This window comes from Salinithrix halophila (assembly GCF_042650125.1).
Taxonomy (GTDB): domain Bacteria; phylum Bacillota; class Bacilli; order Thermoactinomycetales; family DSM-45169; genus Salinithrix; species Salinithrix halophila.
This window is the reverse complement of sequence record NZ_JBHSAP010000007.1, coordinates 652,461-709,661: the sequence shown is the minus strand read 5'-3', so window position 1 is coordinate 709,661 and position 57,201 is coordinate 652,461. Positions and strand designations below refer to the sequence as shown.

Below are 57,201 nucleotides of genomic sequence, written 5' to 3'. Positions count from 1 at the left end.
GTCGGATCGATCGCAAAGCCGTCGCCCATCATCTTGCCGGAAAAGACCTCATCCGGTACTTCCGTAATCGGCAGAACCTTGCCGCTCATCGGCGCGGCGGCTTCTTTTTGACCGTCAGTCGCTTTTACTTCGGTTTGGGTCTTCACTTCCGACTTACGGGGGCTTTTCCCTTGGAGGATGTCACGCATCTGTCCTTTCAGGGTATCGGACTGGGTGCCGAAGATCGCCTGCACGTTGTTGCCGTATACCAGTACGCCGGAAGCGCCCAATTGTTTCAGGCGGTCCTTGTCCACTCCGGCGGCATCCTTCACCTGAACACGCAGACGCGTAATACAGGCGTCCAGTTTGTCAATATTTTCACCGCCGCCGAAGGCTTCGAGAACATCATAAGCCAGATCGTCACTCTGGACTGCTCCCTGTTCGACCCCTTCTTCTTCTGGTTCCCGTCCTGGTGTTTTCAGGTCGAACTTACGGATGGCGAAACGGAATCCGAAATAGTAGATGACCGCAAAGACGGCACCCACCACCAGGATCAGGAGTGGTTTCGTGTCCTGCTTAAAGAACAATAGATAGTCAATGACACCCCCGGAGAAGGTCAGACCGGCTTTAACCCCCAATAGATGGAGGGTCATGAAAGAGATCCCGGCGAATACAGCATGGATGGCAAACAATGCCGGAGCGACAAACAGGAACGTGAACTCGATCGGTTCCGTGATCCCGGTCAGGAAGGAGGTGAGGGCGGCGGAGAGCATGATCCCGCCGACCACTTTCTTCCTTTCAGGGCGCGCTTCATGATACATAGCGAGGGCAGCGGCGGGGAGGCCAAACATCATGAAGGGAAACTTCCCGCCCAAGAAAGTACCGGCAGTGGGATCGCCGGCAAAGAACCGGGCCTGGTCCCCTTTGACGATTTCACCGGCAGCTGTTTTAAAGGTGCCGAATTCAAACCAGAAGGGGGCGTAGAAGATATGGTGCAGACCGAAGGGAATCAGAGACCGTTCGATCAACCCAAAGATGAAAGCGGCCAATGCTGTGTTTTGTTGCGTCACGATGATGGAGAATTTGTCGATGACTCCCTGAATCGGGGGCCAGATGAAGAAAAAGGCGATCCCAAGCAAGAAAGCGGTAACAGCAGTGATAATGGGAACAAAACGCCGTCCGGCGAAGAAGCCCAATACTTGGGGCAGATTGATGTCATGGAACCTTCGATATAAGAAGGCCGCGACAAAACCGATAAAGATACCGCCGAAAACTCCCATGTTGACGGTTTTTATCCCAAGAACCTCATCGGTCTTAACACCTGTACCCTCAGCGAGAATCCCCATTGTTACGTTCATAATCAGGAATCCGACTACGGCAGCGAGGCCGGCGGTGCCTTCATTGTCCGCTAGACCGATGGCTACCCCAATGGCAAAAATAAGGGCAAGGTTGGCAAAGATGATCCCGCCTGCTTGCTCCATAAGCGGGATTTTGGCAGCATTACCGATCCCGAGAAGCAGACCAGCGGCTGGCAGGATGGCCACAGGCAGCATGAGCGAGCGACCGATTTGTTGTAAGATACCAAAAGCCTTCTTAGACACAGAAAAACCTCCCTTGAAAATGGAATACTGAGAAATAAAAATGGAATCCTTTAATGAGATAATGACCTGTAATGTCATTCATCTTACCAAAAGCCTAGCCCGGATGTAAGGGCTTTTTTATGAGGCTGTTAGGCTTATTCATAATTAAGGAATTAACAACCATATTTTTCATCCATGGTTGGGAAAATATACGCTTCCATTTTTCTTTGAAATCCCGTGCCACATCGGGGACTTGACTTGCACAGGAATTTCGGATGAAAAAACCGGGGACTCCAAAATATTCTATGCAACCGGTTGCATTTGGAAATTTAGAAGATGCCATGACAAAACCTGAGCAGAGGAGCCCCGCTCAGGTTTTGTCATAGGGGTATTAAGAGGTTCCTGGATCGTCCTGATTATTGGCCGTTCTGTTCTTAGCGTCTGGAGAAGAATTTATAAGATCATCACTGATATAGAGGCTCCCGACAAATAAAGTAATGAGGACAACAAGAACGTTACTCCATTTCTTCATAGACCTGGACCTCCTCCCATGGTAGGTGTTGCTGTATTTTATACATATTTCGAAGACAGCGATGGAATGCCTGCTCGTCTGACGTTTCGTAACACTGGGATAATCGGAAGAGTGTTTGGTATTCTTTTTTGGTGTATTGATGTTTCCGGGCAAGCTCTAAGGCTTTATTGTAATAGGGGATGGCCTCTTCAAAGTGTTGTTGCAGTCTGTAGTAATCACCCATGATTTGAAGAGCGTAAGTCAATCTAGGGGCGGTATTGGTTTTTTCGCCGATCTCTACAGCTTTCGTGAGTACCTCATGGGCTTCGGTCCATTTGTTTTGCTTGATGTACAGAACACCTACACGGGCATAGGTCGTAACAAATTTATATTCCGAATCAAAAGTCCCTTCCAGTTTCAATGCCATATTAAAACACGCTTCTGATTTCCTCCACTCCTGCTGTTGCATATAGATGCCGCCCAACACGGTCCAAAGGTCAAACATCGAGTCATATTTTTTATTTAAACGCGCTTTTTCTAATCCTTCTTTCGCATAGATGATCGCTTCATCCACAATGCCTGTCCGCCTTAGCAATTCAGCTCTCAACCAATAGAAGCTTAATACAGTGTCCGCTTGTTCCATTTCAATCAAACGGTCCCAAACCTCTTGGACAATTTTCATGGCTTCACCGATCCGGCTGAGTTTTTCTAAATAAATGGCTTTATTTCGATGTAACAAGAAATAAAGTTGCTGGCGTTCGCCATGAGGAATAAATGCCTCAATCCCGCTATCCGTATACCGAAGGGCTTGATCCAAATCATTTTGGCTGTAACTGCAAAAGCCAAGTTCGACGAAAGCTGCTGCCTCGATGTTACTTTCTTTACCTGTGCTGGATTGGCTTAATCGAATCGCATTAAAAAATGAGCGTTCGGCTCTTTTCCAATTTTTTTTCGCTCGAAAGATTTTCCCCCGCAAATAATGACCCCATGCGGAAAAGGTATGGGTATCATCGATGGCCAGGTGATCCAACTGCTCAAGGGCTTCATCCGGGCTCCCAATTTCAATTAAGGTATCAATCATAAATAAACGAAATTTTGTATTCTCCAACTCCTGTTGTTCGTTAACCATAAGGGATGGCAGCGCTTCCAGTTGGAGGTCTAATTTATGTAGCAAGTAACGCGTCTTTTCCATATTGACATGAGGGACCCCACGTTCAATATTGCTGATGGTGGCAGGAGAAATATTTTCATCGGCCAGATCTTCTAATCGTAAACCTTTATCCTTTCTTACTTTTCGGATGACTTCTCCGATTTCATAGAGTTCTAACGGGCTCAACATCGATCACCTCAAAATGGGATACTTTTGGATATATGGCATGTAGAAGTTCATTCAGTCTGGTATTCGTAACCAAGCAGGATAATTCCTTTTTTGTACTCCCCATCTACATCACTTTCTTATTAATTTTTTACACGGGAAGAAGGCCACAGAATTAGTTGAAAGGCGTAAAAAAACCGCCCGATGAACATGGCGGTGGTAAGCTGGAATCGCTCGTTTGTTGTTACCCTTTCATCGCCCACATGGCGACGGCGATGATGATGCTGAAGCCGATCCCACTAGCCATGAAGAGGATAGGGAGTTGATGGCGGCGGTCCATATGCATGAAAATAACTAGTTGCAGGAGAAGCTGGATAAAGGCCAAAGCGAGGATGACTGTGAAGGTGAGCGGAGCGGAGAAATAACCGCTGCCGACGAGAGCGAAGGAGATGGTGGTAAAAAGAAGCATCCATCCGAAAGCACGCAGGTGTCTCGCTGGGGTTTCTTTGGGCCGGGTGTTTTCTTCCTGATGATCGGTTGGGGTCATGGAAAATCTGCCTTTCCGTTTAGATGTCGTCATCTGGAGGATGCGCGGTTCCAGGGGGGAATATTCCCTTTTTTGATGGAACGAAAAAAAGCCCCGAAAGGGCCATAAAGGATTGGGGATATTCATTTCTTTGTCAGCTACCCGGAAAAACCGGCGAATAGAGCGATTGCGACCGGCTATCGATTCCCATCCAGCGGCGAATGATTAGCTCTCGATCGTTGGCTGACTGTATAGGGATTTTTTGTTTTTCTCCCCGTTCAGTGATGGTGAAATGGTTGTCAGAGACCGTGATCCGCCCCCCCGGAGTGGCGATTGTACAAATAAGATGTTGCCGAAAGACGGAGGTAGGGGAGGTCTGTTGGATTTCGCACATGCAGGCAAAGTCTTCTAATTTTCTCGGACGGGTGGTGAAAAGATATTCTGGGGACCACCTTCTGCCGTTTTTCTTCTCCAGGGCAAAGACTCCCGGTTGTTTAGATCGGGGTTTGATCCGGTACCAGCCGCTAATGTCCTTCTTCCGTTCTCCAGAGAGAGGAAGGGGGAGGCGGCAACTGTCTCCGAAGCCCACATCGACCAAGTATTCCTCCTCCAGACCGACCAATAGAGCCATGTGGTCGTATTCGGGACCGAAGCCCCCCGATGACGTGCGGACACGACCGGATATATAGGAGACATTGAAGCCCAGAGAGTGGAGCAGGGAGCCGAATGCACTGTTTAGCTCATAACAGAAGCCGCCACGGCGCCGGTGAACGATTTTATGGTAGATGGCGTCAGGGTCGAGGCGGATCGGCCGCCCCAGGTGGATATCCAGATTTTCAAAGGGAACGGTGTAGAAGTGCCGCTCCACGAGCCTGGAGAGAAAAGTGAAATCGGGAGCTTGCAACCGGGTTTCGCCGATTCGGGCGAGATAGGCGTTCACGTCCACAGGGACGACCTCCTTTTCTCGAAGGATATGTTCATGGGGAGAGAGGCCCCTTACTCCAGTCGAGTAGACGCAGGGTTGGCGATTAGATACAATGAAATTTAAAGGAGGGATTCGGATGGCTCAAGATTTCTATATTCAACAAATGCAAATGATGGTGCAGCCGATGCGGGACGAATTGACCCGAATCGGATTTCGGGAACTAACGACTCCGGAAGAAGTGGAGGAGGCCCTGGAAGGGGCCAAAGGAACGGCGCTGGTGGTTGTCAACTCCGTCTGCGGCTGTGCCGCCGGCCTTGCCCGACCCGCTGTGGCACACTCTTTGAACAATGACAAGAAGCCGGATCACCTGTTTACCGTCTTTGCCGGTCAGGATAAAGAAGCGACTGCAAAAGCGAGGGAATATTTCACAGGGTACCCGCCCTCGTCTCCGTCTTTCGTCCTGATGAAGGATGGTAAACTGGTGCATATGGTGCAGCGCCATGAAATTGAGGACCGCACCCTAGAAGAGATCTCCGCCAACCTGACCAGTGCTTACGATAAACACTGCTGAACTTGCCCCCAACACAAGTGATGACGCCGCCTTGCCTGCCGCCAAACACAAGCAGACCGGGCGGCGTTTTCACATACGGAAGGAGAGAGGATGATGAGGGAGATCTTTGGGTGGGTGGCGGGGACGAGTGGGTTGCTCGCCCTAGTGTCATGGCTTGCAGGCTATGGCATGGGGACCCGCTTTCTTGCGGTAGGCGGAGTATCCACACTGATTTGGCTGATTTGGTGCCTAATGGATCACTGGGAAAAACCAAAAAGCGGTTCGATGGGAGGGTAATCTACCATCTCCCCGAATAGTATGCTTCCTGTACAGATCATCAAAGGAGGATGGACCCATGGCAGAATCCTTAGAAAACCTACTGGAGAAAGCAGAAGAAGTAACGTCGACGGAAGCTTTTGTCAAACAAAACGGCAAAGCGCTCAAGATCCATCTGAAGGATAAAGTCTATTGCCGGGCTGGCAGTATGATCGCCTACCAAGGGGACATCAAGTTTAAAAGCACTTCCGGCGGGGTTGGGAAGTGGTTCAAAAAGAAACTGACCGGCGAGGGCTTTCCCCTGATGGAGGCGACGGGTAGCGGAGATCTTTTTCTCGCTGACGATGCCGCCGAAGTGACCATCCTAAAACTGACCGGGGAGTCCTTCTATGTCGAAGGACGCCACCTCCTCGCTTTTGAACAAAATATTGACTGGGATATATCCCTGATGCGCGGGGCAGGGATGGCCACGGGAGGACTTTTCACGTGCAAACTGTCGGGCCACGGTTATGTGGCGATCAGTTCCCATGGTGAACCGATTGCCCTCGACGCTCCCGTCGTCGTGGATCCCAATGCGGTGATCGGTTGGACCTCGGGAGTATCTGCACGGGTCAGAGCGGATATTAACCTGAAGACGTTCTTCGGCAAATCTTCCGGAGAAACCTTCCAACTGGACTTCAATGGCAATGGAAAAGTATTAATTCAACCGGCGGAATTGGTCTCCTTCGGAAAACAGGAGTAACCGTCAAGCGGGTTTCAAAAATACGGGCCTAATAAGCAACACATCGGTAGCGACATAAAAAACGACCCCGGCAAGGGGTCATTTTTTGTTGGCTCAGTCACTTACCGAAGAAAGCCTTCAGCGCGAAGGGTAAATCTTTCTGCCAGAAGCCCCAGGTGTGGTTGCCTTCCTGTTCGGAATATTGGACGTCGGCTTCCTTTTCCAGCAAGGCGCGATGGACTTCCCGGTTGCGGGCCAGGAGGTCGAGATTACCTAGATGGGTAGGAACGGCGGTTTCCGATTTGCCGATCGTTTGGTAGATCTCCAGATAGCCGAGGGAATCCGACTGTCTGATTTGTTCCAGTGTCCGTTCCAGAAAGGCGCCGGACTGGGAGAGAACCCGTTGAAACTGCTGGGGGTACTGAAGCGCTAAATGCAGAGAGACCGTCCCTCCGAGGGAAGAACCGCCGAGGACGCGTTCCCCAGCAGCAGTAGCGATGGGAAATTCTGTTTCCACTGCGGGGAGGAGTTCGTCGACGAAAAAACGGAGGTAAGAAAGGTGACGATCCCCGATCGGTGCGTATTCCGAGGTGCGTTTTTCCTTATCCACCGGGATGGCAACGGCGGCGAAAGGGCGGGTCTCTCCATCCAGGATCAACCGGTTTGCCTGGGTGGCTAGGCGTCCCAGGTTGAAATAATCGTCCCCGTCCTGTAGGAATAACACGGGATATTCACCATCTGGATCGTGGTCAGGAGGAAGATAGACCTGGAAAGCCCGGGTCTCCTCCAGATGTCTGCTCTTGACTTCCCGCTTCAGAATCGTTCGTTTCAGGTATCGTTTATCCATACCAGCACCACTCTTTTCTTTCACCGTGTCCCCTATTGTACCCCAATCCTCCCAAGGGTTGCCCTGAAAAATCGTAAAAATTCCTTGTCGGAGGGAAATGTCAAAATCGGCGATTTATTTTGACCGGTGTCGGGAGCATGTTTACAATAGAAGCGTGGGAACAAAGTACAGCGGGGTGAGACAGTGGAAAAAGCGATATGGGCTCCCAAGGCGGAACGGGTGCAAACGATGCGGATGTTTCGACTGATGAAGAAGAACGGAATAACAGACTACGATGATTTTTACCAGCGTTCGGTTCGAGAACCTGCTTGGTTTTGGAGAGCGGTAGAGAAGGATATGGGCCTCCATTGGTTCCATGCCTACAAGAAGGTGGTAGATCTCAGCCGGGGTACAGCCTGGCCTCGCTGGTTTGTTGATGGAAAAATGAATGTGGCTTGGAACAGTGTTGATCGCTGGGCGGAAGATCTGGGAGCTAGCAACCGGTTGGCTGTAATCTGGGAAGGAGATGACGGCAGCGTTCAAAAGTGGACATACCGAGAACTGTACCAGGCAGTCTCCCGTATGGCGGCGGGACTGACAAGTCTGGGGGTAAAGGAAGGGGACCGGATTGCGATTTATTTGCCGATGGTGGTCGAAAATGTGATCACCATACTGGCTGCCGCCCGGATCGGAGCTATTTTCACTCCCTGCTTCTCCGGCTATGGAGCGGAAGCCGTTGCTACACGCCTGCGTGATTGTGAGGCCAAAGTACTGATCACGGCTGACGGATTTCTTCGCCGAGGTAAAACGGTCAACATGAAGGAGGAGGCGGATCGAGCCGCGGATCTTTCCCCGAGTGTAGAAAAAGTGGTCGTTGTCCGACGCCTTGGGCGGGAGATACCGGTAAATCCGGGGCGGGATGTGAACTGGGATGACCTCATAGCAGGAAAGAAAGCGCTTTCTTGTGTCGAAACTCAAGCTGATGCACCTTTTATGATTATTTACACTTCTGGGACAACCGGTCGGCCGAAGGGAACCGTCCACACCCATGCGGGCTTTCCGATTAAAGCGGCTTTTGATGCAGGATACGGGATGGATCTTGACGCGGGGGACACCTTGTTCTGGATGACGGACATGGGTTGGATGATGGGACCGTGGATGGTGTTCGGGGCTCTCCTAAATGGAAGTACGATGCTCCTATTTGAAGGAACACCGGACTATCCGGAACCCGATCGTCTCTGGAAGTTAGCGGAGGACCACGGAATCACCCATATGGGTATTTCACCGACAGCGATCCGGGTACTGATGAAGTTCGGTGAAAAGTGGGTGAAAAAGCAAGACTTGAGTACGTTAAAGGTGTTCGGTTCGACAGGGGAGCCTTGGAACCCGGAGCCGTGGCATTGGCTTTTCACCCAGGTTGGAGATAAACGGGTCCCTATTTGGAATTATTCAGGAGGAACAGAGATATCGGGGGGGATTCTCTTTAGTAACCTCATGAAGCCGATCGCTCCCTGCTCCTTTAGCGGGCCGATGCCGGGGATGGACGTCGACATCGTCGATGAACAGGGGAAATCCGTTCGCGGTGAGGTTGGGGAACTGGTGATCCGTCAGCCTTGGGTGGGAATGACAAAGGGATTCTGGAACGATCCCGAAAGGTACGAAGGCACATACTGGAGCCGCTGGGAAGGGACCTGGGTTCACGGGGATTGGGTTCAGGCGGATGAAGACGGTTTTTGGTATATCACAGGCCGTTCCGACGATACGTTGAAAATCGCGGGCAAACGGCTTGGACCTGCGGAAGTGGAGTCTGCACTAGTGGACCATCCAGCTGTCCTGGAAGCAGCCACCATTGGTGTTCCAGATCCGGACAAAGGGGAAGCGGCGGTCTGTTTCGTGGTACTAAAGTCGGATGTGAAGGGGGATGATGTTCTGGTTCGGGAATTGATCGCATCTCTCGGTGAAAAGCTGGGAAAGGCGCTCCGACCGCGTGAGCTCTACTTTGTCGGAGAGCTACCCAAAACCCGAAATGGAAAAATCCTTCGTCGTGCGATCAAAGCTGCCTATACCGGCCAAGACGCTGGGGATCTCTCCTCCCTGGAAAACCCGGAAGCGGTAAAAGCGCTCGGGAAATCAGAAGCCCGTTAAAAGAACCTCGCGAATAGGCGACACCTTTCCCGCCAGCACTACCCGATTCGTCAGAATCGGTTTTTTTACTTGTAGGTCTCTTTTTATTGGTCAATGAACGAATTATAATGAGTTTAAACCTTGTTTCTCTTTCGGTGCGGAAAGTTTTTCCGGTCGAATGGTTTCAGGGATATGGATTGGATGTTTCCTCTTTTACATAAATGTTGTTTCGTCAACCAAATAAAGGGATATGGATTCATCAGCCCTTTACGCAGGACCGGACCTTTCGCTAGAAAAGTTGGCCAGATGGACAGAAAAAAAGAAAGTGCTTCGAATTATAGAGTAGGGAGAGGTGTCGGTATTGCATCCGGGGGACGGTGATCAAGACCAGCAAAAGCGAGAGTTAGAGGAACGTGTGCAAAAAGCACGGATCGACCCATCATCCGGGTTGCGAGAAGATTTATTGAAAGAACATACCTCGTATATTACCAAGGTCGCTTCTCGCATTTGTCGGAGGCCAATCACAGACCGGGACGATGAATTTTCCGTCGCATTTTCAGGCTTTAATGAAGCCATCACACGTTTTGAACCGAATCAACAGTCGTCCTTTCTCTCTTTTGCTTATTTGGTGATACAACGACGCTTGACTGACTTTTACCGACGGGAACAAAAGCATCTGAATCAGGTGCCGCTTGTGTCGCCGGGTTCTAGAGAAAACGAATCGAATCACCCTGAGGTAGTGACTCAGTCCTTCGATCGGTACAGAGAAGGCGAACGTCGGGACTTGACTCGGATGGAAGTAGCCCAGTTTTCGAAGGCCTTGGCTCGGTATGGGATCAAGCTGTCTGATCTGGTGGAAGCTTCTCCTAAACACAGGGACACGCGGCGTGACATGCTTGAAATCGCCCGGAAAATCACAGAAAGAGAAGATTTGTTGGAAATGTTTTTACATGGAAAAAGGGTAGGGAAAGAAATTGCTGAGAAAGTCGGCTGTCATCGGCGTACGTTAAAACGGAACCGGGTATACTTAAAGGCTCTCGTCCTGGTTCTTGTCGAAGATCTGCCGCTGATACGCCAGTATCTCGACATCCCCGTTGATGGGAAAGGAGGTGCGTTATATGCCAAAGGGAATCGTCATGGAAGTTGGGCATAAACATTGGGTGGTAATGACCCCCGAAGGGGAGTTTTTGAAAGTTCCCAAGCAGGAAAGGGAAGTGGATATGGGTGAAGAAATCCACTTTGCACTGGAGAAAAAACCGTTCCTGCTGTCGTTCTGGACCCGACCAACTTCCTGGATGACCGGTGGGTTGGCAGCGGCTGTGTTACTCCTTGCTCTGTTGAATCCCTTTTGGGATCCAGCAAAAGCCCATGCTGAAAGTTATATCTATATCGACCTCAATCCCAGCCTAGAGCTTGGGCTTAACCAAGACCGGGAGGTTGTCCGTTTACGGGCGCTCAATCCTGAAGCCAAACGGTTGGTAAGCGGTATGGATTGGGAAGGAGCGAAAGCGGCGGATGTCGTGGTTGACGTGCTGAACCTTGCAAAAAAAGCCCATTATCTGGACCACAAAGAGAGAGTGCTTATCTCCGAAGTGGATTCCATAAAAGAACCTGAAAAAGCTTCTGGAGAAGCCCTTTCTCTAATCAAAGAGGAAGTCCAGCAGAATCCTGAATTGAAACGGACCAACCTGTCCCTTTATACGATACCTCTTCCAGAACCGTTAAAGGAAAAAGCGGAGAAAAAGGGGATTTCACCGGCTAAATATGCAGTGGGTCTATTTGCCAAGCGGAACGGCCATAAATTATCCATGGAACAAGTGGCTGAGATGTCGATTACGGATCTGATGAAACAAGTCGACCTTTCCCCGGTTTTACGTAATCCGCCCTCCGATGAAGAATGGGCTACGTGGATTGAGGAAGAGGATGGGGAAGACAACCAGAAGGACGGCAAGCCTGCCGGGGATTCCGAAAAAGACGAGGAAGCCGGCATATCCGAAGAAAAACCCGAAGGAAGAGAGGAAGGCAAGTCGCCCAATGGACGGGCAGAGGATCATGACAAGGAAGATGGCGAACCATCCTCCACGCCGAATGAGGAGGAAGATCCTGATCCTTCTCCCGATCAACCCTCGGATACGAATTCTCCGGATTCGTCCTCCGGTGAAACGGAAGGTGAAGAGTCTTCACAGTCGTCGTCTGATGACGCCCCGTCCAGTGGCCCCTCTTCCAGCAGTGAAGCAAACGAAGAGACATCTGAGAATCAGTAAGCCAAACGTTATGGCTCTGATCTCGCCTCCCTTCAGTTGGCCTATCGACACCCTCCCGTTGGTTTGACCAATTCGAGAGTGGGGGATGCGTGGATGAGAGGGATCGGAATCGTGCGGAAAGTGGACCACCTGGGCCGGATCGTCCTTCCTAAGGAACTCAGAAAAACGATGAACATCAACCCTCATGATGGCGTGGAGATTTTTGTCTACAATGATGCGATCGTTTTGCAAAAATATAATCCTAGCTGTGTTTTCTGCGACTCGACGGACCAACTCTTTTATTTCAAGGGGAAAATCATCTGCGAGACCTGCCTGCAAGAGACCCGAAGCCACGTCTCGTAAGGAAGCGGCTTACAAAGGTTCCCCGCTTGGAGGCATAGCGTGACCGGGGAGCAGAGCGACCCAGGCACGACTTGTACTGTTCGAGTGCATAGCGTGACCGGGGAGCAGAGCGACCCAAGGCACGACTTGTACTGTTCGAGTGCATAGCGTGACCGGGGAGCAGAGCGACCCAAGGCACGGCTTATCCTGGTTCGAGTACATAAAGAGTGATTTCGCCGAAAATCGGCCGCATCCTTGTCACAGGAGTGCCTTTTTGCCACCAGGCTCAAGCCCGCAAGGGCTTTTCTTTTTGTTTTCCGCTTTAAAGCAAAACACTGACAAACAAGCGCTTGTTTTGATAAAATAGTTGCTGGAATCCCAATGGATTGATTATTTTGACGCGTCGGAAATGTAAGCGCTTTAAGGCCTGCCCGAGAGGAGAGGAGAGTTTGGATCACCGGTTTTTGAAAGTGAGTTGGGACGGTAGGGTAGGGAAAATCCGGTTACATCGTCCCGAGGTGTTAAATGCGCTTCATACCCCGTTGGTGGAGGAGCTGGCCGAAGTCCTGGAGAGGATGGACCAAAACCCCGAAGTTCGATGTATCCTGATCACTGGTGGAGACCGTGTTTTTGCTGCCGGGGCGGATATCGGGGAGATGGCGGATGCCGACTCGGTTCGGATGTTGTTGTCCGACCAATTTGCTCAGTGGGAACGGATCCGCCGCATTCATAAGCCGATCGTGGCAGCAGTGGCCGGATATGCCCTTGGCGGTGGTTGCGAATTGGCGATGGCCTGCGACATGATCGTGGCGGCAGAAACGGCTCACTTTGGACAACCCGAGATCAACTTGGGCGTCATGCCGGGGGCGGGCGGGACCCAACGTCTTACCCGAGCCGTTGGCAAAGCCCGGGCGATGGAGATGGTGCTGACCGGACGGCCGATTAGCGCGGGAGAAGCTTGGGAGGCTGGTTTGGTGAACCGGATTGTGCCGTTAGAAAACTTGGAACTGGAAGCGATGAAATTGTGCCGGGAAGTGGCTGCCAAAGCTCCCATAGCCCTTCGCTTGGCTAAGGAAGCCGTTTTGAAAGCTTTCGATACGACGATCGCTGACGGATTGGATTATGAACAAAAACTTTTCTATTTCCTTTTCTCCACGGAGGATCAGAAAGAAGGAATGCGGGCGTTTATGGAAAAACGGCGTCCCCATTTCCGGGGGGAATGAGGGCAAGGAGGGAACGACGATGGGACAGACTCAAACAGGCCAAACCGTAACGCTTCAAAAGCAAGACGGGGTAGGGATCATCACACTAAACCGCCCCGAGGTCTTTAACGCGTTTAACCAACAACTCAACCAGGATCTCCTGGAAGCTCTGAAGAAGGTGGCCAAGGACCCGGAGGTTCGTGCCGTCATTCTTACCGGCTCGGGTAAAGCCTTCTGTTCAGGACAGGACCTCAATGACCGGACGGACTTGGATAAAGAACGTCCCTCCCTCGGTGAGAGCGTTCGCAAACGGTACAACCCCTTGATCCGCGCCATAACGGAGATGGAGAAGCCGATCATTGCCGTCGTCAACGGAGTCGCAGCCGGGGCGGGGTGCAGCTTGGCTCTTGCTTGTGACTTGCGCATTGTTTCCGAACGCACCAAATTCGTGGAAGCCTTTGTTCGGATCGGGCTTGGCTTAGATAGCGGGTCCAGTTACTTCCTGCCCCGTCTGGTCGGTTTCGGGCGAGCGATGGAACTCGCGATTACCGGTCGTGACGTAGAGGCGGAGGAGGCGGTTCAGATCGGACTGGCTAACCGTTTGGTTCCTCATGAGCACCTTCAGGAAGAATCCCTCCGGTTTGTGAAGAAGCTGGCTCAAGGGCCGACCCGGGCGATCGGGCTTATTAAACGGTCGCTCTATCGCGGGATTGATACGGATGTGGAGGGAGCCTTGGAGTACGAGGCTCAGTTGCAGGAGATCGCGGGGGGAACGGAGGATTTCCGGGAAGGGATTCGCTCCTTCATGGAGAAACGCCCGCCACGCTATCAGGGGAGATGACTTCGTATCCCTGGGGGAAGGTAACGCCTTCTAGGCCGGGGCATACACTGTGACGACGGAATTTTGCTGCTTTCGCTTTCATTTTCAACCCCATCCTTGGACCGCCAAACTCAAGGCCAAAACGGGAGGGTGGCGGTCTTTATTCAACTTCTAAGGAACAGGATGATGGCGATGAAAGTTATAAACAATCAGCAGTCCTGTACGGATACGGAGGAAGCGGTTCATCTACGGGAGTCGGTTCAGGGTTCCACCATGGAAGATGTATTCCGGTTGATGGAAGAAGCGGGCCATGAACAAGTCATTTTCTGCCGCCATGAAGGAAGTGGCCTTAAGTCGATCATTGCCCTCCACGATACAACGATGGGCCCCGCCTTGGGAGGATGCCGAATGGCTCCCTACCGGACGACAGATGAGGCCCTAAAGGATGTGCTGCGCTTATCCCGGGGAATGACTTACAAATGTGGGCTGGCGGACGTCGATTTCGGCGGCGGGAAAGCGGTCATTATCGGTCATCCCGAAGAGGACAAGAGTCCGGAGATGTTCCGTGCTTTCGGCCGTTTCGTCGGGGGGTTGAACGGACGATTTTTCACCGGGACGGATATGGGGACGATGCCGGAAGATTTCGTCCATGCAGCCCGGGAGTCGGAATCTTTTGTCGGACTTCCGGTCAGTCACGGGGGAAGCGGTGATACGGCGATTCCTACGGCTTACGGTGTGATGCAGGGGTTTCGGGCTACAGCTCGTCACCTATGGAATTCTACTGACTTGGGAGGGCGTACAGTCGCCATCCAGGGAGCTGGAAAAGTGGGTGCTCGTCTCGTGGCCCAGCTGGTGGAAGAGGGGGCGCGGGTAATTGTCGCTGATGTCCACATGGACCGGATTCGTTCCCTGGTGGAGAAGTATCCCGGTTCAGTGGAAGCGGCGGATGTGGAGACGATTCATCGAAAGCCTTGCGACATCTTTTCTCCTTGTGCGATCGGCGGTGTGGTGAATAACCGCACGCTGGATGAACTCGCCTGTCAAGCGATTGTGGGTTCAGCCAATAATCAGTTGGCTGAAGACGCTCATGGGGATCGTCTACACGAACGAGGGATTCTGTATGCGCCAGATTATCTGGTGAATGCCGGCGGTCTGATCCAAGTAGCCGATGAATTGAGCGGGTATCATCACGAGCGAGTCATGGAGAAGACCCGTTCCATTTTCGATATGCTTCTCAAAATTTATCAACTGTCCCGGGAAGAAGATCTACCCACTTGCCGTGCCGCCGACCAGCTTGTCCTGGAACGTCTGCGTCAAGTATCGGATCTGAAACGGATCCTGCTCGGATTCGAACGGCGCTAGGAGGGATCTCGTTTGCTGACACAGTTGGATCGACTGGAGTCACGCTGCCTGCGGGAGGATGGGTCGTTAACCGAAGTGGGACAGCGAATGTGGGAAGGGCTCGCTACAGAGCGGAAGCTGGAATTCCACCGTTGGATGGTAAAGGTTCGGCATTTTGACCGCCGCTCCGTCATCCTGCAACGACAAGGAAGAATCGGCACTTATGCCCCTTTAGAAGGCCAGGAGGCGGCCCAGGTTGGAAGCACCCTGGCGCTTTCGAAGGAAGACTGGATTTTCCCCAGCTACCGGGAACATGGGGTGGCGATGATCGCTGGGATGCCCCTGAAAAACATTCTGCTTTACTGGATGGGAAGGGTAGAAGGAAACCGGGCACCGAAGGGAGTCCGTCTTTTACCGCCCTATGTTCCCATCGCCACCCAGATGCCTCAAGCCATGGGAGCAGCCTGGGCGGCAAAACTGAAGAAAGAATCTTCCGTAGCCGTCGCCTATTTTGGTGACGGGGCCACCTCCGAAGGGGATTTTCACGAAGCACTTAACTTTGCAGGGGTATTCCGGCTGCCTGTCATCTTTTTCTGTCAGAACAACGGGTATGCCATCAGTGTTCCTTTTTCCCGCCAGTCCGCTGTCCCCACAGTGGCAGAACGGGCCTCGGCCTACAACATTCACGGGATAAGGGTGGACGGAAATGATGTGTTGTCGGTCTACCATGCGATGGATGAGGCGGTAAAACGAGCGAGGAAAGGCGGAGGGGCCACCCTGATCGAAGCCGTCACCTATCGCAAGGGGTCCCATACTACGGCGGATGACGCCAGCCGGTACAGGGAGGAAGCCGAGGTGGAGAGCTGGGTGAAGGAACGGGATCCCATCCTCCGCTATGAAGCACTATTGTCCTCTCAAGGGATGCTGGAAGAAGAGAAGAAAGCAGAGTGGGAAAGCCACTGCCGGAAACTTGTCGACCAGGCAGTGAAGGAAGCGGAACAGGCATCCGCCCCACCGCCGACCCACTTATTCAACCATGTATATGAGGAGTTACCGCCGGGTCTTATTCGCCAACGGAGGGAGCTGGAAGGAGGGGTGGAGACTCATGGCTGAACTGACTCTGGTACAAGGGGTCAATGACGGGCTGCGGGTTGCTCTGGAGACAGACCCGACCGTCATCGTACTGGGGGAAGACGTCGGGAAGAACGGAGGCGTCTTCCGGGCCACCGAAGGGCTTTGGAAATCGTTCGGCGATGACCGAGTGATCGATACGCCCCTAGCGGAAGCGGGAATATCCGGTGCCGCCATCGGCATGGCGATCAACGGTCTGAAACCAGTGGCGGAAATCCAGTTCATGGGCTTCATCTACCCCGCCTTTGAACAGCTGGTTACCCATGCGGCTCGCCTAAGAACCCGAACACAGGGAGATTATCCCGCTTCGATCGTGATTCGTGTTCCTTACGGGGGGGGGATTCGAGCCCCGGAACTCCACTCGGATTCCACGGAATCCCTCTTTATCCATACCCCAGGGTTGAAGGTAGTTGTTCCTGCGACTCCTTATGATGCGAAAGGAATGCTCTTGGCGGCGATCCGGGATCCCGATCCGGTCATTTTCCTGGAGCCGATGAAGATTTATCGTTCCTTCCGGCAAGAAGTGCCGGAGGGAGAATATCAAACGCCTCTAGGGAAGGCTCGTGTGGTACGGGAAGGGGAGGATGTCACCCTGATCGCGTGGGGGGCAATGGTCCCCGTAGCCGAAAAAGCAGCTGCAGCCTGGTCGGACAAGGGAATCTCCTGTGATGTGATCGACCTGCGCAGTCTTTCTCCCTTGGATGAAGAAACCATTGTCCAATCGGTGAAAAAGACCGGGCGGGCAGTGATCGTCCATGAAGCCCCAAAAACCGCCGGGCTTGGCGGGGAAATCGTTGCTTTGATTAACGAACACGCCTTTTGGTGGTTGGAGGCTCCGATCATGCGAGTGACGGGTTATGATGTTCCGGTTCCGATGTTTGCCCTGGAGGACCATTTCCGCCCTGGAGTGGAGAGGGTCGGTAGAGCCTTGGACAGCGTCATGACATGTTAGGGGAGGGGAGTCGATGAGCGTTGAGTTTCTATTGCCCGATGTCGGAGAAGGCGTAGCTGAAGCGGATGTCTTGCGCTGGTTGGTGAATGAAGGAGAAGAAGTGACGGCGGATCAGCCTGTTGTTGAGGTGCAGACTGACAAGGCCGTGGTGGAACTCCCCGCTCCGGCTTCGGGCCGGGTGGAACAACTCCGCTGGAAGGAAGGGGAGACCGTCCCTGTCGGGGAAGTACTCCTTGTAATCGTAGGTGGAGACACACCAGCGGAACCCTCCCTGACGAAATCGGCTGATCACTCCAGTTGGCAAGAGAACAGGTTGATGAGCAGGGAACCGGCTGACAAGGAATGGGAAACAGTATCGACCGGTAGACGCAGGGCACTGGCTGCTCCTTCTACCCGCCGGTTCGCGCGGGAGTTGGGTGTAGATATTCACTCGATCATCGGTACCGGCCCTCAAGGACGGGTGATGAGGGAAGATGTGAAGCAGTTTGTTCAGGGAGAGTCGTCCCAAAAGGACTCTCACCCGTCGGAGGAGCCGAGGAAGGTTACAGCCTCGGAAGAAGAGGTTCAAGAGGAGCCTCTTTCCAAAACCCGACGTGTCATCGCCGATCGTTTGCTTCTTTCCGTCACGGAAAAACCCCATGCGACCCATTTTGACGAACTGGACGTCACTGGGTTGGTCGCATGGCGAAGGAAGTGGAAACAGGGAGACAACGGGCCTCGAATCGGATACCTACCGATTCTATTAAAGATTGTCGCACGATCATTGCAGCAACATCCGCGATTCAATGCTCATTTTGATAACGGGAGAAAAACGATTCGTCGCTACCGCAGCGTCCATCTCGGCATTGCCGCTGACACTCCGCGGGGATTGCTGGTGCCGGTGATCCGAGAGGTGGATAAGAAGAGCATCGGTGAAATTGCGGAAAAGCTGGGTGATCTGACCCGCCGGGCACGGGAAGGGGAGCTGCGCCCCGATGAGTTGAAGGGGAGCACCTTCACCATCAGCAACGCCGGGTCCCTAGGGGGCAAGTGGGCTACGCCGATCATCAACCCGCCTGAAGTGGGCATTCTAGCTCTTCATCCTGTGGAGGAACGCCCTGTCATCCAGGATGGGGAGTTGGCCAAGGGGTGGAGGATGAATGTGTCTCTTTCCTTTGACCATCAGGTTGTCGACGGAGCTGACGCCATTCGGTTAACCCAGACAGTGGGCACTTACACCGCTGATCCAGGGAAGCTGCTTTTAGAGCTAAAATAGGATGGTTTCAAAGTCGATGTCTGTATAGACATTGGCTTCGTTTTTTCTGAGTGGGTAACGAGCTCAACCATCCAAGAAGCCACCGTTGGTGTCAGAGTTGTTCACTTTGGGTAAACGGATGAAAGAGGGTTATGGAAGGGGTTTGTTAGCAGCCTCATGGAGGAGGTTGTTTTTCAAAAAAAGTGAAAGATTGACAGTTGGTATCTCGGTCATTCATAATTATTGTATAATTACGACTTTTGGGGAGGCGGACAAGATGGCACAGATTCAGAAGTCGACAGTCGAGAAGACCGAACGTCCTGATGGCTACACGGGAGAGGCAAAATATCTCCTCTCTTTCGTATGGATGATCCTACTGACGGCAGCCGCTTTCGTCCTGGTGTCCACCAAGGCTATTCCTGTGAGTTACCTGGTGCCCGTCCTCCTAATCCTGGCTGCTCTTCAGGTAGTTCTCCAACTCTTCACTTTTATGCATCTCAAAGAAAAAGGAAGCCAGTACGCGATTATGTTTATGGGCGGAGGCTGTTTTGTAGCGGCTACCTGCATTGTGGCGATGCTGTTCTGGGTGTGAAAAAAAGCCCCTCTTTCCGTCAAAGGAAAGGGGGGCTTTTTTTGTTAAAGGCCTTCTGAGGTTGTCTTTGCTTCCAGGAAATTGAGCAGGTAATCCGGGCCGCCGGCTTTGGCATCCGTACCGGACATGTTGAATCCGCCGAAGGGTTGCAGACCGACGATGGAACCCGTGCAACCACGGTTGAAGTAGAGGTTGCCGACGTGAAAATCTTCCCGTGCCCGTTGAATGTGTTCCCGATTGCGGGTGAGAAGAGCGCCGGTTAGGCCGTATTCCGTATTGTTGGCGATCGCCAGAAGCTCATCGAAGTCTTTCCCCTTGGCGACGGCAACTACGGGGCCGAATATTTCCTCCTGCATGATCCGTGCTTCCGGTTCTACGCCGGCAATAATGGTAGGTTGGACCATAAAGCCTTGGGAGTCGTCTGTTTCACCGCCGGTAAGCAGGTCACCCTCCTGTTTACCGATGGCGATGTACTCCTTAATCCGGTTAAATTGGATGTCGTCGATCACGGGTCCCATATCCACATCGGGATCAGCGGGATCGCCTATCTTCAATTCACCAGTTAGCTCTACCACCCGATTCAGTACGTGATCATAGACATCCTGGTGCAGAATGGCCCGGGAGCAGGCGGAACATTTTTGGCCGGAGAATCCGAAGGCAGAGGAAACGATGGAGCGGGCGGCCAATTCGAGGTCTGCATCTTTATCCACGATAATCGTGTCTTTTCCACCCATCTCTGCTACGACCCGTTTTAGCCACTTCTGTCCCTTGTGGACTTTGGCCGCCCGCTCGTATATACGGGTGCCGGTAGCCCTGGAACCAGTGAAGTTAATGAAGCGCAATTTCGGATGATCGACGATATAGTCACCGATTTCTTTAGGATCACCGGGGATAAATTGAAGGACCCCCGGCGGCAACCCGGCTTCCTCCAGCACCTCGACGAAACGGGCAGCCACCACGGGGGATTTCTCCGAGGGTTTAAGCAGCGCGGTGTTCCCGGTTACCAGTGCAGCAACGGTAGTCCCGGCCATGATGGCGAAGGGGAAGTTCCAGGGAGGAACAATGAAGCCGACGCCCATGGGCTTATAGAAATACTCGTTTTTTTCATTGAGGCGTGAGATAACGGTTTTTCCCTGATCCAGTTCAAGCATTTGGCGCCCATAGTATTCCAGGAAGTCGACGGCTTCCGACGTGTCAGCATCTGCTTCCAGCCAGTTTTTCCCTGATTCGTATACCATGGCCGCGGAAAACTCGTGGCGTCGCCGGCGGATGATGGCCGCCGCCTTAAACAGAATATCCGCGCGTAGGTGGACGGGCCATTTCCGCCAGGTTTCAAAAGTCTCCAGGGCACTTTGCATCGCCCGTTCGGCCAATTCCTTATCCGCTTTGGAAACCTTTCCAACTACCTGGTCTTTTCGATAAGGGTTTACAGAGACCAGCTTGTCTTCCGTTTCGATCCGTTCACCGCCGATGATCAGGGGGAATTCACGGCCCAGTTCGCTTTTTATCTTGGACAGTCCCTCTTTCATCGCTTCCCGGTTTTCCGGGAGAGAAAAATCGGTCCATTCGTCATGTTCGTAAGGGATCATGAAGACATGCCTCCTTAGAATAACAGTTCGCCCTCACTCTATTGTGACGAGACCAGTATGACTATTGTCAACTGGGATTATCTTCACTCAGTAAGCGCATACACTCTTATTCTCTCTCATATACATCCTTGCCTCTTTTCGTAGTCCCTTTGTCGGAGAAGGATCCGGGTGAAACGGCTAGCAACGGGGCCTTTTAAGCATGCGGATCAAAAGGATCCGGTCCACTGAAATCCGAGTACCAGCAGGCCGAGGAGCCATACATAAACCGCAAACCCTTTGAGTGAGCCTCGCTTGAGGAGACGGATCATCCAGCGGACTGCTAAGTAGCCGAACAGGGCGGACATGGCAGTAGCAACGAGGAGGGAGGAAAGGGGGAGTACTTCCGTTCGCCCGGTTACCAGATCGGCGGCTGATAGGACAAGCGCTCCGGCAATCGCTGGAATGGAGAGAAAAAAGGAGAAATAGGCGGCGGTTCCTTTGTCGATCCCGCGGAAGAGAGCGGCGGCGATAGTGAGACCAGACCGGGAAATGGCTGGCAGAATGGCGGCTCCTTGGAAAGTGCCGATAACGAGGGCGTCGGTATAGGTGATTGATTCCAACCCTTTGTATCCCCGTTCCTTCACGGTGTCCGCCAACCAGAGGATCACACCGGTGGCGAGAAACTCCCAGCCGATGGTTACACCGGTAGTGGAGACCTCTTCGAAAAAATCCTTAAATGAGAGACCGATGATCACCGTCGGGATGGTTCCCACGACGGTCAACCGAGCCAGTGGCCCAAGGGGATCCCTGACAACCGCTATAATCTCCTGACGATAAATAGCCAGAACCGCGAACAGGGTGCCGAAATGAAGCATCGTATCCAAAAAGAGCCCCGCTTCATCCAGGCCGAACAAATGTCGACCCAAGTACAAGTGTCCGGTGCTGCTGATGGGCAAAAATTCGGTCAACCCCTGGACAATGCCCAACACGAACGCTTCCAACCAATCCATGGGGTTCCTCCTCTTCTTCCGTGGGAGTACGGAAGGTGATTTATCGTTGCAGAAGCCGACCGATTTCCTCTACGATCTGGACGAAAGGAACGGTTTCGTCGAATCGACCGGCTACTCTTCCTTGGGAATCGATCAAGATCGAGGTCGGTACCGAGGTGATCCCGAAAGCATCGTAGACAGAACGTCCGTCATCCAGGAGGACAGGGAAGCGATACCCATTTTCCCGCATAAAAGGTCGCACTTGGTCAGGGTCCGCCTCCCGTCCCGTCACGTTGACGGTGTAAAAGGCGAATCGGTTCGCATCCAGGGAGCTGGCGAAGACTTCTTTCTGGGGAAGGTCGGCTTGACAGGAAGGGCACCAAGTAACCCAGAAGGAGAGGAGAACCACCTTTCCCAGCAGATCCTTTCGGCAGACAGTCTCTCCGTCCAGAGAGGGAAGGCAGAAATGAGGAGCCGTTTCTTGTTCCAAGGGGATTACCTCCTTAGGGTTGTTGAGGTGACAGACATGGGATGAAGGGATTATATCCGGGTGAGGACCAGCCCCAAGAATAAAAACAGAAGAGAGAGTTTCTGCACCCGAGATAGCCGCTCTCGGAAAAAGAGAATGGACAACAGGGCGACTACGAGACTATTGGTGGCAAATAAAGGGGCTACGATGCTGGCGGGGCCCTCAATCAGGGCTACGGCATAAAGTTGCATCCCCACGAAGGAGAATATCCCGGCGGCGAGCCCCCAAAAGAGGCCCCTTCGCATCCCCTGAGGAGTGCAATCAGAAGAGCCCGACGGGTTGGTAAGTCGAGAGCGCCGGCGCCAGGCTGCTACAGTCATCCAGATCCAGCTGAAAAGATAGCCATAGAAGAGGACAGCCTCCCCGGCCAGACCTCTTTCATCGGTTACCTTGAGGCCCCCGTTGCGGAAAGTAAAGAAAAGGGTGGCGGCGATAACGAGTAGCACCCATTTCTTATTTTTGACGGCTAAATTCTCATCAGGATCAATGGGAATCAAGAAGACCGCCAGAATCAATAGCAGCACTCCCGCCCATTCGAAGACGGACAGCCGCTCCCCATAAACTAAGACGGAAAAGAGAATGATCAGAAGGATATTGGTATTGACCAGTGGGGAGGTGAGGCTGGCCGGGCCTTTCTCCAGGGCTAACATGAATAACCAGTTGCCTGCGGCTGAACCGAGACCCACGACCAGGCCACCGAGCAGGACGGGGCCATCCCACCGCCATTCACCCACCTTGAGTGTCCAGATGAGGAAGCCCAGGGTTCCTGTCAGGTAAAGCCCCCATAGGGTATAGATAACCGAACCCTTGCGGACGGAACTCGCTTTCATCAGGAAGCCGGACATCCCGAAAGTGACGGAGCTCAGAAGAGCCCAAATGAACCACATGAACCTTTCAACCCTTTCCGATAGGGAGATACAACGCTTTTGGCAGATACGCTCACCGTACCACAAGCGTATAGCTCCGTCCATGCGGTCTTTAGGAGGTCAAGCCCCTCCTTTTATACATAATCCCCCTTGGGAAAAACATGCCTTTGAATAATCCCCCTTCCCGGATGCACCCTATATCCATCGCATCCGGGAAGGGGGGTGGCAAGATGGAGAGCAAAGGTAGAAAAGGAACCCCAGATCATATGGATCCGTTGGAGCAGGCCTTTGAATCCACTCCTGAAGGTCCCGTAACCGAAGGGAAAAGCCGGGTGAAAGCAGACGACGATCAGGAAACGAAACATGGTGAGAGAACTTCTTACAGTGAGCAACTGAAGCGGCTTTAACAGCGAGGGAACAAGCTCCGGGTATATTCCAACTTGACAAGACTTCCATGGTAGAATGAAGGGGATTATACGGAGGGGCCATTGCCGGACCCCTCCCTATCTGGAGGGAAAAACATGCCACGACTGGATGAATTGAAGGAGGCGGCCCGGGAGAAGGTCGCTCACTTATTACCCAACCATATTTTCAGTGAGTTTGATCAGCTGAATTCCCGTATGCTGATCGCCGTGACCCTTATGCAGCGGGGGGAAAAAGCGTTGGCTTACCCCCTTTTTGAGACGATCGCCGCCAACGGGCCGGATGATAATGAGAACCGCCACTTTGCTTATGTTCGTAGTCTAGTGGAAATGGCGGAGATGGATGCGGCGGAGGAGCGGTTTGCCGAAGCAGAGCGGAAAATGGAGGATGCCCTCTCCGCTTATCCGGATTCCATGGGTTATATGATGAGTCGTTTTCATCTGGAGGTTTACCTTTGCTACTACCGATACCGCCTTGGTCGTAAGGAAGAGGCGGAACGGGAATTGGAAGGGCTGATCCGACGTGAAGAGGATCGGTTTGCCGGTTATACCGAGGAAGACGGGCGTAACCTCGTAGGGCCGGGTCTTTGTTATGCGATTCACCAGCTGGCCCTTTTTCAAGCGGAAGAAAGGGAATGGGAGAAAGCCGTTTCAACCTTTCGTCGACTTCAACCTTTCGCGTCTTCCGTGGATGAGGAAGGTTGGCGTAAAGCAGAACATCTGGTAGATGAAGGAGCATGGGAAGAAGCGTTCTCCAAAATGACGGAATCCGTCGTTTACGAAGCCGGTTGACGTTGTTTTCCGGATGGAGAGAAAGGGAAACAACTTTTTGCGTGTCATTCCCCACAAGGGAGGCCATGGGATGAAAGCTGTACGGATCAATCAACCGGGCGGGCCGGACCAATTGGTGATGGGAGAGTACCCAACACCAGAGCCCACTGATAATGAGCTCCTTGTACGGGTGAAGGCGACTGCTCTCAACCGGGCAGATATCATGCAACGGCAAGGGAAATATCCACCGCCTTCGGGCGCGAGTCCTCTTCTGGGGTTGGAGATGGCCGGTGTCGTAGAAGAGGTGGGGGAGAACTGCCAAGGTTGGCGAAAAGGGGATCGTGTTTTCGGACTCCTGCCGGGGGGCGGTTACGCCGAGTATGCCGTGATTCCTGGAGCGATGGCGATGCCGCTTCCGGAGAACCTTTCTTATGAAGAAGCGGCGGCTATCGCTGAGGTTTTTCTAACCGCTTACCAAGCCCTTTTCTGGATTGGAAGGCTGGAGCAGGGTGATCGGGTGCTAATCCATGCCGGGGCGAGTGGTGTCGGCACGGCTGCAATCCAACTTGCCAAGGAGGCAGGGGCCTTTGTAGCCGTAACCGCGGGGTCGGAAGAGAAATTGATCGCTTGCCGGGAATTAGGGGCGGGTATCGGGTTTAACTATAAGGCAGGTCCTTTTGCACCCGGTTTAAAAGAAACCCTTGGAGAACAGGGCGTCAACCTCATCTTAGATTTTGTCGGGGCTCCGTACTGGGAGCAAAATATGGACTCTCTTGCCCTGGACGGTAGGCTGGTGCTGATCAGCACCTTGGGGGGTGCCAAGGTCGAAAGCATCAGCCTCGCCCCCCTTTTGATGAAACGGATTCAAGTAACGGGAACGACCCTGCGCTCTCGAAGTCTTTCCTACAAGACACAACTGAGCCGGGACTTCATGGAAAAAGCGTTGCCTCTTTTCGCGGAGGGTCGGTTAAAGCCGATAGTCGACCGCATCTATTCTTGGGCGGGGGTTCAAGAAGCCCACCGACATATGGAAGCGAATAAAAACGTTGGCAAGGTGATACTCCGCATCGATTGATGATCCCTCCGGCCCGAGATTTCATGCATGTTTGGCAAATTTCGGGCAAAAGATACAGGGGACACCCAAATAAGCGAGGAGGTCCTCTTACATGGAGGGTTCCATGATTCAACAAGCGTTACAAGACTACAAAGAAGGGGTCGGCGTTTTCCAAAAACACCTACCGAAAGTGGCCCAGGAATATATCCAGTTTACCGAGGCCTGTTTTGAAGAGGGCGAACTGTCAGGGATGCATAAGCATTTGATCGGGCTGGCCCTGGGACTGATGGCCAATGATGAGTATTGCATCATTTTTCATGCAAAAGGGGCGATCGATCAGGGGGCATCCGACCGGCAGGTTCTGGAGGCGGCCGCGGTAGCTGGGGCTTTTGGCAGTGGTCTTCCCATGTCTCAGTCTGTCACCCTTCTTCAGGATGCTTTGATCGGATTTCAGGGCGGGGTAGAAGCCGAGAATCCGGGTTACGGCCAGGAGTTGCAACACTGAAGCAGGCTCTGTCTATTGTTGTTCGGGTCTGTTCCCAAGGTGGATTCTTTGCTTGAGCCTGATGGAGATGGACCATTTTGGGGACGTATACAGCGCTCAGCCTCCATCACAGGTGCTGACGTCGTCTCAGCGTGCCATCTGAGGTTTGAACATTCACTGGAAACGCGTTACCATTTTCAGTGACTAATTTAAAGGAGCGATTCTTTTATCAGTAATCAAAAGACGTCGGCAACTATTGAACGGGCTATGGTAGCTTCCCATAACATCACCTATTCCGAATATGAACGAAGCATCGACAAGCAAGTTCAGGTGGAAGAGGCTCGGGAAGAAGATTATCGGAAAGCGAAACAACTGGCTTCTGAAGCTGGAGCCGAATAATAGATACCGATCATGAACGGAAAAAACCGGGTGGGTAATTCCACCGGTTTTTTATTTTCTGCATCGAGAGACTTCATAAAGTTTGTGTCCAGCGATAAGATGGTATAATCAGGGTAGATAAAAAGAGATAAAAGAAAGGTGAGGCTATGTCTTCGAAAAAAGAAAAATACAGTCAGAAATGGGATCTCGATGTTTTTTTCCCTGGCGGGAGCTCTTCTCCCCAGTTTCGGGAATACCTCGAGGAACTAGAGAGGGATACGACGGATTTTGATGCCCGGATTCGCCAACTACAGAAAAAACCCTCGCAAGATTCAGATGTTTGGTACGGTGTGCTGGAAACCGTTCAGGGTCTTTCCCGCCGTCTGAGTCAAGCGGGGGCTTTTGTGGTTTGTCTTGTGTCCCAGGATGTGAAGGATGAGAAGGCGAAGTTGCTCCGTGGGCGTCTATCCCAGATCGGCGCTGCGTTTAACGCTTCGTTGACTCGGCTGGACCAGCTTTTCCTAGAGATGCCGACCCCTGTGTGGAACTCCTTGCTGGAAGGGTCCCGCTTTTCGCCTATCGCATTTCCCCTGGAAGAAAGGCGCAGACGAGCAGCAGAGAGGCTGCCAGCGGATGCCGAGAGCTTGGCGGGGGATCTGGCCGTGGATGGATACCATGCTTGGGGGGATCTTTATAATTCGATTGTCGGTCGTATGCGAATTCCCTATGATGAAGAAGGACAAACCAAGCAACTCTCCATCGGGCAGGCCTCCAACAAAATGTCCAGCCCCGATCGAAAGGTTCGCAAAGCCGTTTTCCATAGATTAAACGAAGCCTGGGAGAAGGAGGAGGACCTGCTGGCCTCCACGCTGAATCATTTGGGCGGTTTTCGTCTTCAATTGTACCGTCATCGGGAGTGGGACTCGATTTTGAAGGAACCGCTGGACGTCAACCGAATGTCCAGTGCGACCTTATCCACGATGTGGGACGTGATTGACCGCAATAAAGGAAAAATCCTTCGTTTCTTCGAACGGAAGGCAACCCTCCTAGGCGTGGAAAAGTTAGCTTGGTATGATCTATACGCTCCTGTTGCAAAAGAAGAGAGTTCGGTTGGTTATGACGAGGCAGCCTCCTTCATCCTGGAGCAGTTCGCTCATTTTGATCCCGAAATGGCTCGCTTCGCTGAACAGGCTTTCCGGGAGCGGTGGATTGAGGCGGAAGACCGGCCTGGCAAGCGGCCCGGCGGTTTTTGCACCAATTTTGCCGATAGCGGTCAGTCGCGGATCTTTATGACGTTTGCCGGGACAGCCTCCAACATCAGCACTTTGGCCCACGAGTTGGGGCACGCGTACCACCAGCATGTGATGAACGATCTACCCCAGTTGGTGCAACGGTATTCCATGAACGTGGCTGAAACAGCCTCTACCTTCGCAGAATCGATCGTGTCGGATGCATCGATCCGTTCGGCGAAGAGCAAAGAACAGCAAATTGCTTTGTTAGAGGATAAAATCCAGCGTTCTGTTGCCTTCTTTATGGACATCCACGCCCGCTTTCTGTTTGAGACGCGTTTCTATGAAGAACGCTCCCAGGGACTGGTCTCCGGGGAGCGCTTGAAAGAATTGATGGTTCAAGCAGAAAAAGAGGCGTTTAAAGACTCTTTATCAGAGTACCACCCTTGGTTCTGGGCGGCTAAACTCCATTTTTACATCACGGGGGTCCCTTTTTACAATTTTCCCTACACCTTTGGTTATCTGTTCAGTACCGGCCTCTATAGCCGCGCTATGGAGGAAGGTCCTGCCTTTGCGAAGAAATATGTCGATCTTCTCCGTGACACCGGTCGGATGACCGTGGAAGATCTCGCCTACAAACACCTGGGTGTCGATCTAACTCGCCCTGGTTTCTGGCAGGGAGCCATTGATCGGGTTCATCGTGATATCGATCGCTTCTTGGAATTGACAAAGTAAGACTGGGGCCTATCGCTACGGAATTTGGCCCATACGTAAACAACCCCGCGCTCGGCAAATTACCAGGCGCGGGGTTGGGTATTTAGGAGTGTGGATTATTGGTCGTGGAATTGGTTCAAATGGGAATGCTTCCTAGAGTACAAGAAGTAGACGATCATCCCTGCTAAAAGCCACACGCCAAAACGGATCCAAGTCATCATGGACAATTGGAACATAAGGAACAAGCAGACTAAAATGGCTAAGATCGGTAGAAACGGGACGCCTGGGCAGCGGAATGTTCGATTCAAATCGGGGCGGGTCCTGCGTAGAATAATAACCGCGACCGAGATGAGAGCAAAGGCAGTCAGTGTGCCCAAATTGACCAATTCGGCCAGTTGGTGAAGCGGAACAAAAGCACCTAAAAGGCCGGCAGCGAGGCCGATGATCCAGGTGGTCTCGTAGGGAGTCCGGTAATCTTCGTGAATATGGGAAAAGAATTTGGGTAATAGACCGTCACGGGACATGGCGAAGATAATCCGTGTCTGTCCATACAACATGACCAGCATGACGGTGGTCATCCCGAGGAGGGCCCCTAAGCTGACGATGCCGACCAGCCAGTCTTGTCCAGCTACCTGGAGCGCGTAGGCAACCGGGCTGTTTTCATGGCCGGAGAACTGTGAAAAGGGCACGATCCCGACAAGGAAGGCCGCCATCACGACGTAGAGGAGCATACAGATTCCCAGGGAGAAAAAGATCCCCTTTGGTAGGTCCCGCGTGGGGTTCCGCACTTCTTCCGCTGCGGATGCGACGGCATCAAAACCGATATAAGCGAAGAAGACAAGGGCTGCCCCCTGAAAAACACCCGAGAATCCATAAGGGAGAAAGGGGGTCCAGTTGTCCGGTTTGACGTAGCTGAAGCCGACAATGATAAAAAGGAGAATGACCGCTACTTTGATGATGACCATGACATTGTTGAACCGCTTCAATTCTTTAATACCGATGGATAAAAGATAAGTAAGGGCCATGACGATGATAAAGGCCGGTAAATTGTAGTACGTCGTTACTCCTGGTATGGAACCCGGAGCTGCTGTCATCTCTCGAGGCAGTTCCATACCGAATCCTTTGAGAAGAGATTGAAAATAGCCTGACCATCCTGCGGCAACGGTACTGACTGACAGTAAATATTCGAGCATTAGGTCCCAACCAATGATCCAAGCAAACATTTCCCCTAGAGTGGCGTAGCTGTATGTATAGACGGAACCCGACACCGGAACGGTGGAAGAAAATTCCGCATAGGCAAATGCCGCCAAAGCACAAGCTACCCCCGCTAGAATGAAGGAAAGCATCATTCCTGGGCCGGCGGTAGTAGCACCGACCCCTGTGAGAACGAAAATCCCTGTACCGATGATGGCTCCAATCCCCAACATCGTCAGATCCCAGGTATTCAACTCCTTTTTCAATGAGGGTCCTTGCTCCGCTGCGAGGATGATATAAGCGATGTTTTTTTTGCGGAACAATCCGCGCTCGGTTTTTTGAACTTCCATTGGGATCACCTCCATCATGGATGTCAGGATCATCCCTTCTCTTGCCCAATCTGGCTCATCTGTTGGGCTTCCCTACCTCTCGCTCGGCAGCAGTTAGCAGCCGAGTTCATTTCCCTTCGGGTGAGATCCATCAGATAGACATGATTTCCATTGCAAACAGAAGGGACATCCTATGTAAACTGCCTCTCCGCTGTAATGGTAGGGTTTCTCGCTTCATCGAATCTTCTCCACGAGCATCATTTTTCAATACGGTACATGTTGGGACAAGAACGCTTGCTATCAACCTCCTTAAAAGGAAGGATGCTCGCTGCATTTCCTAAAAATTAAGTATAATATAAATTTAGACGTTTGTCCTATGGAAAATGATAACATGCTCCATAAGAAGCACCCCATGAGGTTTACCGAAAGCACATCAAGAGCGTGGGAACCGCGCTCTTGATACGTTAAGGGAGATCCCATTCCACCACCGCGCAGTGATCGACATCCCGGTTCCCTCCAGTGAGAGCCCGGATCACCATACCGTGACAGACGATGATCACCTTTGAATGAATCCGGTAGCGGTCGATGACACTCTGGGCCCTTTGGGTTACGTTTTCCATCGTTTCCCAGGGGCGCTCTTCCCCATTGGGATAGGAGCCTTGGTGACGGTAAAAATCGTCTCGTAGCTCCTTCAGTTTTTCGAAGGAATCGTAGGAAAGGGATCGATCCGGCACCCATTCATGCAAGTCGTACTCGACGGTAATCGGTAAATCTCGTCGGCGGCTGATGATCGCTGCTGTCTGAATGGCCCGGGTGTATGGAGAAGTAAGAATTAACTCCACTTCCGCGAAACGAGGGTCCCTCGCGGCCAATTCCGCTTCTCGTTCTCCTTTCTCGGATAAGGGAACTAGATCGCGTTGGACGCCGACTAGCTTTCGCTCCTCCGTCAAGGCCCAGTAGGGTTCTCCGTGTCTAACCAGATAAAACCGTGTCACCTGTATTCCCTCCTATCACGATGATATCACGTCTTGGTTTCGGTAGTGTTTCTCATTTCGTTTACCGCCGGCCAAAGGGGCCCATAATTTCCGTCGGATGACGGCGTGATCGATGAAAAACCTGATGAGGTCCGTTTTTTTGGTACAATAAAAGAAAGCGTTTTTTATCCTGAGGTGAGGTGTCAGCTTGGAAGTAGAAGCGATGGAGAGAAAAAAGCAACATAAAAAATTGAGTATCCCTAAGATCTTGAAGCGGGGCATCCTTATCTTGATCGGCGCGGGATTGGTTGCTGTCGGGCTGGAATTGTTCCTGGTACCCAACAATGTTATTGACGGCGGAGTGGTGGGAATCTCCATTATTCTCTCCTATCTGGCTGGAATCCCCCTGGGTGTGTTGCTCTTTTTCCTCAACTTGCCCTTTTTTTTCGTCGGTTACCAACAAATCGGTAAGACCTTTGCCCTCTCCACGTTATTCGGCGTGGTTGTCATGTCTGTGGGAACGGAGCTTCTCCATTCGGTAGAACCGGTAACAGATGATCCGCTCTTGGCTTCGGTTTTTGGTGGAATCGTTCTGGGGATCGGTGTTGGACTGGTTATCCGATATGGCGGATCGCTAGATGGAACGGAAATTCTGGCTATCCTTTTCAATAAGCAGCTACCCTTTTCTGTTGGCCAGACCGTCATGGTGTTCAATATCTTCATCCTGGGCAGCGCCGGTTTCGTTTTTGGCTGGGATCGGGCGATGTATTCATTGATCGCCTATTTTATCGCCTTTAAAACGATTGATACAACGATGGAAGGGTTTGATGAAACGAAATCGGCCTGGATCATCAGCGACCAGTACGAAGAAATCGGAGATGCGATTTTGCACAGACTCGGTCGCGGGGTAACCTACTTAAGAGGAGAAGGGGCTTATACGGGAGATGACAAAAAAGTCATTTTCTGCGTTGTCACCCGTTTGGAAGAGGCGAAACTGAAATCCATCGTGGAGGATATCGATGATGAGGCGTTTCTGGCTGTAGGTAATCTAAATGAGGTAAAAGGCGGGCGCTTTAAGAAACGAAATATTCACTAGGGAAAAAGGATACGAGACAGATTCTATTGGCACCGAAGTCTTCGGTGCTGTTTTTTTATCCGACGGGAATTCAGTAAATCCGTCTCATTTCGAGTATCCATCCTGTTTCTAGGTGATAGTAACAGAAGATGAGCCAGTGGTTCCATTAGAAAAACCGCCCTAAAAAGGGCGGTTATACGGAGGAATCCGTATCAGCATCGGCGGAAGAGGATTCGGAAGCAGGGCCGGTTGACTCCTCTTTCCGTACAAACCAACCTCCGTCGATTGGTTTGTATAGGTGCCGATTTTTCCGGTGCAGGGGGCAGAAATTACATCGTCCCCCCGGACGTTGCTTGTAGCACTCGATGCACCGGATCGGTTTCATTCGCCGGCCAGTTTATCGGCGAAGGCACGGGCATAAGGAGCTAGGTCCGGCGGGCGGCGACTGGAGACGAGATGGCCGTCGACAACTACCGGTTCATCCACCCAAGTGGCTCCGGCATTGGTCATATCGTCTTTGATTCCTGGGGTAGAGGTTACTTTCTTCCCCTTCAGGATCCCGGCGGAGACCAACACCCAACCCGCGTGGCAAATCTGACCGATGGGTTTTTGGTCCGTGTCGGCTTGACGGAGGATGTCTAATACCTCGGGATAGCGCCGGATCTTATCTGGAGCCCATCCTCCGGGAACGAGGACACCGTCGTAATCGTCGGCGGATAACTCGGCGTAGGCTTTATCTGCCACTGCAGGGACACCGTATTTCCCATGGTATGCCTTCCCCGCTTCCGGAGCGGCGAGGTGTACCTCCGCTCCTTCTTCTCGCAGGCGGATGACCGGGTACCACAACTCCAGGTCTTCAAATTCGGCATCGACGAAACAAACCACTTTTTTCCCTTTCAGACGCATGAGCGCGAAGACCTCCTCCATTTCAAGTTTGCCGCCTGTTTTCGGCGACTGGGACTCCGTGTATACATAAAATATATCAAAAGCGCGGATGCCTTGAATCCTGTAGTTCCTTGATATAGAATGGAATGAGAATCAGGTGATAATCAGTCTAAAAATCATCCGGCGGTTCACCTGTATCGAGCCTTATCGTAACATAACCATTTCCACCTGCAAACGGTAAAAGATTTTCCGTTTGAGTATGAAGGTGAAGAGAATATGGAGGAATGTAAAGATGTCGACGGCTCCCAAGCTGACCATAAAAGATCTTCACGTGGCCATCGAGGAGAAAGAGATCCTCAAAGGGGTAAACCTGGAAGTGAAAGGCGGCGAAATTCATGCCATCATGGGGCCCAACGGGACGGGTAAATCTACCCTGGCTCAAGCTTTGATGGGCCATCCCCGCTATGAGGTAACCCAGGGGGACGTCACCCTGGATGGGGAAGACGTGCTGGAGATGGAAGTGGACGAACGGGCACGAAAAGGTATTTTCCTAGGTATGCAATATCCCTCTGAGATCAACGGGGTGACCAACTCCGACTTTCTTCGCAGTGCCGTCAACGCCAAGCGCGGCGAGGGAAACGAAATCTCTATCATGAAATTTATCAAGCAGCTGGACAAAAAGATGGACCAGTTGAACATGGATGAATCCTTTGCCAACCGCTATCTGAATGAAGGGTTTTCCGGTGGGGAGAAAAAACGGAACGAAATTCTGCAGCTCATGATGTTGGAACCTCGTATTGCTATTCTGGATGAAATCGACTCTGGGTTAGATATCGACGCCCTGAAAGTGGTTGCTGATGGGGTGAACAACCTTCGTAATCCGAACACCGGATTTCTCATTATCACCCACTATCAACGTCTGTTGAACTATGTAAAACCGGACTTTGTCCATGTCGCTATGCAGGGGCGCATCGTTAAATCTGGTGGTCCTGAACTGGCTGAACGCTTGGAGTCTGAAGGGTATGACTGGATTAAAGAAGAACTGGGCATCGAAGACGAAACCGTCGGCCAACAGGCTTGAGCGGGGGAGGGTCCGATATGAGCGTCCATACCGAACAACTTTTTAACCGTCAAACTGTTACCCAACTTTCCCAGTCTTTCCAAGAACCCGAATGGTTGCTTCAGAAGCGTTTGGCCGCTTCGGATGCCGTCTCCCACCTTCATTTGCCCAAACTGGAGAAGACGCGCATCGACCGGTGGAACTTCACTGGATTTGAGCCTTTTAAAGCGGAAGAGGCCGTCGCCAGTGCCGATGCCCTTCCGGATACGATCCGGCAGTTTATTTCTGTCGAGAAGGATGACAATGTTTTTGTCCAGAAAAATTCCAGCCCCGTGTTCAGCCAACTGGCCGATTCTTTAAAGGAACAAGGGGTCATCTTTACGGATCTGGCTACGGCTGCCCGTGAACACGGTGACTTGTTGCAAAAGTATTTTCTCACAGAGGCGGTAAATCCCGAAGAACATAAGCTTACCGCCCTTCACACTGCACTTTTCAGCGGAGGACTTTTCCTCTATGTACCGAAAAACGTACAAGTGAAACTTCCCTTCCAGATTCTTTTCTGGGCGGCCGGTAAAGGAATCGGCACTTTCCCGCATCTTCTGGCCGTTGTGGAAAGAGGCAGTGATGTCAATATCATCGCTAACTACGGTTCCGAGGAAGACAGTGATGCCGTCATCAATGGGGCGGTAGAAGTGTTTGTCGGGGATAACGCTCGTCTCCGGATCGCCACGCTGCATACCCAGGGCAAAGAAACGACGGAATCGGCTTATCGCCGGACCATAGTGGGCCGAGATGCCCATCTGGAGTGGATCGTGGGTGACTTGAACGCAGGTCGTACCATCTCCGACAACACGACCCACATGAAGGGAGCCGGTTCCAACGCCCAGATCAAATCGATTACCGTCGGTTCAGGGGAGCAACGTTCCAACATTACTTCTACGGTCCGCCACTGGGGGACCCATACCGAGAGCGACATCGTCGCCCGCGGGGTGATGCTGGATTCCGCTCAGACGATCTTGAACGGGGTAACTAAGATCGAGAAGGGTGCTACCAAAGCCAATGGCGTGCAAGCGGAAAAAGTCCTTATGCTGAGTGAGCAGGCGCGGGGCGATGCCAATCCGATTCTCCTGATCGACGAAAACGATGTTCAGGCGGGTCATGCGGCCAGTGTCGGCAAAATCGACCCCATCCAGATGTTCTACCTGATGTCTCGTGGGCTGACCCGGCGGGAAGCGGAACGGCTGGTCATCTTCGGGTTTGTTGGCCCAGTATTGGATACGATCCCCTTTGATTCACTCCGTGACCGGCTTGTCGGTGTCATTGAGAGGAAGCTGGGATCATGAACCGTTATGCCAAGGATTTTCCGATCCTCGATCAGGAAGTAAACGGGAATCCGCTTGTATATCTTGACAGTTCTGCCACCTCCCAAAAGCCGATTCAGGTGATCGAGGCGGTGGAAAGCTATTATAAAGAGATCAATTCCAATGTTCACCGTGGTGTACACACCTTGGGTTCCAAGGCGACAGACGCCTACGAGGGCGCCCGTGAGAAAGTCCGCCGCTTCATTCATGCTGACTCGACTCGGGAGATTGTCTTTACCCGAGGGACCACTACTGCCCTCAATCTTGTCGCTTCCAGCTATGCCCGGTCTAAGCTGACTGAGGGGGATGAAATCCTGATTTCCCCCTCGGAGCATCACAGCAATCTAATTCCGTGGCAACAGGCTGCCAAAGCCACAGGTGCTGCGTTGAAATACTTTGATTTGGAGCCGGATGGAACCCTGAACTTAGAGAAGGCGAAAGTGGCGATCACCAAGCAGACCAAAGTGGTGGCCATCGCCCAGGTTTCCAACGTTCTCGGAACGGTCTTTCCGATCAAGGAATTGGCGGAGGTGGTCCATGCCCAAGGCGGCGTCATCGTCGTAGACGGGGCCCAGAGTGCTCCCCATATGAAAGTGGATGTACGGGATCTCGACTGCGATTTCTTTGCTTTCTCCGCACACAAGATGATGGGACCGACGGGGATCGGCGTCCTTTATGGCAAAGAGTCGCTCCTGGAGGCTATGGAACCCATCGAATTTGGTGGCGAAATGATTGACACCGTCGATCTCTACGAATCAAATTGGAAGGAACTTCCTTGGAAGTTCGAGGGGGGAACCCCAATCATCGCTGGTGCTGTCGGACTGGGAGCGGCCATCGATTATCTAGAGGCAGTGGGTATGGAGGAAGTGGATGCCCACGACCGCCGTTTAGCGGCCTACGCTCTGGAACGCCTGGATGAATTGGAGGGCGTCACGATCTACGGACCCCGGGAGAACCGGACCGGCCTCGTCACTTTCAATATCGACACGGTCCATCCCCACGATGTGGCGACGGTACTGGATGCTGATGGAATTGCCGTCCGGGCTGGCCACCATTGCTGCCAGCCCCTGATGAGGTGGTTGGATGTCACTGCCACCGCACGGGCAAGCTTCTATCTGTACAATGATGAAGCCGATGTCGATCGCTTGGTTCAGGGGTTACAAAAGACGAAGGAGTATTTTGGCAATGTCTTTAGATGATCTGTACCGGCGCGTTATTATGGACCATTACCAACAACCCCGGAACCGCGGCCGGATTGAGGATGGTGCTGTCACCGTCGATCTGAACAATCCGACCTGCGGAGACCGGATCTCTGTGCAGATGCGCGTAAAGGATGATACAATTAAAGAAGCCAAATTTTTGGGTGAAGGTTGTTCCATTAGTTTGGCATCCGCCTCGATGATGACGGAGGCGGTCAAAGGATTGTCCGTGGATCAGGCCTTGCAACTCGTGGATCTCTTTTCCCGCATGATGCAAGGGGAGGACGTGGATACCGAGGAGTTTCCCCTTGAAGATATTGAAGCCCTGCAAGGGGTAGCCAAGTTTCCCGCACGGATTAAATGTGCCACCCTTGCATGGAAGGCTCTGGAGAAAGGCGCCAAGGGACCAACGGACGACCGTTGATTCCACCCTGAAGGAGGGATGTACCATGGCGAAGCAAATGCCCGAAATCTCGGATTATCAATATGGCTTCCACGATAAGGACGTCTCCGTCTTTCGTTCCAAACGAGGACTGACCCGTGAAATCGTGGAAGAGATCTCCCGTATGAAAGAAGAACCCCAGTGGATGCTGGACTTCCGTCTTAAATCCCTGGAACAGTTTTACAAGATGCCGATGCCCAGTTCCCAGAATTCCAAATGGTTCTCTATCCTGCCTGGTAAACTGGACGATTTGAATTTTGACGATATCACTTACTATGTAAAACCGTCAGAGCGCCAAGGCCGCAGCTGGGATGAAGTGCCGGAGGAGATCAAGCACACCTTCGATCGCCTCGGAATTCCAGAAGCCGAGCAGAAGTTCTTGGCCGGTGTCTCTGCCCAGTATGAATCAGAAGTGGTTTACCACAATATGCAAAAAGAGCTGGAAGACCAAGGGGTCATCTTCTGCGATACCGATACGGCAGTCAAAGAATACCCCGAACTGGTCAAGGAATATTTCGGCACCATCGTTCCCCCGTCGGATAACAAATTCGCCGCCCTGAACAGTGCCGTCTGGAGCGGCGGAAGCTTCATTTACATCCCTAAGGGGGTTAAATGCGAAGTGCCGTTGCAGGCATACTTCCGAATTAATTCCCAGAACATGGGGCAGTTTGAACGGACGTTGATCATTGCTGACGAAGAATCCTTCGTCCACTATGTCGAAGGTTGTACAGCGCCGATCTACAGCACGAACTCGCTGCACAGCGCCGTTGTGGAGATCATTGTCAAAGATCATGCCCGGTGCCGCTATACCACCATCCAGAACTGGGCTCCCAACGTCTACAATCTGGTTACCAAACGGGCTGTCGCTGAAAAAGGAGCCCATATGGAATGGGTGGACGGTAATATCGGGTCGAAACTGACGATGAAGTACCCCGCCGTGATCATGAAAGGAGAAGGCGCCAAAGCAGACGTCCTCTCCATCGCAGTGGCCGGTAAGGGTCAACACCAAGATGCCGGTGCCAAAGTGACGGCCTTGGCTCCCAACTGCACTTCCACCATCGTCTCCAAGTCGATCTCCAAACAGGGTGGGAAAGTGACGTACCGAGGACTGCAGAGTTTTGGCAAGAAAGCAGCAGGTTCTAAGGCCAAAATCGAGTGTGATACGCTGATCCTGGATGATCAGTCCACCTCGGATACGATCCCTTACAACGAGATCAAGACCGATGACATCACCTTGGAACACGAAGCGACGGTTTCTAAGGTGTCTGAGGAGCAGCTCTTCTACCTGATGAGCCGCGGCCTCTCCGAAGAAGAAGCGACCCAGATGATCGTGATGGGCTTCATTGAGCCCTTCACCAAAGAACTACCGATGGAATACGCGGTTGAAATGAACCGCCTCATCAAGTTTGAGATGGAAGGCTCCATCGGTTAAACCGTACCATTTTCAAACCCAGCCACATACGGCTGGGTTTTTTTGTTTTGAAACCTTACATTTTTGTAAGGTTTGTTTCATTGTTATGTCATGATTGTTAAATATTAGACTGGTATAATGATTTTAGATGATAAAAAGAGAAAAGAGGTGTGTCATAGTGAGAAAAATATTCGCAGTCACTTTAAGTATAGGATTATTGTGCACTGGATTGCCGGGGTACACAGCGGAAGCGGCCTCCTATGACGGGACAGACCCTGTAAAAACCGGATGTTCGAAGGATGCCGTCACGATACAGCATCATACGGTTGGCAATTCCAAGCTGGAGTTGCGCCGGAGTCAAACCTGTAAAACGGTCTGGTCCCAGTTGATTCTCAACAGTTCTGGTATGGGAACCGATGTTGGCAACGTGACAGTCAAACGACAATCCGATTCGAAATCATACCAAACCTCCTTCCTACACAAGCAAGGCAGCAAAAAATGGATTTATACGCGGCAAGTCATGGAAAGCTCTCCTGTAGGAGCCCATGCAGTCATCGGTTACCAAGAAGACGGTCATGATTTAGGGGACCCGTTGGAGCTTACCGTTTCTGCTGTTCGTAAAAATAAGGCACCAAAGATCCAGTTAGCTGCCGATTTTTCGAATCTGACGATCCGTATCCAGCCAACGTATAAGGCCCGCCTTCAATCCGCTATCCAATACGTAGAAACTCAGATCCTGCCTGATATGGCCGAGAAATATGGTAACCCTATGCATCTCAAACGAATCAATATGGTTGTTCGGGAAGGCTTGGAGGCGGACAATGTTGCAGAAGCATGGGATGACTATATCGCAATTTCTTATCATAAAACCAAGGGTTATTCGGAAAACAAATTAAGGGATATTCTTATTCATGAAATTCACCATCTATTGGCGAGTGATAAGAACATGCCGGTGGATGATAAACCTGCCGTTTGGCCCCACTGGCTGGATGAAGGGTTATCCCATCATGCGATGTTCACCTATGCAAAACGGTACGGCGGGGCTACACAAGCGAAACTGCCGTCCAGAAAGCAGATTGTCGAACACCCTTTTAAACATGCGTTTACAGGCGGGTACGAGGATGCGACAGCCTTTATTCAATTCTTGGAACGGAAATCACCGGGTACCATCCGTTTCTTTTACTCGATGAAGCAAGGGGACAACTTTGAGCGGGAATTTAAGAAGCGGTTCAAGCAAGATCCAGCAGCTCTTTGGTACCAAGAATTCCTAAACAAGAAGTCCGGCACTTTCTTTTCAGCCAAAGGAAAAGAAACGGCAGAAGCCCGAACCATGGAGCAAAAGGTTAAAAGGATCATTCAAAAAGACCTAGCATCGTATGTAAAGAAAAAACAACTGTCCTCGCCCGTTTATCTTCACGTCACTTTTGACCGCAATACCGGTAAAGTCGTTGTTCGTATGGTCAGTTCAAGTTCGGTCCATGTGACCAAAATCAAGAACAGCGATATCCGGAAGTGGCTGAAAAACAAACAGGTCACCAACGTTTACGGAGAAAAGGTGAAAGCGGAAGAGTATATTCTGGACAAATTCTATAACCAGTAGGGAAGCATGGAGGGGCACGGTGGATGAATCGGAGGATTCAACCGGGCCCCTCTTTTCTTTATTTGAGTAGAGGAAGGACTTCTGCCTTTAACTCATGTGAATACTGAGGGCGAAAAACCATTGGGCGGTGAAGTAGGTGGACATCACACCGTAGTCAGCCCAAGCTAGCGAACGGCGGAACCGATTCCACCCCAGGATGGCATCTGAGACGGCGAAGATTACGGCGCCGGTGATGAGAAGGGGCTGGGCTGTCTTTAAGGCAAACCAAACCATAAGCGAAATCACGGAGACGTAAACGGTTACGGCGAAGCGAAGATTTTTTCCTCCTTCACGGGAGGCGCCGGGACCCAGCAGACGGCTAAAGACCACGGCGATGGCAGCCATCAGCCCGAGCATGATCATCGAAAGGGGATCCGGCACACCGGGAGGCAGGGTAGCAATCCCCGTGATATAACAGAGGTGGCCGATGAGAAACGAAGCTAACCCTTGCACGAAGCGATCCGAAGGCAGCATGAGGAAGACATCCCCCGCCAGGGAGAAGAGCAGGCCGACGAGGATCCACCAACTATAGGCACCGGGGTTTTCCAAGGCACCCGTGGCTGCCAGGATGAGGATCCACAGCATGGTGCCTGGCTTTAAGGCATACTTCCATCGCGGAGATTCCCGATAGATCGCCAGCCATAGATAAGCGGCAGCCGAAAGGAACGTGCCGATGGTTAAGGATAAAATCATCGGAGGAGCTCCCAGGAGCAAGGTGGATGAAGGGGGAGGATGTGCATGGAGAAACCACTCCTTTTCTATTTCATGTCCCATATTCGACATGACCTTATAGACTCCTCCCGAGAACGGATGATCTATCCAGAGATCCCAATCAGCTGTTAAATTGAAAAAAACTAGACGAAATCTTCCAGTTCGGGTATGATCAAGTTGATAATGATTATCATTATGCAATTGGGGGGATGTCCTTTGATGCTGAGTGAATGTGCAGTGGGGACAAGAGGGCGTGTTGTGGATGTGAGGGTTAAGAAGACCTTCCGCAATCGGGTTCTCGATCTGGGTTTGACGCCTGGAACCGAGGTGGAAGTGGTAAGAAAGGCCTTATTGGGAGATCCGATCATTCTTCGTTTTCGAGGATACCAGATGGGATTTCGTAAAAACGATGTAAAGGGAATCCGGATCGACACGGAATCCTGAACTCCTTGATCGGGGATGTGGAGAGGGAATGAATCAGACGATCGCACTCGTGGGGAATCCGAACGCGGGTAAAACCTCATTGTTTAATATTTTGACTGGCACACGGCAATACGTGGGCAATTGGGCCGGTGTGACCGTGGATAAAAAGGAAGGGTGGGTGAAGGGCAGCCGGGAATGGAAAATGGTCGATCTTCCCGGCATTTATAGTCTTTCCGCTCAATCCTTGGAGGAAAAAATCGCCCTGTCTTTCATTCTCGGAGAACAACCGAGTGCTTTGCTGAACATTATCGATGCTTCCAACCTAGAGCGGAACCTATTTTTCACGGCTCAGTTGCTGGAGATGGGGCTGCCCATGGTCGTCGCCCTCAACATGATGGATGTGGCTGACACCCGGGGTTTTCGCATCAACAAGAATCGTCTGGAACAAGAGCTGGGGGTGCCTGTGGTACCGATGGTGGCTCGGCGGGGGGAAGGAAAGAGCTCTCTGCTCGAGCGGATGGAAAAGGATATTCGCCCCGGTCCGACATCCATCCGGTACTCCGGAGAAGTGGAAGATGGGGTGGAGGCTCTGTTACCCTTCCTTCGGGAGATGAAACGGCCGTCGTCGATCCATCTGCGTTGGCTGGCTCTCATGTGGTTAGAAGGAAACGAGAGTGTATCGGCCATGATCCAAGAAAGTGTTGAAAATAGGGGACTCCTGGAGATGGAGAGGATCCGTTCGGGCATTCTCGAGGCTCCCGCGCGAATTCGGGAAGCCCGCTATGCCTGGGTGGAAGCGATGATGGAGGGGACCGTTACCCGAGAAGGGGCAGATCGGTCTTGGAGTGGTCGGATCGACGGATGGCTGCTCCATCCCGTTTTGGGCTTACCGATATTCTTCCTCTTCATGTATCTCATCTTTCAAATTACTTTTAGTTGGGTGGGGACTGTACTTTCCGATGGGTTGGACGCATGGATCGCAGGTCCCATATCGGGAGGGCTCGCGTCAGCTTTGTCAGCGATGGATAGCCCCCGTTGGTTCATGCAGCTGGTGACCGACGGCATCCTGGCGGGTATGGGAGCCGTGCTCGTTTTCGTCCCCCAGATTGCGACCTTGTTCCTGTGCCTCTCCTTTCTCGAAGATTCCGGATATATGGCTCGGGCAGCGGTGCTGATGGACCGGTTTCTGCGGGGGATAGGGCTGAACGGGAAGGCCTTTATCCCGCTCGTGCTCGGCTTCGGATGCAATGTTCCCGCCATTATGGCGACCCGTACCTTGGAAGACCGGAAAAGCCGTCTCTTGACAGCCCTCATTTCTCCATTTATGTCCTGTTCGGCCCGTCTTTCCGTGTACGCGCTTTTCGTTGCTGCTTTCTTTTCCCAGTGGCAGGCGGAGATCGTTTTTCTCTTGTATATTTCCGGCATTTTGATGGCGATTGGTACGGCTTTCGTCCTTAATCGTTTCATCCGGGCGGAGGAAGATCTATTTGTCATGGAAATCCCCCCTTACCGGGCACCGATGCTGAAGAGCTTACTCCTACATACCTGGGATAAATCCAAGGGATTCGTCCGAAAAGCGGGGACCATTATTTTCGGCATGTCGGTTCTACTCTGGTTCCTCGGTCACTATTCATGGCAGGGAGAGGTGCGGATGGAAGCAAGTTTTCTCGCCTCTATAGGGGATTTTATCGCTCCACTCTTCGCCCCGATGGGCTTCGACTCCTGGCAAGCAGGAGTTTCCCTCCTAACCGGGTTTCTGGCCAAAGAGGTCGTGGTGGCAACGATGGGTGTCGCATACAGCGCAGGGGATTCAGTCAGCACCTTGGCCACTTTACTTCCCAGTACGTTCACGTTTGCTTCCGCTCTGGCCTTTCTCTTTTTCGTCCTCTTGTATACGCCCTGTGTGTCTACGGTGGTGGTGTTGAAAAAGGAAACGGGTTCTTGGGGATGGATGGTGTTTTCCGTGGGGTACAGCTTTGCCGTCGCCTGGGTTGTCGCCTGGATGGTCTACCAAGCGGCGGGATGGCTCCTTTGAGACTCCTGGAAGAAAGGGGAGAGCCCGATGATTTACCTCGTGATCGCAGCCGTACTCGGCTTTGCGGCCTGGCAGCTGGTCAGCTTCGTCCGCCGTCTGAAAAACTCCGGCAGTGCCTGCTCTTCCGGCGGATGTAGTGGTTGTCCTTCCAGCGGTAACTGTTCAATTCAGGATCTATCCAACACCTGAAAAACCCCTTGGTCCGCAGCTTTTGGACCAAGGGGTTTTTGGGTGGCTATTTATCTCCCTGCTTTCCACTCGATGTAGCTTGTTAGGAGGTCAAGGGCGACTGGGATGGCTCTTTCGTCGGGCTGGATCTTAGGATGATGGAGGCCGTAAGCTGTATCAACTCCCAGCCAAAACATAAAGCCGGGGATCTCCCGCAAGAAGTAACCGAAATCCTCACCGGCCATCGCTTCCCGGCATTCGACCACCTGGACGCCGCCTTCTCTCCCGGCCCACTCCATAAACTCACGGGTCAGGTTTTCCTCATTTTCCACTTGGCAGTAGTTCGCTCCCCAGTCGATATGGGCCTGGCATTCAAAGCCGGTCTCGATTCCCTTCACCAGTGATCGGATCCGATCCTTGATTTTTTCCATGGAATCCATGGAGAGGGTTCGAATCGTCCCTTCTAGTCGGGCCGATCCAGGGATGATGTTTTGTTTGGTGCCGATGGTTACCTTGCCTAGGGTGAGGATGGCTGAGTCCAGGGGATCGATGTTGCGAGAGATGATCGTTTGCAGTTGCATCGCCAGTTGAGAGGCGGCGATTACCATGTCGTTGCTTCGGTGGGGAAGGGAGGCGTGACCCGCTGTCCCTGTCAAGTCGATGAACAGCTCCGAAGTATTGGAAAACAGGATTCCGGGCCGGGTGGCGATGGTGCCGACCGGGTAATCCGGACTGATGTGGAGCCCGAAGAGCAGATCCGGCTTCCACCGGCGGAATTCGTCGCTTTCCAACATCGGCTGGGCACCGCCGGGCCCTTCTTCTGCCGGCTGGAAGAGAAAGAGCAGATGGTCTTTCGTAGGATTGGCCGTGAAATGGGTCAGAAGACCAAGGGCGATGGCCATGTGTAGATCATGGCCGCAGGCGTGCATGTTGCCAGGGTGGAGAGATTGAAAGTCATAACCGGTCTCCTCTTCGATGGGCAATCCGTCCATATCGGTGCGCCAACCGATGGTGCGCGTCGGCTGGGTTCCTCGAACCCGGACTAGCACCCCGGTTCGCCAGGTAGCTACCTCCAGGCGTTCCTGAGGCAGGCGGGAGATATAGTCCAGGATGAAGCGCTGAGTTTTAAATTCGGCAAAGCCCAGCTCCGGAATCTGATGGAGCCGGCGCCTCACCTCTACCATCGGATGAAGGGCGGATTGAGTCACGGTGTCGTTCCTCCTTTCGTTGCGATTTCAGCCAATCGTTTAGCTAGGTGGTTGGTGAAACGGTCCGTTTCCTGCGGAGTTAGAGTGAGCGGGGGCAACAGACGGATCACCGTCTGTTGGGCGATATCAACCAGAAACCCGTCTGTTAAAAGAGTCTGTTGCAGCTGAGAGGCTTCTTTCGGAGCGAGGGAGGTATGGATACCGATCATCATCCCCTGGCCCCGGATAGCCTGTACCAGAGACGGGTACTTTTCTTTCAACTGCGACAGGCGCGTCCATAGGTGTTCGGCGTTGCGGCGCCCCTCTTCCAAGCCGCCGTCTTCCAGGAGTACCTGGAGGACGGCATTTCCCAGCGCGGCTGAGAGTGGAGAAGGGGCAAAGGTAGTTCCATGATCACCCGGTTTGAACAGGTGGGCCGTCCTTTCTCCGGCGATGATCCCACCGAGGGGAAGGCCGCCTCCTACCCCTTTTGCGAACAGGATTAGATCCGGCTGAATGCCGGCGTGCTGATAGGCGAACAAGTGGCCTGTACGACCGATCCCCGTCTGGATCTCATCCATGCAGCATAGTATGCCTTTTTCCTGGCAAAGGCGTTCGATCTCTTGCAGATATGCTGTGCTAAGGGGCTGTACACCTCCAGAGCCGAGGATCGGTTCCGCCAGAATGGCGGCAGGCCGCTCTCGTTCGCACAACTCACGCAAGGCATCGATGTCATTCGGCTCCACTTCATAGACGGGATAATCCGGTTGGGGGAAGTCCTGGTAGACGCCGGGTTGGCGTGTGAGCCGGACCGCCCCCAAGGTGCGACCGTGGAAACTCTTCCTCATGACGATGAAGCCATGTTTGCCCTTTCCTTCAGCCTGAGTCCATTTGTGAACCAACTTCACCGCCGCTTCGGTCGCTTCAGCCCCGGAATTGGAGAAGAATACCTGCCCTTGGATGCTGTTTTCCACCAAACGGCGTGCCAGCTCGATCGCTGGTGGGTTGAGAAATTTGTTGGAAACATGGAGGAACTGTTCTCCCTGCTCGTGGAGGGCGGCCAACACCTTAGGATGGGAATGGCCCAACACGTTAACGGCCAATCCGGTGAACAGATCCAGGTACGAGTTCCCCTCGGTATCGGTTAGGGTATTGCCACGGGCTTCGGCGATGGCAATGGGCAGACGGTTGTAGGTGGGTAGGATATATTGCTGATCGAGGGATACCCAATCGGTCATGGCACTTCCTCCTCTTTCGCGGTTTGGTTCCGATATAGAAAAGGAGGGCCGTTTCCACGGCCCCGCACTTTCTCTCCGATCCTGTTTGATTGTAGCTAGTTTTACAGTTGGCGGAGTTCCTGTTTGATTTCCGTCTTGGATCGGGTCTTATCGTCGATCTTTTTAATTACTTTGGCGGGAGTACCGGCAACGACACTATTTTCAGGGACATCCTCCACAACCACGGCTCCGGCAGCGACGACGGAGCCCTTGCCGACGCGCACCCCTTCCAGGATGACAGCGTTGGCCCCGACCACGACGTCGTCTTCGATGATCACCGGAGTAGCCGACGGGGGTTCGATAACCCCGGCGATGACGGCCCCGGCACCGATGTGGCAGTTCTTGCCGATCGTTCCCCGGCCGCCGACGACCACATTCATATCGATCATGGTTCCGTCTCCGATCACAGCGCCGATGTTGATGGAAGCTCCCATCATAATGACGACGTTTTTGCCGATTTCCACCTGTTCCCGGATGAAAGCACCGGGCTCAATGCGGGCGGGAATGTCCTTCATGTCGAGAAGGGGGATGGCGGAATTGCGCCGGTCATTTTCTACCACCAGATCCTCGATCTTCCCTTTGTTGGCTTCCAGTACGGGTTGGAGGGCCTTCCAATCACCGAAGAGGACGCCGACATTGCCGGTGATAAAGGAGTGAACCTCTTTACCGAAGTCGATGCCGGAGAGATCTCCTTTGATATGTACTTTGACAGGGGTTTTTTTCTCGCTCTTCTGGATAAATTCGATGATCTGATTGGCATCCATCTGTTCCATAGGTTGCACCCTTTCTCTTTGTAATTGATGATTTCTCTCGGACGACCGATCCTATTCCTCAATCCGAGTATAGCATACCCCTGTCTCTCCCGGAAACTGCGGAAGGGACAGGGGGACTGTTAATGATCAGGGAATATTTGGTGATCCGATTCTTCGCAGAAAAGGGCGAACAACCCGATCGAACGTTCCAGCCGTTTTAGCTCCAACTCCCAGAAAGCGAGATCACCGGTGATCCGTTCGGCTTCCTGCCAATCCCCCCGGGCCGTTGCCGCCGTAAGGCGAGTTCTTCCCTCCCGGATCGATTCCCAGGTTTGGATTGCTCGCTGTTGTTCTTCGTGGATGGGTTTTTTCATTACATACCTTCTCTCCATGAATGCTTCACCGGCACATGATCGACCGGTCTCTTCTCAGTCTAGGGAGAGAAAGACAGGAGGATCAATAGACCAAATGGGGCATTTGGCTTTCTGTCACTCTGCGCCAATGCCGGTATTGGACCGGACGAGAAGTTCGGTGTACTTCTCATCGGCGTCAGGTTCCGGCTTGCTCAGGATGGTCCCTAGATAAGCACCCAGAAAACCAAGGGGGACGGATAGGAGAGCCGGGTTGCTCAGAGGGATGATCGCATCTTCTTTCAGGAAGTTTGGACCGAAGGCAACGATGAGGATGCAGCTGACGAGGCCGGTCAGGATGCCGGTTACGGCTCCGACCGTGTTAAATCGCCTCCAGAAGATGCTGAATAGGATTGACGGCAAGTTGGCACTAGCGGCTACTGCAAAGGCGAGGGAGACGAGAAAAGCAACGTTTTGATCCTTGGAAAGGAGTGCGAGGATGATGGAGACGATCCCGACCCCGATGGAAGCTTGCTTGGCTACTCGAACCTGTTCTTTGTCCGTTGCTTTTCCTTTCCGTAGCACGTGGGAGTAAAAATCGTGGGCGAAGGCCCCGGCAGCGGACATCACAAGCCCGGCTACCACAGCTAGAATGGTAGCGAAGGCGACGGCAGCGATAAAGGCGAAGAAGAAGGTTCCCCCGACCGCTTCCGCTAGCAAGGGAGCAGCCATATTTCCCGCTTTGTCAGCGGCGATGATCTTGTCTTCACCGACGAGGGTGGCGGCACCGAAGCCGAGGAAAGTGGTCAGGATATAGAAGGTGCCGATAATAAAGATCGCCCAAACCACTGAAGTGCGGGCCTCCCGTGCCGTTGGTACGGTGTAGAAGCGAATCAGAATATGTGGGAGTCCGGCTGTCCCCAGAACCAACCCAAGACCCAGGGAGAGATTTTCAATCGGATTGTCGAACTGGAGCCCGGGCTCAAGGAATCGCTGACCCTTTAATTCCGCCACCTGGTCAAACATATGGACGATGCTAAAATTGAACTTGGAAAGGACGAGAAGGCTAAGAATAACGGTTCCCGTCATCAGCAGGACCGCTTTGATGATCTGCACCCAGGTAGTAGCCAACATACCACCAAAGACCACATACAGAATCATTAGGATGCCGATCACGATGATAGAAATGGTTCCATCCAGACCGAGAAGAAGCTTAATTAAGGCTCCTGCGCCCACCAGTTGGGCGATCATATAAAAAGCTGAGATGGACATGGTAGACAGAGCGGCGGCAGACCGGACCGGCGGTGCCTTCAAGCGGTAGGCGAGCATATCGGCAATCGTGTATTTACCGGAGTTGCGGAGGGGCTCTGCCACTACCAGCAAAACCAGTAGAAATGCGACGAGGAAACCGACGGAATAGAAAAAACCGTCGTAGCCGTACAAAGCGATCAGACCGGCGATTCCGAGGAAAGAGGCGGCGCTCATGTAGTCCCCCGAAATGGCAAGACCGTTTTGCCAAGCGGTGATTGAACGGCCAGCGGCATAAAAATCCGTCGTCGACTTGGTTCGCTTAGCGGCCCAGTAGGTGATGATGAGGGTGAGGGAGACGATGACAAAGAATAGCACAAAGGCGGTGAGCCTCAACGAAGCCCCTCCTTCCTATGGGTGGCAACGTTATCTGAATGGCGGTCAGTGCGGTTGGCGTGACGAACATAGAGGAGGGAGATGACCCACGCCATGATGATTTGGGACAGGGCGAATAGGTACGCTAGGTTTATGGAACCGATCACTTTGGGGTGAAGCCAATCCGTATAGCCGTTGAGAACGGGGAGAGCGATATAATAGGCCAGAAAAAACAGAGTGGCGGGCAGAATAAACCATTTCTTGCGTCGGATGATCACCTTGAAATCCCGGGTTTCCGCAATTTGCTCCCATTCGGAGTTTTCCGGAGCCCGGCTCGACTGCAGATCAGACGCTGCCATTTGGAATCCTCCCTTGTCTGGTGTCTTGAGGAGTGTCGACCAACTGGGTAGAAGTTTTTTCTTTAAAGACCTCCTTTGCGTGTACCATCACGCTGCTCTCAGAAGGAATCGGTCGGTTGGTTTATCCATATTTCCAATTATTATAACAGACTGACTATTGGAAAACCAAGCCACCCTATCATCCATGAAAGCCCTTTCATTACCGAGGGTAGTTGAACTATAATTAAATGCAGCCATTGTTATCATAAATTTCAGTGAAGGGACGGTTTTCTGGCATGTCATGCGAGTAAGAGCCGTTCCGGAGGAGGATAACATTGAGAAGCAGATGGATGGGTGTAACGACTGTTTGTCTTGTGTGGGGAATGTTGGTTTCAGGGTGCGGATGGATTGAGGGTGGATTGGGTGAGAAGAAGGAGGCGAAATCGGCGAAGGAGGATCGCCAGGAGCTCCATATTACCATCGCTTCTGAACCCCCGTCTTTGGACAGCGCGATCGCCGTCGACGGGAGTTCGTTTAACGTACTGAATAACGTGATGGAAGGCCTGATGAGACTGGATATGGCGAATCAGGTACAGCCTGCGATTTCAGACGGGATGCCGGAGATCAGCCCAGATAAAAAAACGATAACCTTTAAGATCCGGGAAGGTGCGAAATGGAGTGATGGAGTGCCCGTTAAGGCACAGGATTTCGAATACGCCTGGAAACGGGCTCTCAACCCGAATTTCAATCTGGAATCGGCGGTCATGCTGTTTGATATTGAAAACGCCCAAGCTTATCATACCGGACAAGCTCCAGAAGAGGCTGTCGGGGTAAAGGCCCTGGATGATCGGACTCTCCAAGTGAAACTGCGTCAGCCGAGCCCCTATTTCCTCGGCCAGACCGCCTCCGCCGCGTTTTTGCCCCAACGGAAAGACATCGTGGAGAAGTATGGGAAAGAATACGGCTCGGATAAAGAGAAGATGGTTTACAACGGTCCCTTTGTCCTAGCGGAATGGAATCATGAGCAAAATCTCCGCTACAAAAAAAACGATCAATACTGGGATAAAAAAAGCGTCAAGCTCGAACAGGTGCATGTGAAAGTCGACACCGATCCCGTCAACATCATGAATGGTTACACGTCAGGGAAGACGGACGTCGCCCCCCTTTCGAAAGAACTGGTGGATGCGTTTAAGGGGGGGAGTGAGTTTCTTCCCGTGGAGCGGGGGGCAACTTTCCTACTGGTGTATAATACTCGGTTGGAATTCTTAAAGAACAAAAAAATTCGCCAAGCCCTCAGCTTGGCTGTGGACCGGGAACAGTTGGTCAATGAAGTGATGAAAGACGGCTCCCGTCCGGCAAAAGGGATGGTACCGGACGGCATCGATGACGGAAACGGGGACCCCTTCCGGAAAGATGCCGGTAAGTTGGTAGACTTCGATAAGGAAAAAGCAAGTCGGCTTCTGGAAGAAGGAATTGATGAACTAGGATACGAAACCCTTCCGACGGTGGAGCTTAACGTGAACGACGATGATCGGAAGAAGATCGCGCTCTTTCTGAAGAACGAATGGAAGAACAACCTCGGCCTAAACGTCACGATCAACCCAAAGCCGGTTAAGCAGAAGCTTGCCGCCGAACAACAGGGCTATTTTCACCTTTCCCTCGTTCGCTGGATCGGTCGATACAATGATCCGATGGCCTTTATGGAGATCGGCCATTCTGCGAGCCAGGTCAACTTCGGAAAGTGGCATAATCCTGCTTTCGACCGTCTGATCGAGAAAGCGAAAAGCACTTCCGACTTCAAAGCCCGGAATGAAGCCATGGTGAAGGCGGAAGAGATCGTGATGGAGGATGCTGGAGTGGCCCCTCTCTTTTACGAATCCCAGGCCTATGTCCAGAAACCCTATGTGAAGAATCTGTTTCGTCATCCCATCGGTCCCGAGTACACCTTAAAATGGACCTACATCGAGGGGAAGGAACAGCAGAAAAAGAAAAAGAAATAAACGGGCCGTACGCTTCCTGAGAACGTTCGTCCGCGATGGAACACGGGATCAATATCCCGTGTTTTTTTTATTCCGAACCAATCAGGAGAAGGGCAAAAGCCTGTCGTGCCTACCGTTGTGCCTCTTTTGTTCCAATTGAGAAAAAAGTCTTGTCAATTTCAATTTCACTGTTATATAATACAACACAAGTTAATCGTTCTGTGTTCAAACAGATCGACACTATCCGATTCTTTTCGAGGGAGTGAAACCATCCGTGAGCACACAGACATCGTCCGAACATGCCCACGTGAACGTGATGGGGGAAGTGACGGAAGCGTTTGCGGAAATTCTCACACCGGAGGCTCTGGATTTCGTTGCAAAACTGGCCCGCCGCTTCCGGGGACGCCGGGATGAATTGCTTAAAAACCGGCACCAACGGCAACAGGAACTCGACGCGGGGAAAGGACCTGATTTTCTGCCTGAAACAGCAGAGATCCGCCATCTGTCCTGGTCGATTGCAGATCTCCCCTACGATTTGCAGGACCGACGGGTGGAGATCACCGGTCCTACCTCTGACCGCAAGATGGTCATTAATGCCCTGAATTCGGGTGCAAAGGTGTTCATGGCGGATTTTGAGGATGCCAACTCTCCCACCTGGAAGAACAGCATTCAAGGGCAGATCAACATGCGAGACGCTATCAACCGTCAGATCGACTTTACCGCTCCCAACGGAAAACGATATGAACTTACCCGTAAACCGGCAGTCATCATCGTTCGTCCTCGTGGCTGGCATCTGGATGAAAAACACGTCGAAGTGGACGGGAAGCCGATTCCAGCAGCTCTCTTCGACTTTGGTCTCTATTTTTTCCACAATGCAAAAACCCTTCTCCGCAAAGGGTCAGGGCCTTATTTTTACCTTCCCAAACTGGAAAGCCATTTGGAAGCCCGCTTGTGGAACGATGTCTTCCTTTTCGCACAGGATGAGCGGAAAATTGCCCGCGGTACCATTAAAGCCACGGTGCTGATCGAGACGATTCTCGCCGCTTTTGAAATGGATGAGATCCTCTATGAATTAAAAGAGCACTCCGCGGGCCTCAACTGCGGCCGCTGGGATTATATTTTTAGTTACATCAAACGCTTCCGTAGCAGGCCGGAAGTGATCTTGCCCGATCGGTCCCTGGTGACGATGACTGTCCCATTCATGCGAGCTTATACTCTGTCAGCAGTAAAGACGTGCCACCGGAGGAACGCCCCCTGTATCGGTGGGATGGCTGCCCAGATTCCGGTGAAGGACGATCCGAAGGCCAACGAGGAAGCGATTTCCAAGGTGCGAGCCGACAAAGAACGTGAAGCCCTTGACGGCCACGACGGCACCTGGGTCGCCCACCCGGCATTGGTGCCGGTGGCCATGGATGTCTTTGACAAACATATGCTTCACCCCAATCAGATCCACAAAAAGAGAGGGGACGTCCAAGTCACTGCGGAGGATCTGTGCCGGGTACCCGAGGGGCCCATCACTGAGCAGGGGCTTAGGGACAATGTCAGTGTCGGTATCCAGTATATCGAAGCCTGGCTCAGGGGTTACGGAGCGGTGGCGATCAACCACCTGATGGAAGACGCCGCCACAGCGGAGATCTCCCGCGCTCAGGTATGGCAATGGATCCGTCATCCCGAGGGGAAGCTATCCGACGGTAGCAAGGTGACGAAGGAACTCTTTCTACAGACGGTGGAGGAAGAATTGGACCGGATCGAGGATCGAATCGGTGTCGATGCCTATGCTAATGGAAAATTCGGGGAGGCGAAGGAGCTTTTCACCGAACTGACCCTTGCCGACGACTTCGTCGAATTCCTCACCCTGCCCGGCTATAAGAAGTTGGAAGCGTAAACATAGCAAAATATCGAGCTTTACCCGGTACAAGAAGCTGAAAGCGCTAGAGCGACTATAAAGGAGAGATGAGCGATGACGGTTCAACAGGAAGCGAAAACACTAGAGAAGAAATGGGAGACGGATCCGCGCTGGAAAGGGATTGAACGTACCTACTCGGCTGAACACGTGATCAAACTTCGGGGTTCTTTCCCAATTGAATATACACTGGCCCGTCGGGGGTCGGAGCGGCTGTGGGATCTGCTCCATAACGAGCCCCATGTGAAAGCCCTCGGAGCACTAACCGGCAACCAAGCGGTTCAGCAGGTGAAGGCCGGTCTGAAGGCGATCTATCTCTCCGGGTGGCAAGTAGCTGCCGACGCCAACCTGTCAGGGCAGATGTACCCCGACCAGAGCCTGTACCCTGCTAACAGTGTTCCCCACGTGGTGAAACGGATCAATCAGGCTTTACAGCGAGCAGACCAGATCGAACATGCAGAAGGAGGCGCCCAGCGGGATTGGTTCGCTCCTATCGTGGCAGATGCGGAAGCCGGCTTTGGCGGCCCCCTCAATGTTTTTGAACTCATGAAAGGAATGATTGAGGCAGGAGCGGCTGGCGTCCACTTCGAAGATCAGTTGGCCTCTGAAAAAAAATGCGGCCACCTGGGAGGCAAGGTGTTAATTCCGACCGCCCATGCCGTCCGCAATCTGGTTTCCGCCCGTCTTGCCGCAGATGTGATGGGGGTGCCGACGATCCTGGTTGCCCGGACAGACGCCAATGCCGCTGAACTGATCACCAGTGACGTCGATCCGAGGGATCATCAATTCCTGACTGGGGAGCGGACACCAGAAGGATTCTTCCGCCAAAAATCGGGACTGGATACGGCTATCGCAAGGGGGCTGGCCTACGCTCCCTACGCCGACTTGATCTGGTGTGAAACCTCTACGCCTGATCTGGAGGAAGCCCGCCGGTTCGCGGAGGCGATCCATGCTCAGTTCCCGGGCAAAATGCTGGCCTACAACTGCTCTCCCTCTTTCAACTGGAAGAAAAAACTGGATGACAAGACCATTGCCCGCTTCCAGGATGAACTGGGCAAGATGGGCTACAAATTCCAGTTTGTCACCTTGGCCGGTTTCCATGCCCTCAACAACAGCATGTTTGAGCTGGCCCTCGGCTACAAGGATCGTGGGATGGCGGCGTACTCGGAGTTACAAGAGGCCGAGTTCGCCAACGAGGCTCACGGTTACTCTGCCACCCGCCACCAGCGGGAAGTGGGAACCGGTTACTTCGATGCCGTCTCGATGACGATCACAGGAGGAACCTCCTCTACCACCGCTCTCAAAGGATCCACGGAAGAAGAACAATTTAGCGCATAAGACAAAAAAGAGAAACCTCACCCGATAGGGGAGGTTTCTCTTTTTTGTGGTTCCTTTTAGCTATGATCCTCTGCCTTTTTCCATACCCGACTGCCCCGGACGGTCATCCACAGGAAGCCGATCAGGGTACCGGCAATAGCGGGAAGGAGCCAGCCGATTCCCTGATTATAGAGGGGGAGCTGGGCGTACCATTCGCCGAGTCCGCCCAGAGGAATGCGGGCCTCATTTAAACCATCGATCACGCTGACCAGTGCCGTTCCGATGACGGCTCCGGCATAAACGGGCCTCTCGGTTCCGGGTTCCAATTGCAAAAAGGAGAGAAGGATCAAGACGATAGCGATCGGATAGATTCCAGCCAATACCGGAACCGAGACGGAAATGATCTGGGTCAAGCCGACATTGGCCATCAACAGGCTGGCCAGGCAAAGGATACCGACCACGAGTTTGTAAGAGGCTGCTGGGATGATCCGAGAGAAAAACATCCCGCAGGCAGAAACCAGGCCGACGGAAGTCGTCAGGCAGGCAAGGCTGACCGCTGTCCCGAGGAGCAGGGCTCCCCAGTCTCCAAACAGGGATGCAACCACCCGGGTCAGGATTTCCGCCCCGTTATCCGTTGTACCGAGGGTGGAACTGGTGGCACCCAACCAACCGAGTGTCAGATAGACGAAGGCGAGACCGGCCCCAGCGATTACCGCCGCCGATATCACCGTTCTGGCGAGGGCGGGTGATTCTTTGATTCCCTTGCCTTTGGCGGCAGAGATGACGACAAGCCCAAAGACGAGGGCACCCAAAGTATCCATCGTGAGGTATCCCTGAACAAATCCACCGAAGAAAGCCTCTGATTGAAATGCATCACTAGGAGCGACGGGGGACCCAATCGGGTTCAAAAACAGACCTGCCAGGATAACGGTCAGGATAATCAGCAGGAGGGGGGTAAGGACTTTGCCGATCCGGTCCACCAATTTCGAAGGGTTCAGACAGAGCCAGAAGGTTAGCGAGAAGTAAAACACGGTGAAGACTAACAGGGCTGTCTCTTTCATTCCTGCAGGCAGGAAAGGTACAGCACCCATTTCAAAAGCGACGCTCCCTGTTCGCGGGATCCCGAAAAAGGGTCCGATTGCCAAGTAGATGATAACCGTAAAGATCAGCCCAAATAGAGGGTGAACCCGGCTTCCGATGGTTTGCATGTTTCCCCCTGTCACCGCCAAAGCGATCACAGCCAGCAGGGGTAATCCGACCCCGGTGATCACAAAGCCGGTGATTGCAGGGCCGAATTCCGTTCCGGAGGCCTGGCCGAGCGCCGGAGGGAATATGAGGTTACCCGCTCCGAAAAAGAGAGCGAACAACATCAATCCAATGGAGAGGGTTTCGGACCGATAGACTGACGATATTTTATTCATAAAAGCTATCTCCTTTATTGATGAGAAAAATTTCATTTACGTTCAATCATAACAAGAACTTCTCTGCAAAAAACGGACAATTTGGCGAACATTACTGGTAAATTTACCCTTGTTATGGATGGAACAAAAACGTTTGCCGAAGCTTGACCTTCGCTGGCGGGAAGGGTCATTTCTTTCGCACCCTCCGTTTATAACATACGAGGGCTGCCGACGATAAAGCATCTCTGTGCATTTCTGCCCATTTTTCGCTCATACTAAGCAAAAATAATGGGGTGAAAACAATGAAGAATAAAAAGAAACGCGCTGCCGAAGACAAAAGGAACCCGCATCAAGAGGAGGATTCCTTGGGCTTGGATACGGAGACACCTTCCAATTATGAAAATAGTCTGGGTGGCCACCCGAAGAATCTCACCGAATTTGAGGTGGATCGGTCCCCTGGACGTCTTTAACCCGCATAATAACCTAATCAAAGGAGGAGATGAGAACCATGGCTGAAAAGCAAAAAACAGCAGAAGTATTGCGGACACAACAAGCGGAAGAGCTGCGCGATCAGACTGCAGAACAGCTTCGCGACGAGCCTTCACCAGAAAAGACAGAGAAGGTGGAAGCACGGTCGGATCGTCATTGCGGGGGTGTCTAATCCCGGGTTCGGCGGAGCAGGGGTTCCGTTTTGGCGAAAGGGAGAGATTCAGGTAAACGTCGGGCTCGTGCCGGCGTTTTTTTTATGAGGACGGTGGTCCGAAACGTTGGCATTCGGAGAACTAGGCTGTTTTGTCTAGTGACGCGGTTTGGGAAATTCAATAGGATAGAAGAGAAGGGTATTCTATGCAGAAAAAAGAGGTGTTGATTGTTGCCGGTGAGAGGGTTGTTATGGGTGATTACCCTCGGTTCCCTGGTATTTTCAAGCGGTTGTTCCCTCGTGATAAGCGAGCTGGCCAAAAACAGGGAAGCCCAAGGGGGACAGAAGAGAGCGGAGAATCCCGATTCCGGTTCCAGGAAAGAGTCGGAGAAGACGGATGAGGATCTGGAAGCCCAACCACCCGTGAATGGGGAAGGCGGACAAGATTCCGGCGGTCTCTCAGAGGGGAAAGAGTTGGTTGTCAGCGACCTGACTGTGAAGACGGACGATCAGGACTGGCAGAAGGCAGATCAAGAAAACCTGTCGAAAAACGGGGTGGATATCGAGCTTACCTTGCTGACTCCAGAGGGGCGGAGTGCCGAAACTTCCGATGAGTTGGTCATCGTCAGCTATTATCAAGGCATTCAGGGTCAGGTAAGCACCCGGCAGTTTGCCCAAAGAATGATGGAAGACGGGTTTTTGAAGGAGTACGAGGCGAAGGATTGGAACATCCTCGCAGAGAAACGGAATGATATTCTGGCCGAGGTGGAGATGACCGGTGGACACGGCTATGCTCGCTTCCTAAGCACGGAGGATGGCATCTATTCTCTCTATTATCTGGCGGATAGCACCCCTCAGAACAACGATGTAAAAATAGATTGGCGCCATCGTATGCAGCAATCGGGAAAAGAGGATGGCCTCACCTTGTAGGAAAAGTGAAAAGGACGGACGGCAGCAGGCCGGTCCGTCCTTTTTTTGTGGGGAGTCATTTGATTATCCATGGTTTCTAGCAGCTCGAAGGAGCTGCTTTTTCTTATACACGAACCATTCGATGATTGAGACTCCACACGGCTGAAGCCGTGGGATTCTTGGGTAGTTAGCGCATTCAATCCATTTCTGCTTCGTGCAACTCCCAAGTTCAGGGCTGTCTCATCAGCCCGTCCCATGCAGTTAGAATGTACCCACATGGGCGGAACGCCTGTTACCAGCGTTCTAGTTCCTTATCGTTCTCTTATGGTTTTACCCAGCGGGAGCGATTTGTTCGCCGCTGGAACCCCCTACCATAACGTTTTCAAGGAACAACCCACTACCAGTGGGATGAGCACCGCTCATACG

General features: G+C 52.4%; 55 protein-coding genes (1 of these 55 cut by a window edge). 35 read left to right on the top strand and 20 right to left on the bottom strand.

The features are described from left to right. The 4 genes from ptsG to ACFOUO_RS05565 all read right to left on the bottom strand — a co-directional run. On the bottom strand, positions 1-1,580 hold the 5' portion of the coding sequence (gene ptsG / locus ACFOUO_RS05580; protein WP_380702996.1) for a glucose-specific PTS transporter subunit IIBC. 352 nt of this gene lie to the left of the window's left edge; the window shows 1,580 of its 1,932 coding nt (coding positions 1-1,580); the start codon lies at positions 1,578-1,580; its stop codon lies beyond the left edge, outside the window. Positions 1,581-2,074: 494 nt separating this feature from the next. Then, complete coding sequence (locus tag ACFOUO_RS05575) at positions 2,075-3,409, bottom strand: helix-turn-helix domain-containing protein (protein ID WP_380702994.1); 1,335 nt, start codon at positions 3,407-3,409, stop codon at positions 2,075-2,077. A gap of 220 nt (positions 3,410-3,629) precedes the next feature. Then, entirely contained in the window at positions 3,630-3,932 is a 303-nt protein-coding gene (locus tag ACFOUO_RS05570; RefSeq protein WP_380702992.1) for a cytochrome C oxidase subunit IV family protein, read from the bottom strand. Between the two features lie 133 nt (positions 3,933-4,065). Continuing rightward, entirely contained in the window at positions 4,066-4,857 is a 792-nt protein-coding gene (locus tag ACFOUO_RS05565; RefSeq protein WP_380702990.1) for an arylamine N-acetyltransferase family protein, read from the bottom strand. Between the two features lie 115 nt (positions 4,858-4,972). On the opposite strand from ACFOUO_RS05565, the gene ACFOUO_RS05560 reads away from it, so the two are divergent. The 3 genes from ACFOUO_RS05560 (at position 4,973) to ACFOUO_RS05550 (ending at position 6,404) form a co-directional block, all read left to right on the top strand. Beyond that, positions 4,973-5,407 (top strand): BrxA/BrxB family bacilliredoxin, encoded by a 435-nt coding sequence (locus ACFOUO_RS05560; RefSeq protein ID WP_380702988.1) that lies wholly within the window; start codon positions 4,973-4,975, stop codon positions 5,405-5,407. A gap of 93 nt (positions 5,408-5,500) precedes the next feature. Beyond that, on the top strand, positions 5,501-5,683 hold the full coding sequence (locus tag ACFOUO_RS05555) for a hypothetical protein (protein WP_380702986.1): 183 nt from the start codon (positions 5,501-5,503) through the stop codon (positions 5,681-5,683). A gap of 58 nt (positions 5,684-5,741) precedes the next feature. After that, positions 5,742-6,404 (top strand): AIM24 family protein, encoded by a 663-nt coding sequence (locus ACFOUO_RS05550; protein WP_380702983.1) that lies wholly within the window; start codon positions 5,742-5,744, stop codon positions 6,402-6,404. A gap of 97 nt (positions 6,405-6,501) precedes the next feature. Here the strand turns inward: ACFOUO_RS05550 and ACFOUO_RS05545 are convergent, their stop codons facing one another. Next, entirely contained in the window at positions 6,502-7,254 is a 753-nt protein-coding gene (locus ACFOUO_RS05545; protein ID WP_380702981.1) for an alpha/beta hydrolase, read from the bottom strand. 204 nt (positions 7,255-7,458) lie between these two features. On the opposite strand from ACFOUO_RS05545, the gene ACFOUO_RS05540 reads away from it, so the two are divergent. From ACFOUO_RS05540 to ACFOUO_RS05490, 11 genes are all read left to right on the top strand, one after another. Next, positions 7,459-9,354, top strand: coding sequence for an AMP-binding protein (locus ACFOUO_RS05540; RefSeq protein ID WP_380703277.1), 1,896 nt, complete (start codon positions 7,459-7,461; stop codon positions 9,352-9,354). Positions 9,355-9,685: 331 nt separating this feature from the next. Next, a complete protein-coding gene (locus tag ACFOUO_RS05535) occupies positions 9,686-10,486 on the top strand; it encodes a sigma-70 family RNA polymerase sigma factor (RefSeq protein ID WP_380702979.1) in 801 nt (266 codons plus the stop codon). Beyond that, positions 10,452-11,597, top strand: coding sequence for an anti-sigma-I factor RsgI family protein (locus ACFOUO_RS05530; protein WP_380702977.1), 1,146 nt, complete (start codon positions 10,452-10,454; stop codon positions 11,595-11,597). Before ACFOUO_RS05535 ends, ACFOUO_RS05530 begins: the two co-directional genes overlap by 35 nt. A gap of 93 nt (positions 11,598-11,690) precedes the next feature. Further along, complete coding sequence (locus ACFOUO_RS05525) at positions 11,691-11,939, top strand: AbrB/MazE/SpoVT family DNA-binding domain-containing protein (protein ID WP_380702975.1); 249 nt, start codon at positions 11,691-11,693, stop codon at positions 11,937-11,939. A 428-nt stretch (positions 11,940-12,367) separates the two neighbouring features. Next, positions 12,368-13,141: an enoyl-CoA hydratase-related protein gene (locus ACFOUO_RS05520; protein WP_380702973.1), complete on the top strand. Its 774-nt coding sequence runs from the start codon at positions 12,368-12,370 to the stop codon at positions 13,139-13,141. Between the two features lie 19 nt (positions 13,142-13,160). Further along, entirely contained in the window at positions 13,161-13,961 is an 801-nt protein-coding gene (locus ACFOUO_RS05515; RefSeq protein ID WP_380702971.1) for an enoyl-CoA hydratase/isomerase family protein, read from the top strand. A gap of 171 nt (positions 13,962-14,132) precedes the next feature. Beyond that, positions 14,133-15,302, top strand: coding sequence for a Leu/Phe/Val dehydrogenase (locus tag ACFOUO_RS05510; RefSeq protein ID WP_380702968.1), 1,170 nt, complete (start codon positions 14,133-14,135; stop codon positions 15,300-15,302). Between the two features lie 12 nt (positions 15,303-15,314). Beyond that, positions 15,315-16,394, top strand: coding sequence for a pyruvate dehydrogenase (acetyl-transferring) E1 component subunit alpha (gene pdhA, locus ACFOUO_RS05505; protein WP_380702966.1), 1,080 nt, complete (start codon positions 15,315-15,317; stop codon positions 16,392-16,394). Continuing rightward, entirely contained in the window at positions 16,387-17,364 is a 978-nt protein-coding gene (locus ACFOUO_RS05500; RefSeq protein WP_380702964.1) for an alpha-ketoacid dehydrogenase subunit beta, read from the top strand. The genes pdhA and ACFOUO_RS05500 overlap by 8 nt, the downstream gene beginning before the upstream one ends. Positions 17,365-17,377: 13 nt before the next feature. Then, a complete protein-coding gene (locus ACFOUO_RS05495) occupies positions 17,378-18,619 on the top strand; it encodes a dihydrolipoamide acetyltransferase family protein (RefSeq protein ID WP_380702962.1) in 1,242 nt (413 codons plus the stop codon). Positions 18,620-18,875: 256 nt separating this feature from the next. After that, positions 18,876-19,190, top strand: coding sequence for a cytochrome C oxidase subunit IV family protein (locus tag ACFOUO_RS05490; protein ID WP_380702960.1), 315 nt, complete (start codon positions 18,876-18,878; stop codon positions 19,188-19,190). A gap of 44 nt (positions 19,191-19,234) precedes the next feature. Here the strand turns inward: ACFOUO_RS05490 and pruA are convergent, their stop codons facing one another. From pruA to ACFOUO_RS05470, 4 genes are all read right to left on the bottom strand, one after another. Then, positions 19,235-20,779 (bottom strand): L-glutamate gamma-semialdehyde dehydrogenase, encoded by a 1,545-nt coding sequence (gene pruA / locus ACFOUO_RS05485; protein WP_380702958.1) that lies wholly within the window; start codon positions 20,777-20,779, stop codon positions 19,235-19,237. A gap of 206 nt (positions 20,780-20,985) precedes the next feature. Beyond that, on the bottom strand, positions 20,986-21,768 hold the full coding sequence (locus ACFOUO_RS05480; protein WP_380702956.1) for an undecaprenyl-diphosphate phosphatase: 783 nt from the start codon (positions 21,766-21,768) through the stop codon (positions 20,986-20,988). Positions 21,769-21,808: 40 nt separating this feature from the next. Further along, on the bottom strand, positions 21,809-22,237 hold the full coding sequence (locus ACFOUO_RS05475; RefSeq protein WP_380702954.1) for a TlpA family protein disulfide reductase: 429 nt from the start codon (positions 22,235-22,237) through the stop codon (positions 21,809-21,811). Between the two features lie 50 nt (positions 22,238-22,287). Further along, positions 22,288-23,163 carry an EamA family transporter gene (locus ACFOUO_RS05470; protein WP_380702952.1) on the bottom strand — a complete coding sequence of 292 codons (876 nt, stop codon included), beginning with the start codon at positions 23,161-23,163 and terminating at the stop codon, positions 22,288-22,290. Between the two features lie 209 nt (positions 23,164-23,372). Between ACFOUO_RS05470 and ACFOUO_RS05465 the strand changes: the two genes are divergently transcribed. The 6 genes from ACFOUO_RS05465 (at position 23,373) to ACFOUO_RS05440 (ending at position 28,215) form a co-directional block, all read left to right on the top strand. Further along, the gene (locus ACFOUO_RS05465) at positions 23,373-23,549 is read left to right on the top strand and encodes a hypothetical protein (protein ID WP_380702950.1); all 177 of its coding nucleotides are present in this window, start codon (positions 23,373-23,375) and stop codon (positions 23,547-23,549) included. Positions 23,550-23,663: 114 nt separating this feature from the next. After that, positions 23,664-24,356, top strand: a complete 693-nt coding sequence (locus ACFOUO_RS05460) for a hypothetical protein (RefSeq protein WP_380702948.1) — start codon at positions 23,664-23,666, stop codon at positions 24,354-24,356. 70 nt (positions 24,357-24,426) lie between these two features. Then, positions 24,427-25,410: an NAD(P)H-quinone oxidoreductase gene (locus tag ACFOUO_RS05455; protein ID WP_380702946.1), complete on the top strand. Its 984-nt coding sequence runs from the start codon at positions 24,427-24,429 to the stop codon at positions 25,408-25,410. A gap of 91 nt (positions 25,411-25,501) precedes the next feature. Next, positions 25,502-25,894 carry a carboxymuconolactone decarboxylase family protein gene (locus ACFOUO_RS05450; protein ID WP_380702944.1) on the top strand — a complete coding sequence of 131 codons (393 nt, stop codon included), beginning with the start codon at positions 25,502-25,504 and terminating at the stop codon, positions 25,892-25,894. A 246-nt stretch (positions 25,895-26,140) separates the two neighbouring features. Beyond that, positions 26,141-26,272, top strand: coding sequence for a hypothetical protein (locus ACFOUO_RS05445; RefSeq protein ID WP_380702941.1), 132 nt, complete (start codon positions 26,141-26,143; stop codon positions 26,270-26,272). A gap of 146 nt (positions 26,273-26,418) precedes the next feature. Further along, positions 26,419-28,215, top strand: a complete 1,797-nt coding sequence (locus tag ACFOUO_RS05440; protein ID WP_380702939.1) for a M3 family oligoendopeptidase — start codon at positions 26,419-26,421, stop codon at positions 28,213-28,215. 95 nt (positions 28,216-28,310) lie between these two features. On the opposite strand, the gene ACFOUO_RS05435 is transcribed toward ACFOUO_RS05440, so the two are convergent. Together ACFOUO_RS05435 and ACFOUO_RS05430 are read right to left on the bottom strand one after the other, a co-directional pair. Continuing rightward, on the bottom strand, positions 28,311-29,738 hold the full coding sequence (locus tag ACFOUO_RS05435; RefSeq protein WP_380702937.1) for an amino acid permease: 1,428 nt from the start codon (positions 29,736-29,738) through the stop codon (positions 28,311-28,313). Positions 29,739-30,181: 443 nt separating this feature from the next. Further along, positions 30,182-30,712 (bottom strand): histidine phosphatase family protein, encoded by a 531-nt coding sequence (locus ACFOUO_RS05430; protein WP_380702935.1) that lies wholly within the window; start codon positions 30,710-30,712, stop codon positions 30,182-30,184. A 202-nt stretch (positions 30,713-30,914) separates the two neighbouring features. On the opposite strand from ACFOUO_RS05430, the gene ACFOUO_RS05425 reads away from it, so the two are divergent. Further along, positions 30,915-31,787: a YitT family protein gene (locus ACFOUO_RS05425; protein WP_380703275.1), complete on the top strand. Its 873-nt coding sequence runs from the start codon at positions 30,915-30,917 to the stop codon at positions 31,785-31,787. A 360-nt stretch (positions 31,788-32,147) separates the two neighbouring features. Here the strand turns inward: ACFOUO_RS05425 and ACFOUO_RS05420 are convergent, their stop codons facing one another. Then, complete coding sequence (locus tag ACFOUO_RS05420; protein WP_380702933.1) at positions 32,148-32,672, bottom strand: type 1 glutamine amidotransferase domain-containing protein; 525 nt, start codon at positions 32,670-32,672, stop codon at positions 32,148-32,150. 271 nt (positions 32,673-32,943) lie between these two features. Here ACFOUO_RS05420 and sufC point away from each other — a divergent pair, with 271 nt between their 5' ends. The 6 genes from sufC to ACFOUO_RS05390 all read left to right on the top strand — a co-directional run bounded on the left by sufC (position 32,944) and on the right by ACFOUO_RS05390 (position 39,724). Further along, entirely contained in the window at positions 32,944-33,732 is a 789-nt protein-coding gene (sufC, locus tag ACFOUO_RS05415) for a Fe-S cluster assembly ATPase SufC (RefSeq protein ID WP_380702931.1), read from the top strand. 17 nt (positions 33,733-33,749) lie between these two features. After that, on the top strand, positions 33,750-35,054 hold the full coding sequence (gene sufD / locus ACFOUO_RS05410) for a Fe-S cluster assembly protein SufD (protein WP_380702929.1): 1,305 nt from the start codon (positions 33,750-33,752) through the stop codon (positions 35,052-35,054). After that, the gene (locus ACFOUO_RS05405; protein WP_380702927.1) at positions 35,051-36,271 is read left to right on the top strand and encodes a cysteine desulfurase; all 1,221 of its coding nucleotides are present in this window, start codon (positions 35,051-35,053) and stop codon (positions 36,269-36,271) included. The genes sufD and ACFOUO_RS05405 overlap by 4 nt, the downstream gene beginning before the upstream one ends. Beyond that, complete coding sequence (gene sufU / locus ACFOUO_RS05400; RefSeq protein ID WP_380702925.1) at positions 36,258-36,695, top strand: Fe-S cluster assembly sulfur transfer protein SufU; 438 nt, start codon at positions 36,258-36,260, stop codon at positions 36,693-36,695. Before ACFOUO_RS05405 ends, sufU begins: the two co-directional genes overlap by 14 nt. Positions 36,696-36,720: 25 nt before the next feature. Beyond that, positions 36,721-38,145, top strand: a complete 1,425-nt coding sequence (gene sufB / locus ACFOUO_RS05395; protein WP_380702923.1) for a Fe-S cluster assembly protein SufB — start codon at positions 36,721-36,723, stop codon at positions 38,143-38,145. A gap of 157 nt (positions 38,146-38,302) precedes the next feature. Further along, positions 38,303-39,724: a DUF2690 domain-containing protein gene (locus ACFOUO_RS05390; RefSeq protein WP_380702921.1), complete on the top strand. Its 1,422-nt coding sequence runs from the start codon at positions 38,303-38,305 to the stop codon at positions 39,722-39,724. A gap of 87 nt (positions 39,725-39,811) precedes the next feature. Here the strand turns inward: ACFOUO_RS05390 and ACFOUO_RS05385 are convergent, their stop codons facing one another. Beyond that, positions 39,812-40,456 carry a lysoplasmalogenase gene (locus ACFOUO_RS05385; protein WP_380702919.1) on the bottom strand — a complete coding sequence of 215 codons (645 nt, stop codon included), beginning with the start codon at positions 40,454-40,456 and terminating at the stop codon, positions 39,812-39,814. A 237-nt stretch (positions 40,457-40,693) separates the two neighbouring features. Here ACFOUO_RS05385 and ACFOUO_RS05380 point away from each other — a divergent pair, with 237 nt between their 5' ends. From ACFOUO_RS05380 to ACFOUO_RS05370, 3 genes are read left to right on the top strand one after another with little or no spacing between them, the layout of a single operon-like run. Further along, positions 40,694-40,918: a FeoA family protein gene (locus ACFOUO_RS05380; RefSeq protein WP_380703273.1), complete on the top strand. Its 225-nt coding sequence runs from the start codon at positions 40,694-40,696 to the stop codon at positions 40,916-40,918. Positions 40,919-40,946: 28 nt separating this feature from the next. Next, a complete protein-coding gene (gene feoB, locus ACFOUO_RS05375) occupies positions 40,947-42,932 on the top strand; it encodes a ferrous iron transport protein B (protein ID WP_380702917.1) in 1,986 nt (661 codons plus the stop codon). A gap of 27 nt (positions 42,933-42,959) precedes the next feature. Continuing rightward, on the top strand, positions 42,960-43,121 hold the full coding sequence (locus ACFOUO_RS05370; protein WP_380702915.1) for a FeoB-associated Cys-rich membrane protein: 162 nt from the start codon (positions 42,960-42,962) through the stop codon (positions 43,119-43,121). Positions 43,122-43,171: 50 nt separating this feature from the next. Here the strand turns inward: ACFOUO_RS05370 and ACFOUO_RS05365 are convergent, their stop codons facing one another. The 6 genes from ACFOUO_RS05365 to ACFOUO_RS05340 all read right to left on the bottom strand — a co-directional run bounded on the left by ACFOUO_RS05365 (position 43,172) and on the right by ACFOUO_RS05340 (position 48,648). After that, complete coding sequence (locus tag ACFOUO_RS05365; RefSeq protein WP_380703271.1) at positions 43,172-44,284, bottom strand: N-acetyldiaminopimelate deacetylase; 1,113 nt, start codon at positions 44,282-44,284, stop codon at positions 43,172-43,174. 20 nt (positions 44,285-44,304) lie between these two features. Further along, positions 44,305-45,525 carry an aspartate aminotransferase family protein gene (locus ACFOUO_RS05360; RefSeq protein ID WP_380702913.1) on the bottom strand — a complete coding sequence of 407 codons (1,221 nt, stop codon included), beginning with the start codon at positions 45,523-45,525 and terminating at the stop codon, positions 44,305-44,307. A 101-nt stretch (positions 45,526-45,626) separates the two neighbouring features. Continuing rightward, positions 45,627-46,337 carry a 2,3,4,5-tetrahydropyridine-2,6-dicarboxylate N-acetyltransferase gene (gene dapD, locus ACFOUO_RS05355; protein ID WP_380702911.1) on the bottom strand — a complete coding sequence of 237 codons (711 nt, stop codon included), beginning with the start codon at positions 46,335-46,337 and terminating at the stop codon, positions 45,627-45,629. 119 nt (positions 46,338-46,456) lie between these two features. After that, the gene (locus tag ACFOUO_RS05350; RefSeq protein ID WP_380702909.1) at positions 46,457-46,690 is read right to left on the bottom strand and encodes a hypothetical protein; all 234 of its coding nucleotides are present in this window, start codon (positions 46,688-46,690) and stop codon (positions 46,457-46,459) included. A 114-nt stretch (positions 46,691-46,804) separates the two neighbouring features. After that, entirely contained in the window at positions 46,805-48,310 is a 1,506-nt protein-coding gene (locus tag ACFOUO_RS05345) for a solute symporter family protein (RefSeq protein ID WP_380702907.1), read from the bottom strand. Beyond that, positions 48,307-48,648 carry a DUF485 domain-containing protein gene (locus ACFOUO_RS05340; protein WP_380702905.1) on the bottom strand — a complete coding sequence of 114 codons (342 nt, stop codon included), beginning with the start codon at positions 48,646-48,648 and terminating at the stop codon, positions 48,307-48,309. Before ACFOUO_RS05340 ends, ACFOUO_RS05345 begins: the two co-directional genes overlap by 4 nt. A 314-nt stretch (positions 48,649-48,962) precedes the next feature. Between ACFOUO_RS05340 and ACFOUO_RS05335 the strand changes: the two genes are divergently transcribed. The 3 genes from ACFOUO_RS05335 to aceA all read left to right on the top strand — a co-directional run bounded on the left by ACFOUO_RS05335 (position 48,963) and on the right by aceA (position 53,847). Further along, entirely contained in the window at positions 48,963-50,627 is a 1,665-nt protein-coding gene (locus ACFOUO_RS05335) for a peptide ABC transporter substrate-binding protein (RefSeq protein WP_380702903.1), read from the top strand. Between the two features lie 295 nt (positions 50,628-50,922). Further along, positions 50,923-52,491, top strand: coding sequence for a malate synthase A (gene aceB, locus ACFOUO_RS05330; protein WP_380703269.1), 1,569 nt, complete (start codon positions 50,923-50,925; stop codon positions 52,489-52,491). Between the two features lie 75 nt (positions 52,492-52,566). Next, positions 52,567-53,847, top strand: a complete 1,281-nt coding sequence (aceA, locus tag ACFOUO_RS05325; protein ID WP_380702901.1) for an isocitrate lyase — start codon at positions 52,567-52,569, stop codon at positions 53,845-53,847. A 56-nt stretch (positions 53,848-53,903) separates the two neighbouring features. Here the strand turns inward: aceA and brnQ are convergent, their stop codons facing one another. Further along, positions 53,904-55,238, bottom strand: a complete 1,335-nt coding sequence (brnQ, locus tag ACFOUO_RS05320; RefSeq protein WP_380703267.1) for a branched-chain amino acid transport system II carrier protein — start codon at positions 55,236-55,238, stop codon at positions 53,904-53,906. 496 nt (positions 55,239-55,734) lie between these two features. Here brnQ and ACFOUO_RS05315 point away from each other — a divergent pair, with 496 nt between their 5' ends. Together ACFOUO_RS05315 and ACFOUO_RS05310 are read left to right on the top strand one after the other, a co-directional pair. After that, complete coding sequence (locus tag ACFOUO_RS05315; RefSeq protein ID WP_380702899.1) at positions 55,735-55,887, top strand: hypothetical protein; 153 nt, start codon at positions 55,735-55,737, stop codon at positions 55,885-55,887. Positions 55,888-56,094: 207 nt separating this feature from the next. Further along, positions 56,095-56,796 carry a hypothetical protein gene (locus ACFOUO_RS05310; RefSeq protein WP_380702897.1) on the top strand — a complete coding sequence of 234 codons (702 nt, stop codon included), beginning with the start codon at positions 56,095-56,097 and terminating at the stop codon, positions 56,794-56,796. Positions 56,797-57,201 lie beyond the last annotated feature (405 nt).

Excerpts from the sequence above, each read along its gene's own strand:
- ACFOUO_RS05530 (WP_380702977.1), top strand. The coding sequence starts at position 10,452 with ATGCCAAAGGGAATCGTCATGGAAGTTGGGCATAAACATTGGGTGGTA.
- ACFOUO_RS05500 (WP_380702964.1), top strand. The coding sequence starts at position 16,387 with ATGGCTGAACTGACTCTGGTACAAGGGGTCAATGACGGGCTGCGGGTT.
- ACFOUO_RS05385 (WP_380702919.1), bottom strand. The coding sequence starts at position 40,456 with ATGATTTTATCCTTAACCATCGGCACGTTCCTTTCGGCTGCCGCTTAT.
- aceB (WP_380703269.1), top strand. The coding sequence starts at position 50,923 with ATGGGGGAAGTGACGGAAGCGTTTGCGGAAATTCTCACACCGGAGGCT.
- ACFOUO_RS05340 (WP_380702905.1), bottom strand. The coding sequence starts at position 48,648 with ATGGCAGCGTCTGATCTGCAGTCGAGCCGGGCTCCGGAAAACTCCGAA.
- sufB (WP_380702923.1), top strand. The coding sequence starts at position 36,721 with ATGGCGAAGCAAATGCCCGAAATCTCGGATTATCAATATGGCTTCCAC.
- ACFOUO_RS05440 (WP_380702939.1), top strand. The coding sequence starts at position 26,419 with ATGTCTTCGAAAAAAGAAAAATACAGTCAGAAATGGGATCTCGATGTT.
- ACFOUO_RS05480 (WP_380702956.1), bottom strand. The coding sequence starts at position 21,768 with ATGGATTGGTTGGAAGCGTTCGTGTTGGGCATTGTCCAGGGGTTGACC.
- ACFOUO_RS05525 (WP_380702975.1), top strand. The coding sequence starts at position 11,691 with ATGAGAGGGATCGGAATCGTGCGGAAAGTGGACCACCTGGGCCGGATC.
- ACFOUO_RS05550 (WP_380702983.1), top strand. The coding sequence starts at position 5,742 with ATGGCAGAATCCTTAGAAAACCTACTGGAGAAAGCAGAAGAAGTAACG.
- ACFOUO_RS05365 (WP_380703271.1), bottom strand. The coding sequence starts at position 44,284 with ATGGTAGAGGTGAGGCGCCGGCTCCATCAGATTCCGGAGCTGGGCTTT.
- ACFOUO_RS05370 (WP_380702915.1), top strand. The coding sequence starts at position 42,960 with ATGATTTACCTCGTGATCGCAGCCGTACTCGGCTTTGCGGCCTGGCAG.
- ACFOUO_RS05380 (WP_380703273.1), top strand. The coding sequence starts at position 40,694 with ATGCTGAGTGAATGTGCAGTGGGGACAAGAGGGCGTGTTGTGGATGTG.
- feoB (WP_380702917.1), top strand. The coding sequence starts at position 40,947 with ATGAATCAGACGATCGCACTCGTGGGGAATCCGAACGCGGGTAAAACC.
- ACFOUO_RS05540 (WP_380703277.1), top strand. The coding sequence starts at position 7,459 with ATGCGGATGTTTCGACTGATGAAGAAGAACGGAATAACAGACTACGAT.
- dapD (WP_380702911.1), bottom strand. The coding sequence starts at position 46,337 with ATGGAACAGATGGATGCCAATCAGATCATCGAATTTATCCAGAAGAGC.
- sufD (WP_380702929.1), top strand. The coding sequence starts at position 33,750 with ATGAGCGTCCATACCGAACAACTTTTTAACCGTCAAACTGTTACCCAA.
- ACFOUO_RS05515 (WP_380702971.1), top strand. The coding sequence starts at position 13,161 with ATGGGACAGACTCAAACAGGCCAAACCGTAACGCTTCAAAAGCAAGAC.
- ACFOUO_RS05510 (WP_380702968.1), top strand. The coding sequence starts at position 14,133 with ATGAAAGTTATAAACAATCAGCAGTCCTGTACGGATACGGAGGAAGCG.
- ACFOUO_RS05315 (WP_380702899.1), top strand. The coding sequence starts at position 55,735 with ATGGCTGAAAAGCAAAAAACAGCAGAAGTATTGCGGACACAACAAGCG.
- ACFOUO_RS05555 (WP_380702986.1), top strand. The coding sequence starts at position 5,501 with ATGAGGGAGATCTTTGGGTGGGTGGCGGGGACGAGTGGGTTGCTCGCC.
- ACFOUO_RS05425 (WP_380703275.1), top strand. The coding sequence starts at position 30,915 with ATGGAGAGAAAAAAGCAACATAAAAAATTGAGTATCCCTAAGATCTTG.
- ACFOUO_RS05495 (WP_380702962.1), top strand. The coding sequence starts at position 17,378 with ATGAGCGTTGAGTTTCTATTGCCCGATGTCGGAGAAGGCGTAGCTGAA.
- ACFOUO_RS05455 (WP_380702946.1), top strand. The coding sequence starts at position 24,427 with ATGAAAGCTGTACGGATCAATCAACCGGGCGGGCCGGACCAATTGGTG.
- ACFOUO_RS05570 (WP_380702992.1), bottom strand. The coding sequence starts at position 3,932 with ATGACCCCAACCGATCATCAGGAAGAAAACACCCGGCCCAAAGAAACC.
- ACFOUO_RS05435 (WP_380702937.1), bottom strand. The coding sequence starts at position 29,738 with ATGGAAGTTCAAAAAACCGAGCGCGGATTGTTCCGCAAAAAAAACATC.
- ACFOUO_RS05405 (WP_380702927.1), top strand. The coding sequence starts at position 35,051 with ATGAACCGTTATGCCAAGGATTTTCCGATCCTCGATCAGGAAGTAAAC.
- ACFOUO_RS05450 (WP_380702944.1), top strand. The coding sequence starts at position 25,502 with ATGGAGGGTTCCATGATTCAACAAGCGTTACAAGACTACAAAGAAGGG.
- ACFOUO_RS05360 (WP_380702913.1), bottom strand. The coding sequence starts at position 45,525 with ATGACCGATTGGGTATCCCTCGATCAGCAATATATCCTACCCACCTAC.
- aceA (WP_380702901.1), top strand. The coding sequence starts at position 52,567 with ATGACGGTTCAACAGGAAGCGAAAACACTAGAGAAGAAATGGGAGACG.
- ACFOUO_RS05465 (WP_380702950.1), top strand. The coding sequence starts at position 23,373 with ATGGAGAGCAAAGGTAGAAAAGGAACCCCAGATCATATGGATCCGTTG.
- sufC (WP_380702931.1), top strand. The coding sequence starts at position 32,944 with ATGTCGACGGCTCCCAAGCTGACCATAAAAGATCTTCACGTGGCCATC.
- pruA (WP_380702958.1), bottom strand. The coding sequence starts at position 20,779 with ATGATCCCTTACGAACATGACGAATGGACCGATTTTTCTCTCCCGGAA.
- ACFOUO_RS05575 (WP_380702994.1), bottom strand. The coding sequence starts at position 3,409 with ATGTTGAGCCCGTTAGAACTCTATGAAATCGGAGAAGTCATCCGAAAA.
- ACFOUO_RS05350 (WP_380702909.1), bottom strand. The coding sequence starts at position 46,690 with ATGAAAAAACCCATCCACGAAGAACAACAGCGAGCAATCCAAACCTGG.
- ACFOUO_RS05445 (WP_380702941.1), top strand. The coding sequence starts at position 26,141 with ATGGTAGCTTCCCATAACATCACCTATTCCGAATATGAACGAAGCATC.
- ACFOUO_RS05490 (WP_380702960.1), top strand. The coding sequence starts at position 18,876 with ATGGCACAGATTCAGAAGTCGACAGTCGAGAAGACCGAACGTCCTGAT.
- sufU (WP_380702925.1), top strand. The coding sequence starts at position 36,258 with ATGTCTTTAGATGATCTGTACCGGCGCGTTATTATGGACCATTACCAA.
- ACFOUO_RS05560 (WP_380702988.1), top strand. The coding sequence starts at position 4,973 with ATGGCTCAAGATTTCTATATTCAACAAATGCAAATGATGGTGCAGCCG.
- ACFOUO_RS05420 (WP_380702933.1), bottom strand. The coding sequence starts at position 32,672 with ATGCGTCTGAAAGGGAAAAAAGTGGTTTGTTTCGTCGATGCCGAATTT.
- ACFOUO_RS05460 (WP_380702948.1), top strand. The coding sequence starts at position 23,664 with ATGCCACGACTGGATGAATTGAAGGAGGCGGCCCGGGAGAAGGTCGCT.
- ACFOUO_RS05470 (WP_380702952.1), bottom strand. The coding sequence starts at position 23,163 with ATGTGGTTCATTTGGGCTCTTCTGAGCTCCGTCACTTTCGGGATGTCC.